Source organism: Croceibacterium segetis (assembly GCF_011320115.1).
GTDB classification, from domain to species: Bacteria; Pseudomonadota; Alphaproteobacteria; order Sphingomonadales; family Sphingomonadaceae; genus Croceibacterium_B; species Croceibacterium_B segetis.
The window spans coordinates 57,164-113,073 of record NZ_JAANOZ010000003.1 but is presented as its reverse complement, the minus strand read 5'-3'; the positions used below and the strand labels follow the sequence as shown (position 1 = coordinate 113,073).

Sequence of the window (55,910 nt, the reverse complement as noted above, 5' to 3'; positions counted from 1 at the left end):
GGTCGAAGCGATCTTCCCTAAAGGGTGTTAGCCGAGTAATACACCTCGGAGGCGCCGGGGGTGGCGCATCCGGGGGACCACACATGGCTACGACCAACGGCGATCGCATCCTGACACTCGACCTAATCCGCGGATTTGCGGTGATGGGCATCCTTTCGGTCAACATCGTCGGCATGGCGATGATCGAGGACGCCTATTTCTACCCGCCGGCCTACGGCTTCCATTCGGACGGCGACAAGCTGATGTGGGCGCTCAACTCGATCTTCGTCGACGGGCGCTTCCGGGCGCTGTTCTCGATGCTCTTCGGCGCTTCGCTGACGCTCGTCGTCACGCGGGCGGTCGAGGCGGGCAAGAAAGGCTGGCAAGTCCACTATCCGCGGATGATCGCGCTGCTGCTGTTCGGCTGCATCCACTACTATGTGCTGTGGTGGGGCGACATCCTGATGAACTACGCGCTCGTCGGCATGATCGCCTATCTCTTCTGGCGGTTGAGACCCTCGCTGCTGGTGCTGGCGGCAATCGTCGCGCTTGGGCTTTCCTATGTGCCGCCGGTCATTTTCGGCCTGACGCAGATTCACAAGATCGCGGAAGGCATGCAACCCGGCGCCCCGCCCGCGCTCCAGGCCAAGGCGAAGCGCGCTTTCGCGCAAATCACCCCTGCCCCGGCGGAGATCGAGCGAGACAAGCGCGAGCATGACAGCCTGGCTGCGCACATCCGGGCCTCGACCCAAGGCGAGACGGCGCTCGAACCATGGACCTCGGTTTACGGCTACGGCATCGAAACGCTGGGTTTGATGCTGCTCGGAATCGCCCTCTTCAAGTCCGGCTTCCTGACCGGCGACTGGACGAGGCGCAGCTACGTCATCGTCGCCGCGACCTGCCTCGGAGGCGACCTGTTGATACAGGCTTACGCGGCTTACGTGTCCGTGAAGTCCAACTTCGATCCGTTTACGTTCATGCCCTGGACGCGAATCTACCTCAATCCGCTGCACGCGATCGGCGCCATCGGTTACGCGGCGCTGATCATGCTGGTGTTCAGTCAGCGCAGCGCCGTGGCCGATCGCTTTGCGGCGGTCGGCCGGGCGGCGTTCACCAACTACCTCGGCTCGACGATCATCGGCACGCTGCTGTTCTATGGCACCTTCGGCGGGCTCTACGGCCAGCTCTCGCGCGGCCAGGTGTGGCTGTTCGTTCCGGTCATCTGGGGCGTGATGCTGCTGTGGTCCAAGCCATGGCTCGACCGCTACAACTACGGTCCGTTCGAATGGGCCTGGCGGAGCCTGGCGCGGTGGAAGCTGCAGCCGATGCGCAAGGGCTCGCGATCGCCGGTGCTCGCCGAGGCCTAAGCCGCCACCCAGTCGTGCTCGGGAATCTCGAGCAGCTTGAGCAGCGCAGTCAGGTCGCCGCGGTCGAGCCAGCCATTGGCCGCGGCTCGAGCCTTGGGCTTGGCGCGGAAGGCGACGCCGTAAGTCGCCGCCGCGAGCATCGGAATGTCGTTGGCGCCGTCGCCCGTGGCGAGGCTGACGGCGTTGTCGCCGTGTCGTGCCATTTCCTCGCGAAGCGCCGCTTCCTTCGCCGGCGCGCCGGTGATCGCACCGACGAGGCCGCCGGTGAGCTTGCCTTCGTGCACGGCCAGCCGGTTGCCGATCACCCGCTCGAAGCCGATCTGCTCGGCCACCGGATCGGCGAAGTGGTGGAATCCTCCCGTCACCAGTACGGTCCGGCAGCCGTGCGCCTTCAGCGTCGCGACGAGCGCTCGCGCGCCGTCCATCGGGACGATCCGTTCGGCAAGGCATCGCGCGATTGCGGTTTCCTCCAGCTCGGCCAGCAGCCCAACCCGCTCGCGCAGCGCAGATTCGAAATCGAGCTCGCCCAGCATCGCCCGCTCGGTGATCGCGGCGATCTGCGGCTTGATGCCGGCGTAATCGGCCAGCTCATCGATGCATTCCTGGCCGATCATCGTCGAATCCATGTCCGAAACGAACACGTCGGGGATGCGAAACGGCTCGCGGGCAATGATCGCGTCGGAGGGCGCGAAATAGTCGTCGATGACCCGCCGCAGGAGCGCGATGTCGTCGCCGGGCAGCATCAGCTGGAGCACTTCGCTCCAGTGATCCAGCATCACCGCCTCGGCGATCGGCATCCCGGCGGCGTCCAGCGCCGCGCTCGCCGCATCGACGCGTCTTTCGAGCGTGTCGAGGTCTGCTATCAGGCGGGCGATGAGCAAGGGAAAGTCTCCGGTAAAAGCGGTCGCGCTCATTGCAGGGCCGACCGCCAGCGGCAAGAGCGATCTCGCCGTTGGGCTGGCGCTCGCGCTTGAGGAGCGTGGCCGGCGCTGCGTGGTGATCAACGCGGACAGCGCGCAAGTCTATCGCGACCTTCGCGTGCTCAGCGCCCGCCCCACCGAAGCCGACATGCGCGGCATCGAGCACCGCCTGTTCGGCGAATGGGACGGCGCCGAACCCTGTTCCGCCGCCGACTGGGCCGCGCGCGCCAAGCGCGAGATCGAAGACGCGCAGCTCGCGGGCTTGCTGCCGATTCTTGCCGGCGGGACCGGTCTCTACATCCGTACGCTGCTGGACGGCATTGCGCCCGTCCCGCGGATCGATCCGTCGGTGCGCGAAGCGGTGCGCGCCCTCCCCGTCGAGGATGCTTACGCCGCACTCGAAGCCGAGGATTCCGAGCGCGCCGCCGCCCTGAACGCAAGCGACACCACTCGCATCGCGCGAGCGCTCGAAGTGGTCCGCTCGACCGGCAAACCGCTGACGCACTGGCAGCACCGGCGTGTCGGCGGGATCGGCGAGGCGGTCGAGTTACACCCCCTGATTCTGCTGCCGTCGCGGGAGACGCTTTATGCGCGGTGCGATGCGCGGTTCGAGCGGATGCTGGAGAACGGAGCGATCACCGAGGTCGAGACGCTTCTCGCGCGCAACCTCGACCCTGCCCTCCCCGTCATGCGCGCGATCGGTGTTCCGGAGATCGCCGGCTATCTGCGCGGCGACTGGCCGCGCGAGGAGGCGCTCGCCCGCGGCCGACAAGCGACGCGCAACTATGCCAAGCGCCAATACACCTGGTTTCGCCGCCAGCCGCCGCAAGATTGGCCTCGGTGTGAGTCCGAGAGTTGCGATATCTCAGCTTATTTTGAAACTTTATTCTGATTTTAACGGTTGACATGACATAAACTGTCACTTAGCAGCCGGTTCGACAGGAGGGCTTGCCCTCCGCCGAGTTGGAGAGGAGAGACCCGGCACGACGCAGATCGTGCCGGGTCGCTTTTTTCCCGGGTTCGCAAGCAAAGAAGGAACTGTCCGTGTCCGAGGAGCGCAGCGGGGCTGCGATATTGGTCGAATGCCTGGTCCGCCAGGGTGTCGAATTCGTCTTCGGCTATCCCGGCGGCGCGGTGCTGCCGATCTATGACGAATTGTTCGGCGACCACCGGCTGCGCCACATCCTCGTGCGGCACGAAGCCGGCGCGGCGCACGCCGCCGAAGGCTATGCCCGCTCGACCGGCAAGCCGGGCGTCGTCCTCGTCACCTCGGGCCCCGGCGCGACCAACGCGATCACCGGCATCGCCGACGCGTTCATGGATTCGATTCCGCTGGTGGTCATCACCGGGCAGGTCGCGACAAACCTGATCGGCACCGACGCCTTCCAGGAAGCCGACACCATCGGCCTGACCCGCCACTGCACCAAGCACAACTACCTGGTGAAGGACCCCGCCGAGCTCGCCGCGACGATCGACGAGGCGTTCGAGATTGCCACCACCGGCCGCCCCGGCCCGGTCCTGGTCGACATCCCCAAGAACGTCCAGGTCGCCACCGCGCCGATGAGCGACGTGCCGGCGCAGCGCCCGCAGCGCTATCGCCCGCGCACGACCGCCGCGGCCGAGGAGATCGCCGAGGCCATCGCCCTGCTGGAGAAGGCGGAGCGCCCGATCTTCTACACCGGCGGCGGGGTGATCAACTCCGGCCCGCGGGCGAGCGAATTGTTGCGCGAGCTGCAGACTCTGACCGGCGCCCCCGTCACCTCGACGCTCATGGGCCTCGGCGCGTTCCCCGCCGATCATCCAGAGTGGCTCGGGATGCTCGGCATGCACGGCACGTTCGAAGCCAACATGGCCATGAATCAGTGCGACCTGATGGTGAACATCGGCGCCCGCTTCGACGACCGGGTGACCGGCCGGCTCGACGCGTTCTCGCCGGACTCGACGAAGATCCACATCGACATCGACCGCGCCTCGATCAACAAGGTCGTGCCGGTCGACCTGCCGATCGTCGGCGACTGCGCGACGGTGCTCGAGCAGCTGGTCGAGGTCTGGGGCAACCGCCAGCCGCGCGACCTTTCGGCATGGAAGGCGCAAATCGACGACTGGCGAACGCGCGATTCGCTCGCCTACCCCCAGCGCAAGGGCCCGATCATGCCGCAGCTCGCGGTCGAGCGGCTGTTCGCCCTCACCCACGAGCGCGATCCGATCATCACCACGGAAGTCGGCCAGCACCAGATGTGGGCGGCGCAGTACTTCGGCTTCGTCAAGCCCAACCGCTGGCTGACCAGCGGCGGGCTCGGCACGATGGGCTACGGCATGCCGGCGGCGATTGGCGCGCAGCTCGGCAATCCGGGCAAGCTGGTGATCGACATCGCCGGCGAAGCCTCGATCCAGATGAACATTCAGGAGATGGGCACGGCCAGCCAGTTCCGCCTGCCGATCAAGGTGTTCATCCTCAACAACGAGTACATGGGCATGGTTCGCCAGTGGCAGGAGCTGACTTACGAGAGCCGCTATTCGAACTCCTATTCGGACAGCCTGCCCGATTTCGTCGCGCTCGCCGAAGCCTATGGCTGGAAAGGCATCCGCATCGAGGACCAGGCCGACCTCGACGCCTCGATACAGGCGATGATCGACCATGACGGGCCGGTCATGGTCGATTGCCGGGTGTCGCAGGAAGCCAACTGCTTCCCGATGATCCCCAGCGGCGCGGCGCACACCGAAATGCTGCTTTACGGCGACCAGGTCGAAGGCACGATGGACGACGAAGCGAAGGCCCTGGTGTGATGAAGATCCATCCCACCGAGTCCGAGCGTCACGTGCTGACGGTCACCGTCGATAACGAGGCCGGCATCCTGGCCAAGATCGCCGGCCTGTTCACCGCGCGCGGCTACAACATCGACAGCCTGACCGTGGCCGACATCAGCGAGGACCACGCGGTCAGCCGCATCACCATCGTCACCAACGGCCCGCCGCCGGTGATCGACCAAATCATGGCACAGCTCGACCGCCTGGTGCCGGTGCACAAAGTCATCGACCTCACCGAAGCCGGGCCGCACGTCGAGCGCGAGCTGGCGCTGGTCAAGGTTCGCGGCACCGGCGCGGCGCGCGGCGAAGCGCAGCGCATCGCGGATGCGGCGGGCGCGCGGGTGATCGACACCACGGAAGAAAGCTTCGTGTTCGAGCTGACCGAAACGAGCGACCGGATCGACAGCTTCGTCTCGCAGATGCGCGAGCACGGGTTGGTCGAAGCGGCCCGCTCGGGCGTCGTCGGCATGATGCGCGGGACCGAAGGGGCTTAAACGAGTTTGACATCGCGCGCCGTCCCGGGCTTGACCCGGGACCGCTGGCCGCCAGGCGGCGCGCATCCGACAGCGATCCCGGATCAAGTCCGGGATGACGAGAAAGAGCGAATGCCATGAAAGTGTACTACGACGCCGACGCCGACCTGAACCTGGTCACGGGCAAGAAAATCGCCGTGCTCGGCTATGGCAGCCAGGGCCATGCCCACGCGCAGAACCTGCGCGATTCGGGCGTCAAGGACGTGGCCATCGCGTTGCGCCCCGGATCGGCCAGCGCCAAGAAGGCAGAGGGCGCCGGCTTCAAGGTCATGTCGAACTCCGACGCGGCCGGCTGGGCCGATATCCTGATGATCCTCGCCCCCGACGAGCACCAGGCGGCGATCTGGGAGAACGACATCAAGGGCAAGATGCGCCCGGGCAGTGCTCTCGCCTTCGCCCATGGGCTCAACATCCACTTCGGCCTGATCGAGCCGCCGGCCGACATCGACGTCATCATGATCGCCCCCAAGGGTCCCGGCCACACCGTGCGCGGCGAATATCTCAAGGGCGGCGGCGTGCCGTGCCTGATCGCCGTCCACCAGGACGCCAGCGGCAACGCCCATGACGTCGCCCTCGCCTACGCCAGCGGCGTCGGCGGCGGCCGCTCGGGGATCATCGAGACGAACTTCAAGGAAGAGTGCGAGACCGATCTGTTCGGCGAGCAGGCGGTGCTGTGCGGCGGCATCACCCACCTGATCCAGGCCGGGTTCGAGACGCTGGTCGAGGCAGGATATGCGCCGGAGATGGCCTATTTCGAGTGCCTCCACGAGACCAAGCTGATCGTCGACCTGCTCTACGAAGGCGGCATTGCCAACATGCGCTATTCGATCAGCAACACCGCCGAATACGGCGACATCACTTCGGGCCCGCGCGTGATCACGCCCGAAACCAAGGCCGAAATGAAGCGCATCCTCGCCGACATCACCTCGGGCCGGTTCGTGAAGAACTTCGTGCTCGACAACCGCGCCGGCCAGCCCGAGCTCAAGGCCGCCCGCAAGGCCGCCGCGGCGCACCCGATCGAGCAGACCGGCGCCGCCTTGCGCGCGATGATGCCGTGGATCAGCGCCAACAAGCTGGTCGACCAGGACAAGAACTGAGCGGAACATCGCTTCGGCGGCACCGTTTTTACGCGGTGCCGCTGGAGACAACGATGACCGCCAAGCCCTGCATCGCCTTGCTGAGCGCGGCATTGGCCGTGACCGCGTGCCAGAAATCCTCCGAAGTCAGCCCCGTCGAGCAGGCAACGTCCGAACCGGTCACTACCGAGGTCACACCGCCGCCACCCGCCACCACGGCTGCCACGCCGCTTCCAGATCACTCGACGAGCGTCTCCGTCACCCCCGAGGCCACGCCCTGCGGTGCAGAGAAGCTGCAGAATTACCTGAACCTGCTGCCGACCTCGACCGCCAAGGACGAGATCGCCCGCACGGTGGGGCACGATCGCGTCCGCTACGTTCCCCTTGAGCAGGAGAAAGCCGAGGCGGCGCCCACCTCGATGCGGGTGACTGCCGGTGTCGGCGTCGACGGGCGGATCAAGGAATTCACCTGCGGCTGAGGCCTATCGACACATGCCACCGCCCCCGGCATAGGCGGCGGCGCAATGGACAAGCTTGCCGAGATATGCGCCGTGAAGCGTGAAGAAGTCGCCGCCCGCAAAGGGCTGGCGACCCTCGACGATCTCGACCGCGCAGCCGCTTCGGCGGGCGCACCCCGCGGGTTTCGCCTCTCGCTGGAGGCCAAGGCAAGAACGGGCTTCGGGCTGATCGCGGAGATCAAGAAGGCCTCGCCCTCCAAAGGATTGATCCGCGCCGATTTTCGTCCTGCCGAGCACGCCATTGCCTATCAGCGCGGCGGCGCCGCCTGTCTCTCCGTCTTGACCGACGAGCCGTTCTTCCAGGGCCACGAGGATTACCTGATGGACGCCCGTGCCGCGTGCGATCTGCCGGTGCTGCGCAAGGATTTCATGGTCGACCCGTGGCAAGTCGCGGAATCCCGCGCGATCGGCGCGGATGCGATCCTCATCATCGTCGCCGCGCTCGGTGACATGGAGATGGCCGAGATCGAGGCGGCCGCGCTCGAGCGCGGCATGGACGTACTCGTCGAAGTCCACGACGAAACGGAGCTCGAACGCGCGGCGCGCCTGCGCTCGCGGCTGATTGGCGTCAACAACCGCGACCTCAAGACCTTCCGTACCGACCTTGCGACGACCGAGCGCCTCGCTCCGCTGGCGCCCGAGGGTGCCTTGCTGGTGGCGGAGAGTGGCATTAACCGCCACGCCGACCTCGAACGCCTCGCCAAAGCCGGTGTGCGCTGCTTCCTCGTCGGCGAAAGCCTGATGCGGCAGGATGACGTGGAGGCCGCGACGCGCCAATTGCTCGGCCACTGAACCGTTCTGGCGCAGCGCGGCATTAACGCCTAAGCATTCGACCGAGTCACTGGGGGGGAACATCATGGGCGGCCTGTTCAACACCGTTTTCAAGATCGTCAGCACTCTTCTCGGCGTGCTGATGGTATGCCTCGGCGGAGTGTGGATTCTCCAGGGCCTCGACATCGCCTTCCAGGGCGGCAGCTTCATGGCCGGCGACCCGAAGTGGGCGGTCTATGGCGCCATATTGGCGTTGTTCGGGGTGGGCCAGGCGATTTGGAGCGTCACCCGCCGCTGATACTCGGGGCTGTCCTACAAGCCCTCGATCTGCCATGAGAGCGGGATGATCTCGCCCGCCCAACCGCAGAATTCCGCCGTTTCCAGCCGGTTCTCGCAGCACGCGAGACTGTGCCATGGACCGTGTCAGGGTTGTCAGGCGCGTGTAAACTTCGCAGCCTTCCGATGAGCAGACTGACCCACCTCGATTCGCAGGGTGCGGCGCGGATGGTCGACGTCGGCGGCAAGCCGGAGACCGCGCGCTCGGCAACCGCGACGGGGCGCATCCGCATGTCCGTGGAGGCACTGGAAGCCGTGCGCGAAGGCAGCGGGGCCAAGGGCGATGTGCTCGCCGCGGCGCGCATTGCCGGAATCATGGCCGCCAAGAAGACCGGCGAACTGATCCCGCTCTGCCATCCGCTGTCGCTCGACGCCGTGAGTGTTGCCTTCGCCTTCGAAGACGGCTCGGTACGCGCCACCGCCACCGCCTCCCTGACCGGCCGGACCGGTGTGGAAATGGAAGCCATGACAGCTACTTGTGTGGCGCTTCTGACAATCTACGACATGGCCAAAGCGCTCGACAAGGGCATGGTGATCGAGGAAGTGCGCCTGCTCGAAAAGACCGGCGGGAAGAGCGGCGCCTGGCGTGCCGCGGAATGAGCTTGCCGCCGCCGCGTCCGCTTGCCGAGGCGCAGGAGCGGCTGCTGGCGCAAGTCGAGGCTCTCGCTGCCGAAACGGTTGCCGCCGAGCGCGCCATCGGCCGCCGCCTCGCCGCTCCCCTGCTCGCCGCACGCACCCAGCCCGCCGCCGATCTTTCGGCAATGGACGGCTATGCCATGCGTGCCGATGACGTCACCGGGCCGTGGAAGGTCGTCGGCGAAAGCGCCGCGGGGCATCCGTTCGACCGGGAGCTTGGCACCGGCGAGGCAATCCGCATCTCGACCGGTGCGATGATGCCACCCGGCAATGGCGTCATGCTGCTGCAGGAGAACGCCGCGCGCGAGGGCGACACGGTTTCGCTCAACGGCGAAGGCGAGCCGACTGCGCGCCATATCCGCCGCGCCGGGTTCGACTTCCGTCACGGCGACGAGGTGCTCGCTGCCGGAGTCCGCATCGGACCCGCGCAACTGGCGCTGACGCTGGCTGCGGGGCATGCCGAACTGTCCGTCCACGCCCTCCCCTCGCTCGCCGTGCTCGACAGCGGCGACGAGCTGGCATCCGATCCCGCGGCCTGCGCCTCTCATCAGGTCCCCGCGAGCAACGGCGCGATGCTCGCGGCAATGGCCGCGCCGCACACATCGTCGATCCGGCGGCTCGGCCCTGTGCCGGACCGTCTCGAGGCGATACTCGCGGCGCTCGACAAAGCCGCCGATACGGATGTGATCGTCACCAGCGGCGGCGCCTCGGTCGGCGATCACGATCTCGTCCGACCCGCGCTCGAACAATGGGGTGCGGAGATCGACTTCTGGAGGGTGGCCATCCGGCCGGGGAAGCCGCTGCTGGTCGCCCGGCGCGGCCGGCAATGGGTGATCGGCCTGCCGGGCAATCCGGTATCGAGCTACGTCACCGCATTCCTTTTCCTGTTGCCGCTGCTGCGGGCGCTCGGCGGCGCGCGCGATCCGTTGCCGCGCCGGTTGGCGATGCGCCTGGGTAGTGCAGTGCCTCCGGCCGGCGACCGCACCGAGTTCGTCCGCGCGCGACTCGACGGCGATTCGCTGGTCCCGGTGGTCGAGCAGGACAGCAGCGCGCTGGCGGCACTGGCTCGCGCCGAGGCACTGATCGAACGCCCGGCGAACGCGCCCGCCGCCGAAGTTGGGGCCTTGGTGGCGGCCTATTGGCTCGAAAATGGCGCTAGCGCTTGACGGGCGTCCGGAAGTTGCCTAATTGTTCCGCGTTCGTTCCAAACTGGAACATCTGCCGGGGACCAGCGCCATGTTGACCGCCAAACAGCACGAACTCCTCCTGTTCATCCAGCGCAAGCTGGAAGAGACAGGCATCTCGCCTTCTTTCGAAGAAATGAAGGACGCGCTCGACCTCAAGAGCAAGTCGGGCGTGCACCGGCTGATCTCGGCGCTCGAGGAACGCGGATTCATCCGCCGCCTGCCCAACCGGGCTCGCGCGCTCGAGGTGACTCGCCAGCCCGAGGATGTCACGTCGGGCAAAAGGGCTCCGGCCAACGATCTGGTCTCGCGCGTGGCGATGCCGCCGAAAGCTGCACCTGCGCCCGCCAACGATATCATCGAGCTCCCGCTTCACGGCCGCATTGCCGCCGGTGTGCCGATCGAGGCGCTCGAAAGCGATCGCACCTTGCCGGTCCCCGCTGCTCTGCTCGGTGCCGGCGAGCATTACGCGCTCGAAGTTTCCGGCGACTCGATGATCGAGGCCGGCATCCTCGACGGCGACTTCGCACTGGTGAAGAAGACCGACACCGCTCGCGATGGCGAAATCGTCGTGGCCCTCGTCCGTGACGAAGAGGCAACGCTCAAGTACTTGCGCCGTGAAAACGGCATGGTCCGCCTCGACCCGGCCAACGGCGCCTACGATCCGCAGGTCTATCGGCCCGACGAGGTCAAGGTCCAGGGCAAGCTCGCCGGGCTTCTGCGCCGGTATCACTGACGAGCGCGCCACCAGCCATGTTCGCCTTCGCTTGAGGCGACGGTGGCGACGCGCGGCGGAGCGCTGAGGACGACCGACAAGCCGCCCGTCCGCGCCAGCAGCTTGCCGTCCGCGTTGAGCTGCTTGGGCAGGCACGTTCGCGGCAGCCAGCGGTCGGAGACGACGATATCGGCCCGCGCACAAGCTTGCGCCAGGACCGCCGCATCGACCTGGTAGCGGCTGCGGCTCATCAACAGGCGCCAGTCGCGTCCGGCTCGGTGAAGGGTCAACGAGCAGAAGTCGGCGTTGCACTCGGCGCCGGGCCATTGCGCCAATGCCAGCGGCTCGGCCTCGACGCCGGCTAGCTCCTTGAAGTTGTGGCGCGTGAACTCGCTGCGGCTGTCGCGCAGCAGCAGCAGTCGGCTGTCGGGCGCGACGATCGCGACGTTGCGGCCGTCGCCGGCGATCAGCAGGTCGGGCGCGGGCGTGGTCAGCAAGAGGGCGGTTGCCAGCACCGCAGGTGCGAAGCCCCACAGCCGAGCCCTGCCGCGCCACAGCGCCAGCCACAGGCCGCCGGCGACAAACAGCGCGAACGTGCCCCAGCCCATCTGCGGCATCAGCCTGACCGCTCCGGGCTGCGCAGCGGCGACGTGCGCTATCCACAGCATCAGTTCGAGCGACTTGCCGGCCAGCCACCACACCGGCGCGCCAAGCCCGACCAGATCGAGCACGAGCGCCAGCGCGATCAGCGGCATCGATCCGAAGGTTACCAGCGGGATCACCACCACGTTGGCGAACGCGCCGTAGATCCCGGCGCGGTGAAAGTGGAACAGCACGATCGGCATGAGCGCGATCTCGATGACCAAGCCGGTCAACAGCAGCATCGCCGCGTGCCGTCCTAGCCGCGTCAGCCACGCTTCCTCGCGCGGCGCGAGGAAGGCTCGCGCGGGCCTCGAAGCATGGAGCGCGATGATCGCGATCACCGCGGCGAAGCTCAACTCGAAGCTCGGTCCGGCGAGGGATTCGGGCCACAGCAGCAGGACGAAGATCGCCCCAACGGCGAGCATCCGCAGGCTCAGCGGTTCACGCCCCAGCGCCAGTGCGCCGAGCACCAGCACCGCGCCCACGCAACTGCGTACCGTCGGCACTTCGGCGCCGGTCAGCAGCGTGTAGCCGATCCCCGCCAACGCACCGATCCCCGCTGCGACCAGCGGCAGCCGCACGCGCAAGGTCAACCACGGCCACAGCGCGAACAAGGTTATCGCCAGGAAATAGGCGCCGGCGATCACCGCGCTGACGTGCAGCCCGCTGATCGACAGCAGGTGGGTCAATCCGGCGTCCCGCATCGCCTGCTCGTCGGCTTCCGAGATCGAGCCGCGGTCGCCGCTGGCAAAGGCGGCCGCGATGGCGCCCGGCGAGCCGCCCAACTGCGCCCGGACATGCTCCGACAGCCGCCGTTGCAGCGGAGCGAGGAACGGCGCGCCTTTGGCCGGCTGGAGTATTTCGACAGGTCCTTGCACACTCCCCGTGGCGGCATAGCCCTCGAACCACGCCGCCCGCGCGAAATCGTAGCCGCCGGGCAGCATCGGCGGAGCGGGCGGCATCAGCCGCGCCTTCAACCGGACGACCGCGCCTTCGCGCAGGCGGGAATCGTCCTGCTCGAGAGGCAGATTGACCCTGACCTTGATCGCCCGCCCAGTGCGCTCGCGCGTCGCCAGGACCAGCCGGATGCGGTCGTCGGCCGGCTGCTCGATCCGCTCGAGCACTTGGCCGGCGACGACCATCGAGCCGGGCCGCTCGATCGGCTCGGCGCCGACGAGCTCGGAGCGCGCCCAGATGAGCGCGACGCCGAAGGCCACGAGCAAACCCGTCCCCACGCAGGCAATAACGAGGTTGCTTCGCCCCTCCTGGCCGCGCCACAGCGCCAGTGCGCCGAGCGCGACGATCAGCCCGGCGGCCATTGTCGCGACCCACCACCCGGCACTCGGCAGCGCAAACCAGGCCGCGATTCCTCCGGCGAGGGCCACCGCCAGCCAAGGCCCGCGGTCGAATCCGGCACGCGCGAGAAAGCCTTCCGCCGCATCGGCCACGCTGGACAAGCGCGCGGCCTTTCGCCAAGGCGGCTGCTGCAACGCAGCATCGCCCGGTTCCTCCCCCAGCGGGACAAGCGGCGTCACGCGCGTGGCCATCGGTAAGTCATTGGATAGGAAACACGAACGTATGGCAAGCGGCAGCGACTCAGCGGTGGTTACCCGCTTCGCGCCCTCGCCCACGGGCTTCCTGCACATTGGCGGCGCGCGCACCGCGCTGTTCAACTGGCTTTACGCCCGCCGCATGGGCGGCCGCTTTCTCCTGCGGATCGAAGACACCGACCGCGCACGCTCCACTCAAGCAGCGATCGACGCCATCCTCGACGGGATGCGCTGGCTCGGCCTCGATTGGGACGGGCATGAGTATTACCAGTCGCAATTCTGGGCGCGGCACGCCGAAGTGGCGCACGAGCTCCTCGCCCGCGGCCATGCCTACAAGTGCTGGATGAGCCAGGAAGAGCTCGCCGCGCAGCGCGAGCGCGCCCAGGCCGAGCGCCGCCCGTTTCGCATCGACAGCCCGTGGCGCGACAGCGCCGGCGAAGGCGAAGGCGCTTTCGTCGTGCGCCTCAAGGCGCCTCGCGAAGGCGAGACCGTGATCGAGGACAAGGTCCAGGGCCGCGTGGCGGTGCAGAATGCCGAGCTCGACGACTTCATCCTGCTGCGCTCGGACGGCACGCCGACCTACATGCTCGCGGTGGTTGTCGACGATCACGACATGGGCGTGACCCACGTGATCCGTGGCGACGATCACCTCAACAACGCGTTCCGGCAACTCGCCATCATCAAGGGAATGGGCTGGCCCCAGCCGATCTACGCCCACGTTCCGCTGATCCACGGTTCCGACGGCGCCAAGCTCTCGAAGCGCCACGGCGCAACGGGCGTCGAAAGCTACCGTGACGAGCTCGGCATCCTGCCCGAAGCGCTGTTCAACTACCTGCTCCGCCTCGGCTGGGGCCACGGCGACCGCGAGGAATTCACTCCGGCCGAAGCAACCGAGGTGTTCGACCTCGACGGCATCGGCAAGAGCCCGTCGCGCTTCGATCTCAAGAAGCTGCAGAACCTCAACGGCCACTACATCCGCGCCGCCGACGACAAGCGGCTGGCGGAGCTGATCGCCCCCAGGATCGGCCCGCAGTCCGACGTCGCCCTGCTCACGGAAGCGATGCCGGTGCTCAAGACCCGCGCCCGCGATCTAAACGAACTGGCCGAGGGCGCGGCGTTCCTGTTCAAGGTTCGCCCGCTGCAGCTGAGCGATCAGGCGCAGGCTCTCTTGGAGCCCAGTGCCAAGGCCGTGCTGGCGAGGATTTCCGCGCGCTTGCGGGCTGAACAAGACTGGACAACCGAGGCGCTGGAGGCCAATCTGAAGGCCTACGCGGAGGAGCAGGGCCTCGGCCTCGGCAAGCTCGCACAGCCGCTTCGCGCGGCGCTGACGGGGCAGACCACATCCCCGGGCATTTTCGACGTTCTGGTGCTGCTCGGCCGGGATGAAAGCCTCGCGCGGATCGACGCGCAAGCGGCGGAACCGGCGTAGCAGCCAGGCAGCAAAGACTTAGAGGAGACGCAATTTGGCGGACAAGCAGGCGAAGCTGGCGATTGGGGCCGAGACTTACGACCTCCCGATCATGGAAGGCACCGTCGGTCCGGACGTTGTCGACATCCGCAAGCTCTACGGCACGACGGGAATGTTCACGTATGACCCCGGCTACAAGTCGACCGCGTCGTGCGAAAGCGCGCTGACCTTCATCGACGGCGAAGAAGGCGTGCTGCTCCACCGCGGCTATCCGATCGGTCAGCTTGCCGAACATTCGAGCTTCATGGAAGTCGCCTACCTGATGCTCAACGGCGAGTTGCCGTCGCAGGATGAATACGAAGACTTCAAGGTCACCATAACCCGTCACACGATGCTGCACGACCAGCTGCGGCAGTTCTATCAGGGTTTTCGCCGCGACGGGCACCCGATGGCGATCATGTGCGGCGTGGTCGGCGCGCTGAGCGCGTTCTACCACGACAGCACCGACATTTCCGATCCCGAGCACCGCAAGATCAGCAGCCACCGCCTGATCGCCAAGATGCCGACGATCGCCGCGATGGCTTACAAGTACTCGGTCGGCCAGCCCTTCATGTCGCCGATGAACTCGCTCTCCTACACCGGCAACTTCCTGCGCATGACCTTCGGCGTGCCGGCCGAAGATTACGAGGTGATCCCGGCGGTCGAGAAGGCGATGGACCGGATATTCATCCTCCACGCCGACCACGAACAGAACGCCTCGACCTCGACCGTGCGGCTCGCCGGCTCGTCGGGCGCCAACCCGTTCGCCTGCATCGCCGCGGGCATCGCCTGCCTGTGGGGGCCCGCGCACGGCGGCGCCAACGAGGCGGCGCTCAACATGCTGCACGAGATCGGCACGCCCGACCGCATCCCGCACTACATCGAGCGCGCCAAGGACAAGAACGACCCGTTCCGGCTGATGGGCTTCGGCCACCGGGTGTACAAGAACTACGATCCGCGGGCGACGGTGATGCAGAAGACCGTGCGCGAGGTGTTCGACGCCCTCAAGGTCAAGGATCCGGTGTTCGAGGTCGCGCTGCGGCTCGAGGAAATGGCCCTGCACGACGACTATTTCATCGAGAAGAAGCTGTTTCCGAACGTCGACTTCTATTCGGGCATCATCCTCTCGGCGATTGGCTTCCCGACGACGATGTTCACCGCGCTGTTCGCGCTCGCCCGCACGGTCGGCTGGGTTGCCCAGTGGAACGAGATGATCTCCGATCCCGCCCAGGTCATCGGCCGCCCGCGCCAGCTCTACACCGGGCCTACGCAGCGCGATTACGTGCCGTTCGACAAGCGCTAGCGGGGTTTCGTTCGCCGTTCGTCGAACGTCGGCAGATCGAGCATGAAGCGCGCGCCCTGCCCCGGCGCGCTGTCGACCGTGAGTTCGCCATTCATCGCGCGAGCGAGGCGCCGCGATATGTACAGGCCGAGGCCCGAACCGCCGTCGCCGCTGCGGCCGAGCCGCTCGAACTTTTCGAACGCCTTGGCCTGCTCCTCGGCGCTCAGGCCTTGGCCCTGGTCTGCGACGACGATCCGCGCGCGCCCGCCTTCGGCCTCGGCGCGCAGCCACACTTGCGAGCCTTCAGGCGCGTAGCGCAGCGCGTTGCCGAGCAGGTTGAGCAGGATCTGCAGCACCCGGCGGAACTCTCCGATCGCCGGCACGCTTTCGCCTTCCTTCGGCGCATCGATCTCGATCCCACGTTCGCGCGCGCGCGCGCCCAGGATGCCCGCCGCCCGCCGCGCGACATCGGCAAGGTCGATCTTGTCGGGCGCGGCGCTGAAATCGTCGGCCTCGACCACTTCAAGATCGGCCAGGTCGTCCAGGAGCGCCAGCAGGTGCTCGCCCGCGGACGCTATGTCCGCGGCGTAGTTGCTGTATTCCTCTGCCAACGGTCCGGCGAGCTGGGTGCGGATGGTTTCGGCGTTGGCGATGATCCGCGCGATCGGCTGGCGCAGCACCGGGGCGATCTCGCGCCCCATCCCGGCGTTGAAGCCGCTGCCGCCGTCAGCCGCTGGCAGGACCTCGTCCGCCGGCGGCTCGTCGGCGACGAACAACAGGTCGAAGCCGGCTTGCCCTGGTTCCGGGCGCCCGAGCGGCAACAGTACGGCCTTCCAGTGTCGTTGCGAGCCTGCGATGGTCACGCGCGCACCATCCAGTAAGCGCCAGTGGAGCGGCTGGCGATGTTCGCCGTTGCCTTCGACCTCGACCAGATCGGTCCAGCGCCGCCCGAGGCCTTCGCGCAGCCTGGCCGCGGTGTCCGCCAGCTCCGCGCAGTCGCAGTCGACCGAGATGACTTCCTGGTCCGGCCCCAACCGCGCCGACAGCTCGGCGACATGGCGTTCTATCGCCGCGCGCCGCTCCTCGGCTGCGCCCACTTCTTCCCGCGCCAGCGGCGCGGTCTGCCAGTTGGCGATTCCGATCGTGCAGCCTTCGCCGCTTTCTTCGGGATCGACTTCCACCCATGCCGTAATCTGCTCACGGTCGTCCTGCGCGTGGATCGCGCGAGCAAGCTTGAAGCCGTAGCGGCGGGCCTTGCGCACCAGCTCAAGCAGCGCGGGCGTGGCGACGATCCCGGGAAGCTCGCCGCCGCTGCGCAGTTGCAGCCCGGCGAGCGGCTCGTCGGCCTCGACCAGCCAATCGCGCCCATCGGTACGGGCGGTCGCGAGGAAGGACCCGAGCGGCATCGCTTCAGCCATTGCTCGAAGCGGCGGCCAGCAACATCGCCGCGTGGTGGGCGGCCAGCTTGTCGAACCCTTCCGGGAGCACGACGTCGGGATGAAGGTAGAGGAATTGCGCTTCGACCGCCGGCTGCTTGAGGCCGGCGGCGCGCATGGCGAGGGCCAGACGCGCAAATTGCCGATCGGAGAACGACAGCACCGCGAGGTCGCGTTGCTGGCCCGAAGCCATCGCCAGCGAAGTCGCGAAGATCGCCAGTCCGGCGTGACCGATATCGAGCGCGCGGAGCGCGGTCTTGCCCATTCCCATGACCAGGCGCGAGATCAGTCCGAGGCGCCCGCGACTCTCGTCGAAGCTGTCACGCAAATACCGCTCCGCGGCGACGGCGGCGTGGTCCTGCTCTCCGGCTTCTTCGCGCATCGCCAGCAGGGCGGCGTGCAACGAGTCACCCGGAAGCTCGCCGAGCGGCAGCGCCATCCGCCGATGATGCTGGATGAAGCGGGCCTGAGCAGCCAGCGCTGCCATCGCCGAAGCAGCCACGACATCATCGCGCGAAGCGACCAGCTCCTGCAGCAGCGGGCAAAGCACGGCGTCGACGTTGCTGCGCGCCTGCAGAAGGAGCGCCAACCTCGCCTCGATCGTGAGCGCGTGCACGTGGGCGAGCAAGGCGGTTTCGCCGGCGAGGCGCTCCGTCAGCCCCGTTTCACGCTCGGCGACGAAACCTGCTCGGTCGACAACTCCCGCCGCTTCGGCCTGGGCGTGGAGCAGCTGGCGGGCGGCGTCGGTCAGCATTCCGCGCACGCGCGCGACGACCTCGTCGCTGAACAACCCCTGGTCCTCGTTGACCAGCAAGTGGCGCAGGATCGGCGCGGCGGTCGACAGCGTGGCATCGCCTTGCGCGAGTTCGTCGCGCAGGCGCGTTTCGACCGATTCGAGCGTCGGTTCAGCTAAGGTCGCCACAGTCATGGCTTTCACTTACCGGCACAGGGTTAAATGCGCGTTAGCCGCGTTCGCCGGCCGGCGCGGCGATGCGCAGCACGATCAGGAGCAGCGCGAGCAGCATGAACCCCCCTTCGGTGACGCCAACTCCAGCGGCCAGCGCGAGCAAGGCCGCCAACACACCCCGGTCGCCCGCCAATGCGCGCCAGCCGGCGTCCGGCGGCGGCGGCGGAACATGGAGGACACCGACCGAGACCAGTGGCGCGAACAGCCGATGCGCCGGGCTGCCATCCACTGTCAGCATGCCGATCGCCACGAGCACGACATCCCATACGAGACGAAGTGCGAAGAAGAGACGGGAGCGTTTTGATTCTGAAATGAAAATGGAACGACCCAGCGCACCGAACGCGTCGCCCGCCTCGATCGCCAGCGCCGCCGGGAGGAGCACTGCAAAGGCGAGCGCAGGAAGCCCGAACCAGGCCGCCGTCACGCCGGCAGCCAACAACATAAGCGTGGCGATGGGGAAACCGAGGGCCGCCCTTCGCTGACCGAGCCATAGCGAACCGAAGCGCCGCACGAGTGCGCGGGCCAGCCACGTTGTCGGCCGAAACGGCGAGGCCGGCGGGAGCCGCCGCCTCAGCCAGGCGGGCTCGTTTGCCCGGGCGGCTTCGGGGGTTCGGACGATTTGCCAGCGTCCCTCGGCGAGTTCGCGCTCGGCGAGCGGGCGTTCGGGCACTCCGGCCTGGCGGGCAATCCTCAGCAACGCGGCAATCGGCTCGGCGTCTTCGGGAAGCGGATCGAGCCCCGCCACGAGCCGCCCCGGCAGCACCATCGCCCCGCCCCACGCCGCAGCCAGGTCGAGCCGTTCGAACCCGGCACTCCAGCCCGGTTCCGCCGGGAGTACAAGAACGCCGTAACCTTCCTTAAGCTGCTCGAAGGCCTGCGCCGATTCGGGCAAGAGCCCCTGGGCAAGTACCAGCAACTGGTCGTCGCCGCGCACCGCCGCGGGCAAGTCGCGTACGCCGCGCACGACCTGGAATTGCGCTCCGGCGGCTTCGGCGGCGTGACGCAGTTCGATGGCATCCTTGCTCGCCCCGTGTCCGTGCAGGATCACTTTTTCGCAGCCTTGAGCGAGCACGAAATCGAGCTGGTGGCGCACCAGCGAGCGGCCGGCAAGAGTACCCGTCTGCGCCGGGTCGACAGCATCGCCAATCGCGATAAGACCGATCCGCACTCAACCCGCTCCCATGCCAATCATGCACCGGACGCTAGGCCGTGGGCCGGGCACTGCCAAGCGGGCAGGTCAGGCGGTGAGGAATTCCCCGGCAAACCGCTCGAGATCGCGGATGACCACGGGTTCCCCCGGAGCGCTGTCCAGCGCCTGGTCGGCCAGGCGAATGAGCTCGGGCGCGTGGAAGCTGGCCCCAAGACCCTTCAGCCGCATTGCAGCGACATTCCAGTTGCCGTCGCAGCGCGCGCGGCGGAGCAGGTCGATCTGCCGCGTCAGGCTCTCCCCGAACACTGCGCGCAACTCGCCGAGAAGCGCCGCGTCCTCGCCGGCCGCCGCTGCGATAGTCGCATCGAGATCGAAGGTTGCGAACGCCATCGCGCCAATACTGTGGGATAGGGGGTTAAGGCGGGGTTTATAGCGCCCGCCGCTGTGGTATTCGTCGCTCATGACGCGCAGGGAAAATCTCGTGGCGGTCGGGTCCGATCCCGAGCTCGCCAAAGCCGCCGCAGCCGAACCGGCTGCGGCTGATGAAACGCTCGTCCTCGACGAAACGGCCCAGGACGCATGGGAAGACGAGCCCGCGCCCCGCAACTGGGGCTGGGTCGTGCCGACTCTCGCTGTGCTGGCGATCGCCGGGTGGACCGGGTTCTTCGGCTGGGTACACCAGAGCGAAATGCTTGCCGGCGGCACCCCCGAGCAGTGGAGCGGGTGGATCGTCGCCTGGGCGGTGCCGGTGCTGCTGGTCGTTTCGCTGTGGCTGCTGGCCCTGCGCCATTCGCGGCGCGAAGCCGGTAGGTTTACCGATGTCGCGCGGGCCCTGTCGCAGGAAAGCGCGCGTCTCGAGCAGCGTCTCGCGGTCATCAACCGCGAGCTCAGCCTGGCGCGCGAATTCATCGCTGCGCAATCACGCGATCTCGAATCGCTCGGCCGCGTCGCCAGCGAGCGGATTTCGCAGCACGCCGACGCGCTGCAGGGCCTGATCCGCGACAACGGCGAGCAAGTCGAGACGATCGGCCGCGTCAGCGCCACCGCGCTAGAGAACATGGACCGGTTGCGCGGCGAATTGCCGGTCATCTCCAATTCGGCGCGCGACGTCGCCAGCCAGATCGGCCAGGCTGGCAATACGGCGCAGGCTCAGCTCGAAGAGCTCGTTTCGGGCTTCAACCGGCTCAACCAGTTCGGTGAAGCGAGCGAGCGGCAGGTCGCTTCGCTGCGTGCCCGGATCGACGACGCGCTGGCGGCCTTCGATGCCCAGGCCGAGCATCTAGCCGACATGGCCCGCACTCGCTTCGACACGCTGGGCGAACGCAGCCGCGAATTCCGCGCCGAACTCGACGGTCACGAGGTCGAAGCGCTCGCTGCCTTGCGCCGCCGCGTCGATCACCTGCGCGAAGAGCTCGATGCCCATCACTCGGAGATTCAGCGCCGCACCGAAGAAGAGATCGCTCTGCTGCAGCAACGTGTCGGCACCGCCGGTAACGAAGGCAGGCAGGTCGCCGACTCGCTGCGCGCCGCGCAGGAGGACGCTGCCCGCCGCTGGACCGAAGCCATCGACGAATTGAAGGAGCGTCTTGCCTTCGCCATCGGCAAGATCACCGAAGTCGACAACCACGCGCTCGACAACGCCCGCAAGCGACTCGAAGCCCTCAGCGAGGAGGCCGAGCGGGTCGATCGGGTGATGATGGAGCGGACGCAGGTGTTCGAAGAGAACATCGCCGCGCGCCAGGCGGAAGCCGAACGGCGCGAGCGGGAGGCCGCCGAGGCGCTCGATGCGCGCATGGCCGCACTCGATGCGACCGTTACCGAGCGGCAGCAGGAACACCTCGCCCACGTCTCGGGGCTCGCTGAGCGCGGCGACGCGCTGGCATCGCGAATGGCGGCCCTTTCCGCCGAGATGGCGCGAATTGCTGCGCAGGGAAGCGAAACCGGCGGCGCCCTCGACGAGGCCGCGGCCAGCCTACGGGCGCGCATTGCCGAAGGTCGGGCCGAGCTCGACGCGAGCCGCGAGCGCATCGCCCAGTTGACCGACGAAAGCGTGCGCCTGCTCGAGCTCATCCGTGCCGGAGCCGAACATTCGCAGCAGGATTTGCCGCGCGCGCTGAACCAGGCCGCCAACGACCTCGAACGCTTCGAGGAACGGGTACGCAGCGCCCACGGGCTGATCGGCGAAGCTCTTCGTCAAGGCGAAGCCCTGGCTGTTCACGCCGCCACGGCCCAGCGCGAAGGCGCCGGCTCGGTCGAACAATTCGAAACGCTCGAACGGCGCATCGCCGAAGCCAACCGCGCGCACGCCGAGACTCTGGCCGAGCTGCAAGCCTCGCTCGAAGACATCGCCGGCCGCTCACAGACGCTGGCCGAGGCGGCGCAGGCTTCGCTCGGCGACGCTCTCGTGTCGATGACGGAGCGTTTCGCCGACGAGAGCGCCGCATCGATCGAGCGCGGCCTTCGCGAACATACCCGCGAGGCTGTCGAGCAACTCGAGGCGAGCGCCGAACGCGCCAGCGCGGCCAGCCGTGAGGCGGCGGTGCAGCTGCGCGACCAGCTTGCCGTGGTCAACGAACTGGCCGGCAATCTCGAGCACCGCGTGGCGCATGCCCGCCGCCGCGCCGAGGAACAGGTCGACAACGACTTCGCCCGCCGCATGGCGCTGATCACCGAGAGCCTTAATTCGAGCGCGATCGACATCACAAAGGCATTCGACAACGACGTCGCCGATACCGCCTGGTCGAGCTACCTGCGCGGCGACCGCGGCATCTTCACGCGCCGCGCGGTGCGCCTGCTCGACAATCAGCAGGCGCGCGAGGTCTCGGAGATCTACCGCGCGGACGCCGATTTCCGCGAAACCGTCAATCGCTACATCCATGACTTCGAGGCGATGTTGCGCAGCGTGTTGTCGACCCGCGACGGCCATGCACTGGGGGTGACGCTGCTCTCGTCCGATCCCGGCAAGCTCTACGTCGCGCTCGCCCAGTCGATCGAGCGGTTGCGCGCCTAGCCCACGCCGCTCGAAAAGCCCGCAGGCTCTCCGAAGACGTCGAGGTTCTCGCGGGTGATCCAGCCCTCATTGTAATTCAGGATGATCAGCCCGCAGATCACCAGCGAAAGGACCGTCGCGCGCAGGACCACCTTCAGAGGCCGGAAATTGGCCGGGGCGCTGTCGGCCTGGCCGGGAATCTTGTCATGTCCCGCTTCGTCGTGGGTCTGGATGCCGAACGGCATGACGACGAACGCGCAGACGACCCAGACGAGAAAGTAGATCGCCAGTATCGAGTACCACCGCATCAGGCGTGCTCGTCCAGCAGGATGACCTTGGTCTGCGGCTTCTTGCCGGACCACCGCTGCGCCGCGCGCCGTGCCGCCACGCGCGCCGCCTCGATGATCTCTTCACGGTCGCGCGCCTTGGGCCCCTTGAGCCGCTTGAGCGCCTCGCCCACGTCGCGTTCGGCTTCGGTGACGAACTCCGCATAGTCCTCGTCCAGCGGCAGACCGAAACCGTGGATTTGTACGCGCCGCCCGGCGTCGAGCGCGACGATCAGGATACCGTCGCGCGAGATGCGCCGGCGGGTGACGATCGCTTCGCCGTCGGCGGGCACGATGATGTCACCGTCGAGCACCAGACGCCCTGCCGGAGCGTGCGCAAGCTTGCCGGGCTCGCCCGGCGCCAGGCGAACGATATCGCCGTTCTGCTGCACGACCGCGTGCGGAATGCCGCGCGCGCGCCCGAGCCGCGCCTGTTCCTGCATGTGGCGCATCTCTCCGTGGACGGGCACCAGGATCTCCGGTCTGATCCAGCCATAAAGCGCTTCGAGTTCGGGCCGTCCGGGATGGCCCGAGACGTGGATGTCGCTCTGCCGGTCGGTGACCATCTCGATCCCGCGCTCGGCGAGCAGATTCTGTATTCTCCCGATGGCGAGTTCGTTGCCGGGAATTTGCCGGCTGGAGAACAGCACGACATCGCCCTGCGCCAGGTCGAGCGCGTGACTTTCGTCGGCGATCCGCGCAAGCGCGGCGCGCGGCTCGCCCTGCCCGCCGGTGGCGAGGATCAGCACCTGGCCGCGCGGCAGGCCCATCGCGGTGTCGAAGTCGATCACCGGCGGAAAGTGCTGCAGGTAGCCGCTCATCTGCGCCACTTCGATGATCCGCTCGAGCGAGCGCCCGGCGACGCACAGCGCACGGCCGGTTTCCTCGGCGATATGGCCGAGCGTCTGCAACCGGGCGACGTTGGAGGCGAAGGTCGTGACGAGAACGCGGCGCCCTTCCCAACGGCGGACCTCCTCGAGCAGGCCTTGGTAGACCATGCCTTCCGAACCCGACGGTGCGGGATTGAAGACGTTGGTGGAATCGCACACCAGGGCGAGCACGCCCTCGTCGCCGATCTGGGTCAGCTCCTCCTCGGTCGCGGGAATGCCGACCAGCGGATCGTCGTCGAGCTTCCAGTCGCCGGTGTGGAATATCCGGCCGAACGGCGTTTCGATCTGCAGCGCATTGCCCTCGGCGATCGAGTGGGCGAGCGGGATGTAGGTTATCTCGAACGGGCCCAGTTCGAAGCTGCCGTGCTCGCGATCGATCACGTTGAGTTCGATATCGCGCTCGATGCCCGCTTCGGCGAGCTTGCGGCGGACCAGTTCGGCGGTGAACGGGGTCGCGTAAAGCGGCACGCCAAGCTCGGCGGCGAAATAGGGCACCGCGCCGATGTGATCCTCGTGGGCGTGGGTGAGGACGATGCCGATCAGGGTCTCGGCGCGCTCCTCGATGAATTCGAGGTCGGCGAAGACCAGGTCGATGCCCGGGTACTCGTCGCCGCCGAAGGTCATGCCGAGGTCGACCATCAGCCACTGACCACGGCAGCCGTAAAGATTGACGTTCATGCCGATCTCACCCGATCCGCCGAGCGCGAGAAACAGCAATTCGTCCTCTGGTGTGAAATCCTTCTTCACGAAACTCCTGCCCGTTCGGCGAGGATAGCCAGGCCTTCGAGGGTTAAGTCGGGATCAACATGGTCGAACAGTTTGGTGTGCTCCTCAAACAACAGCGAAAGTCCGCCGGTAGCGACGATCTTGGCCGGGCGGCCGATCTCGGCACGCATGCGGCCGACCAGCCCCTCGATCATCGCTACATAACCCCAGAACACGCCTATCAGCATCTGGTCCTCTGTATTGCGGCCGATCACGCTGTCCGAACGCGGCGCCTCGATGGCGATCCGCGGCAGCTTGGCCGTGTTCGAAACAAGCGCGTCCAGCGAAAGATTGATCCCGGGGGCAATGATCCCGCCCTTGTAGGCGCCATGGAAGTCGACGACGTCGAAAGTCGTGGCGGTTCCGAAATCGACCACGATCAGGTCGCCACCGTGCTTGGCGTGCGCCGCGACGGCGTTCACCGCGCGATCGGTGCCGAGCGAGTTCGGTTCCTCGACGTCGATCTCGATACCCCATCCGGCCGCGCCCTCCCCGGCGAAAAGCGGGGTGACGTGGAAGTACTTCTCGGCAAGCACTTCGAGGTTGTGCCGCGCGCGAGGGACGACCGTCGAGACGATCATCGCGGTAACATCCGACCGCTCCAGGCCCTCGATGGCCAGCAATTGCGACAGCCATACGGCGTACTCGTCACCGGTGCGACGCGGGTCGGTGGCAATACGCCAGCGCACACGGATCTCGCGTCCCTCGAACAGGGCGAAGACCACGTTGGTATTGCCGCAATCGACCGCCAGCAACATCAGGCTGCGCCTCCAAGCATCACATCGCCCGCGTGAATGACACGCGTCGAGCCATCCGCCAAGCGCAGGCGCAGAGCACCGTCGGGTTCGAGCCCATCAAAAGCGCCCGAAATGCGGCCACCGTCAGGTTCGTGCACCGTCAGCCGGCTGCCGACCGGATGAGCGGCGGCGAGCCAGCGGTTGAGGATCGGCTCGAGCCCGAATTGCCGCCACCGGCCGACCTCAAGGGCAAAATGCGCGGCCAGCTCGGCGGCGAACGCATCGCGGTCCGGTGCGGGGCCGAGTTCCGCCAGCGCCCTGGCCTGCGCTTCGGAGCGCGGAGCGGAGGCGAGGTTGACGCCGACGCCAATGACGACGCTCCCTCCCTCGCGCTCCAGCAGCAACCCGCAGAACTTGCCGCCGCCCAGCAGAACGTCGTTCGGCCACTTGAGCTGCAACTCGCGCGGATTGCCGAGACGAGCGAGCACCGTCTCGTACACCGCCAGCGCCGCGACGAACGACAGGCTTGCCGGCGGCGGGTCGTGCGGAGAGACGTGCACCACCGTCGAACCCATGAAGTTACCCGGACCGTCAAGCCAGCTGCGCCCTTGCCGCCCTCGGCCACTCGTCTGGCGATCGGCGGCGAGCCACTCGCCTTCTGGAATGCGCTCGCCCGCCGCGAGCCGCGCAAGCAAATCCGCGTTGGTCGAGCCGGTCTCGGGTACGACCCGGATCAAGCGGCCAGGAACAGCGCCGCTGCCGCCTTGTCGGCCAGGCTGCCGAGCCAGATCGTCAGCAGGTAGCCGAGCGGGGACACGGCCGCGGTACTGATCGCCAGCAACGCCCAATGCGCCTTGCCGCCATCCTTCCAGGCCACATCGGCCGGTTCGTCGAAATACATCACCTTGACGATCTTGATGTAATAGAAGGCGCCGATCACGCTGCCGGCGATACCGAGGAACGCGAGCGGGACGAGGTCGGCCCGTACGGCAGCCTGGAAGACCACAAACTTGCCCCAGAAACCGAACAGCGGTGGAATGCCGGCGAGGCTGAACATCTGAATCGCCAGGCACAAGGCCAGCAGCGGCCGCGTGCGCGAGAGACCGGAGAGGTCGGCGATCTGTTCGGTATGCGTGCCGCCCTCCGTTCGCAGCATCAGTACGGCGACGAAACTGCCAACGGTCATCGCCACGTAGATCGCCAGATAGACCAGCATTGCGCTGGCGCCCTCAGGCGTAGCCGCGGCCAGACCGATGAGGATGAAACCGACGTTGTTGATCGACGAATAGGCCAGCAGCCGCTTGATGTTGCTCTGCCCGATGGCGCCCACCGCACCGACCACGATGGAGGCCAGCGAAGCGAAGACAACGATCTGCCGCCAGGCGTCAGCTTGAGGTCCAAAGGCGTCCAGCGCAACGCGCGCGCTGAGCGCGATCGCGGCAACCTTGGGGGCGCTGGCGAAGAACGTGGTGACCGGAGTCGGTGCGCCTTCGTAGACGTCGGGCGTCCACATGTGGAACGGCACCGCGCTGATTTTGAAGGCGAGCCCTGCCAGCACGAAGGTGATGCCGAACAGCGCGCCCATCGCCATGTGGCCATCGAGCGCTCCGCGGATACCTGCGAAACTCGTCGTGCCGGTGAAGCCGTAGACCAGGCTGACGCCGAACAGCAGAATGCCCGACGCCAGTGCCCCGAGGACGAAGTACTTGAGGCCGGCTTCTGACGAGCGGTTGTCGGTCTTGAGGAACGAGGCGAGCACGTAGCTCGACAGGCTGTTGAGCTCGAGCCCGATGTACAGCGTCATCAGGTCGGTCGCCGAGACCATCACGTTCATGCCGAGCACGGCGAACAGCACGAGCACCGGGAATTCCGCGCGCATCAGGCGGTACTGCTCGAAATAAGGCGGCGCGATCAGCAGCACGGCGCCGGCCGCGGCGTAGATCATCAGCTTGGCGAAGCCGGCGAAGGCGTCGGCCACGAACAGGCCGCCGAAAGCGTCGGCGCCCGCGCCCATCGCGCCGCCGCACACGGCGGGAGCGGTTAGGGCGAAGCAGGCGGCGAGGATCGCGCAGGCGGCCAGGCTGATCCAGCGACTGGCCTTGTCGCCGGCCCAACCGGCGACGAGCAGCAGCACGAGGCCGGAAACCGACAGCAGGATCTCGGGCGCGATCAGTGAGAGGGAGGCGGAAAGGTCCATTAGTGCGCTTCCGCTGACGCCGCAGGCGCGGCCTTGGGCGCTTTCATCTTCAACTTCGAATCACCTGCCGGCGCGGCACGGGCGACCCGCGCGTCGAGCGCGGCGATGTCGGCACGCATCGGCGCGAGGAAGCTCTCGGGATAGACGCCCATCCACAGCACCGCGAGCGCGATCGGGCCGAGCATCAGCCATTCGCGCACGCTCAGATCGGGCATCGCCGCCGCATCGGCGTTGCGCTGCACGCCGAAGGCCACGCGCCAGTAAAGATAGAGCATGTAGGCCGCGCCGAGGATGATCCCTGTGGCGCAGATCGCCGTCACCCAGGTGTTCGCCTGGTAGATGCCCACGAGGCTGAGGAATTCGCCAACAAAGCCGCTGGTTCCGGGCAGGCCGACGCTGGCCATCGTGAACAGCATGAAGAACAGCGCGTACTTCGGCATGTTGATCGACAAGCCGCCGTAACGGGCGATTTCGCGCGTGTGAAGGCGGTCGTAGATCACCCCGACGCACAGGAACAACGCGCCCGAAACCAGGCCGTGGCTCAGCATCACGATCATCGAGCCTTCGAGCCCTTGGGTGTTGAAGGCGAACAGCCCGACGGTGACGATGGCCATGTGCGCGACCGAGGAATAGGCGATCAGCTTCTTCATGTCGGTCTGGACCAGCGCGATCAGGCTGGTGAGCACCACTGCGGCCATCGACAGGCCCCAGATGAGCCAGACGAACTGCGCGCTGGCCTCCGGGAACATCGGCAGGCTGAAGCGGATGAAGCCGTACCCGCCCATCTTCAGCAGCACGCCGGCCAGAATGACCGAGCCCGCTGTCGGCGCCTGGACGTGCGCGTCGGGCAGCCAGGTGTGCAGCGGGTACATCGGCATCTTTACCGCGAAGCTGGCGAAGAAGGCGAGGAACAGCCAGGTCTGGGCGTGAGGCGGGAAGTCGTAGGCCATCAGGGTCGGGATGTCGGTGGTGCCGGCCTCGTTGGCCATCCACAGCATCGCGATCAGCATCAAGACCGAGCCGAGCAGCGTGTAGAGGAAGAACTTGTAGGCCGCGTAGATGCGGTTATCCCCGCCCCACACGCCGATGATCAGGTACATCGGGATCAGGCCGGCCTCGAAGAAGATGTAGAACAAGTACAGATCCTGCGCGGCGAACACGCCGATCATCAGCACTTCCATGAACAGGAAGGTCGCCATGTACTCGGGCACGCGCTTGGCGATCGACTGGCTGGCGAGGATGCAGATCGGCATCAGGAACACCGTCAGGACGATCAGCATCAGGGCAATGCCGTCGATGCCCATCGCCCATTGGAAGCCGGCGAACAACGGCACCCGTTCGGTGAACTGCCACTGCGCGCCGCCGATGTCGTAATTGGCCCACAGCACGATCCCGAGCGCGAGATCGATCACCGTGGCGACAAGGGCGATCGTCCGCGCGGCCTTGGCCTCGACGAACAGGCACGCCAGCGCGCCGATCGCCGGCACCAAAAGCATCAGCGAGAGCATCGGCAGGCCGCTCACTGCGCCATCACCCAGGTCACCGCGGCGACGAGGCCTACGAGCATGATCAGCGCGTAGTTGGTCAGGTAGCCCGACTGGAAGCGTTTCGCGGCGACCGAGCCCTTCTCGACCACCCAGGCGGCGCCGTTGGGGCCGAAGCGGTCGATGATCCCGACGTCACCTTGCTGCCAGAACAGGCGGCCGAACCAGAACGCGGGCTTCACGAACACGACGTTGTAGAGCTCGTCGAAGTACCACTTGTTGTAGACGAACGTGTAGATCGGCCCGAGCTGCTCGGCGACCTTGCCGGGGATCGAGGTGTCCTTGATGTAGGCGTACCACGCGGTCACGAAGCCGAGCAGCATGGCGGCGGTGGCGCTCAGCTTGGCCCACTCGGGAATCTCTTCCATCGCGTCGATCAGGTGCTCGTTATAGGCGACCGCGCCGTTCCAGAACGCTTCGGTGTGGATGAATGGCGTGTAAAACGCCCACCCGGCGAGTACCGCGCCAACCGCCAGCAGGCAGATCGGAACAAGCATCGTCCACGGGCTCTCGTGCGGGTGATAGCCGCCGGTGCCCTCGTGGGGATGGACCTCAGCGTGGTGCGCGTCGCCGTGCTCCTCGTCGGGGCTTTCATGTTCACCGTGCAGAGCATGCTGGATATGCTCGCTCTCGGCCCAGCGAGGCTTGCCCCAAAAGGTGAGGAACACCAGGCGCCAGGAATAGAAGCTGGTCAGCAACGCCGCGAACGAACCGAGCCAGAAGGCCGCCGTGCCCATCGCAGTGCCGGAAGCGAACGCCGCCTCGAGGATTGCGTCCTTCGAGTAGAACCCGGCGAACCCGAACACGCCCGCGATGCCCACGCCGGTAATCGCCAGCGTTCCGGCAAGCATGACGTAGAAGGTGATCGGGATCTGCTTTCTGAGGCCCCCGTAATACCGCATGTCCTGCTCATGGTGCATCGCGTGGATCACGCTGCCCGCGCCGAGGAACAGCAGCGCCTTGAAGAACGCGTGGGTGAACAGGTGGAACATCGCCGCGCCGTAAGCGCCCACGCCCGCGGCGAAGAACATGTAGCCCAGCTGCGAGCAGGTCGAATAGGCGATCACCCGCTTGATGTCCCACTGCGTGGTACCGATCGTCGCGGCAAAGAAGCAGGTCGCGGCGCCGATGAAGGTGACGAAGGTCTTGGCCGCCGGCGCCGCCTCGAACATCGGCGACAGGCGGCAGACCATGAACACGCCGGCGGTGACCATCGTCGCCGCGTGGATCAGCGCGCTGACCGGCGTCGGGCCTTCCATCGCGTCGGGCAGCCAGGTGTGCAGTCCGAGCTGGGCCGACTTGCCCATCGCGCCGATGAACAGCAGCAGGCACAGCACGGTCATCGTGTCGGCGCGCAGCCACAGGAAGTGGATCGTGCTCGCGCCCTTCATCGCCGGCGCGGCGGCGAGGATCTCGGGGATCGATACCGTCTGGAACACCAGGAACGTACCCAAGATGCCGAGCATGAAGCCGAGGTCGCCGACGCGGTTGACCACGAAGGCCTTGATCGCCGCGGCGTTGGCGCTCGGCTTCCTGAACCAGAAGCCGATCAGCAGGTAGCTGGCGAGGCCGACCCCTTCCCAGCCGAAGAACATCTGCACCAGGTTGTCGGCGGTCACCAGCATCAGCATCGCGAAGGTGAACAGGCTGAGGTAGGCGAAGAACCGTGGCTGGTCGGGGTCCTCGTCCATGTAGCCCCAGGAGTAGAGGTGGACGAGCGCCGAGACGGTCGTCACCACCACCAGCATCACCGCGGTCAGCGTGTCGACGCGCAGCGCCCAGTCGAAGCTGAGCGTGCCTGACGAGACCCAGTGCAGCACCGGCGTTACCGTCGCGCCGACGTTGCCGCCGAGGTAGTGCAGGAAGATCGGCCAACTGAGGAACATCGCGGCAAACAGCGCGCCGGTGGTGATCAGCTTGGCCGCGAAGCTGCCGAGCGCTCGGTTGCCCAGCCCGGTGACGATCGCTGCGAGCAGCGGCAGGAAGACGATGAACAGGATCGAGGGCACGGGCTAACCCTTCATCCGGTTGACGTCGTCGACCGCGATCGTGCCGCGGCCGCGGAAGTACTGCACCAGGATCGCCAGACCGATCGCCGCCTCGCCCGCCGCCACGGTCAGCACGAACATCGCGAAGATCTGCCCCGTCAGGTCGTGCAGGAAGGCGCTGAACGCGACCAGGTTGATGTTCACCGCCAGCAGGATCAGCTCGATCGCCATCAGGATGACGATCACGTTCTTGCGGTTGAGGAAGATGCCGAGAACGCCGAGCACGAACAGGATCGAGCTGACGACGACATAGTGTTCGATGCCGATCACAGCTCGACCCCCTTGCCGACTTCGGGCCGCATGTTGACGGTCGCATCCTGCGGCCGGCGGGCGTTCTGCTTGGCCACGTTTTGCGGCTTCGTGTCCTTGCGCTCGCGGTGGGTCAGCACGATCGCGCCGATCATCGCCACCAGCAGGATGATCCCGGCAGTCTCGAACAGGAACAGGTAGCGCCCGTAGAGCAGTGCGCCGATCGCGGCGATGTTGCTGACGCCGGGTGCCGTCGCGGCGGTGCCGTCAGGCGTGCCGAGCGCCAGTCCGCCGACCTGATAAGCTCCGACGCCGAGAAACAGCTCGGCGAACAGCACCAGCGCGATGGCAATCCCGAGCGGGAAGTTCTTCATGAACCCGGCGCGCAGCTCGGCGAAATCGATGTCGAGCATCATGACCACGAACAGGAACAGCACCGCGACCGCGCCGACGTAGACGATCACCAGCAGCATCGCGATGAATTCGGCCCCGACCAGCACCATCAGCCCGGCGCCATTGAAGAACGCCAGGATCAGCCACAACACCGAATGCACCGGGTTGCGCGACGCGATCGTGAACACGCCGGAGACGATCACGAGGAACGCGAACAGGTAGAAGGCGATGGTCTGGATCATTCGGTCGCGCGCCGCCTAGCGATAGGGCGCATCGGCTTCAAGGTTCGCGGCCAGCGCTCGCTCCCACTTGTCCCCGTTAGCCAGCAGTTTCGCCTTGTCGTAGAGCAGCTCCTCGCGGGTTTCGGTGGTGAATTCAAAGTTCGGCCCCTCGACGATGGCATCGACCGGGCAGGCTTCCTGGCAGAAACCGCAGTAGATGCACTTGGTCATGTCGATGTCGTAGCGGGTGGTGCGGCGGCTGCCGTCCTCGCGCGGCTCGGCCTCGATGGTGATCGCCTGCGCCGGACACACCGCCTCGCACAGCTTGCAGGCGATGCAGCGCTCCTCGCCGTTGGGATAACGGCGCAGTGCATGCTCGCCGCGGAAGCGCGGGCTGAGCGGGTTCTTCTCGAACGGATAGTTGATCGTCGCCTTCGCCTTGAAGAAGTACTTCAGCGTCAGCCAGTGGGCCTTGAGGAATTCCCACAGGGTGTACGACTTGATCAGTTGGGCGACGGTCATGCGCCATACCTCGTCAGCATCAGGTAGCCCGAGACCAGAACCACGAACGAAAGGCTCAGCGGCAGGAAGATCTTCCAGCCGAGGCGCATCAGCTGGTCGTAGCGGTAGCGCGGCACAGTCGCCTTCACCCAGCTGAAGACGAAGAAGAAGAAGAAGATCTTGGCGAAGAGCCAGATCCAGCCCGGGATCCAGTAGAGCGGCGCCCACTCGAGCGGCGGCAGCCAGCCGCCGAAGAACAGCGTGGCGTTGAGCGCGCACATCAGCAGGACGTTGGCATATTCGCCGAGCCAGTAGAGCGCGAAGCTCATCGACGAATATTCGGTCTGGTAGCCGGCGACGAGCTCGCTCTCCGCCTCGGTCAGGTCGAACGGGGTGCGCGCGGTCTCGGCCATGCTCGAGATCAGGAACACCACCCACATCGGGAACAGCAGCAGGTTGAAGAAGAACCCGTTGACGATCCCGAAGCCGTGCCCACGCTGCGCCTCGACGATGCCGTTCAAGTTGAACGTGCCCGCCCACAGCACCACGCAGATGAGGATGAAGCCGATCGAGACTTCATATGAAATCATCTGAGCAGCGGCGCGCATCGCGCTGAAAAACGGGTATTTCGAGTTCGAGGCCCAGCCGGCGATGACCACCCCGTAGACGCCGAGCGAGCTGATCGCGAGGACGTAGAGCAGGCCGACGTTGATGTCCGCCAGCACCGCCCCCGAGTTGAACGGGATCACCGCCCAGGCCATCAGCGCGACGGTGAAAGTGATGATCGGCGCGATCAGGAACAGGCCCTTGTTCGCGGCCGACGGGACGATCGTTTCCTGCAGGAACACCTTGAGCCCGTCGGCGAAGCTCTGCAGCAGGCCCCACGGCCCGACCACGTTCGGCCCGCGCCGCAGCGCCATCGCCGCCCAGATCTTGCGGTCGACGTAGATGATCATCGCCACGGCGAGCATCAGCGGCAGGGCGATCAGCAAGATGCCGGCGATGGTCGCGACGAACCACGCCCAGTCGTGGGTCATGCCCCATTGTTCAAAGACGGAGGTCATTCCGCCGCCTCCGCGAAGCTGTCGTCGCCGTGCAGCAGCTCGGCCGAGCAGCGCTGCATCGTCAGGCTGGCGCGGGCGATCGGATTGGTCAGGTAGAAGTCCTTGATCGGGTACCCGATCGTGCCTTTGGGCTTGGCGCCCTTCCCCGGCTTCGGCAGCGCGCCGAAGTTGACGAGGCCCTCGACACCCAGCGCCGGCACTTCGGCGATCATCGCCGCGCGCAGCTCGTCGAAGCTGTCGAAGCCAACCGAAACGCCGAGCGCGTCGGCCAGCGCGCGAAGGATCGTCCAGTCCTCGCGCGCGTCACCGGGGGCGAACACCGCCTTGTCGGCGAACTGCACCCGGCCTTCGGTGCTGACGTAGGTTCCGGCCTTCTCGGTGTAAGCCGCGCCGGGCAGGATGATATCGGCGGCGTGCGCGCCCTTGTCGCCGTGGTGGCCGACGTAGACCTTCAGCGCATCCGGGAAGCGGCGGAAATCGACCTCGTCCGCGCCGAGCGCGAGCAGCACTTTCGGCTTGGCATTCACGAGGTCGACGATCCCGCTCTTCTGCGCAAAGCCGAGCATCAGCGCGCCCATCCGGGCGGCCGAGAAATGGAGGACGTTGAAGCCGTTCCACCCGTCCCGAACGAGATTCCACTCGCCGACCAGGCCCAGCGCCGCCTCGAGCGCCCCGGCGGCAATCCCGCCGCCGCCGACGATCACGGCGGGCTTACTGGCCTTGCCCATCGCCTCGCCGACATTCTTCGGCAGCTTGCCGAGTACCGCGACGTCGTCGCCGAGCCACTCGGCCGGGAAAGTCGTTTCCCAGTGCGGGCCGACGATGAACACCCTGGCGCCCCGCTTGACCGCCTTGCGCAGCCGCACGTGGAGCAGCGGCGCCTCCCAGCGAACCATGCTGCCGACGATCAGGATCGCGTCGGCTTCCTCGATCCCGGCGAAGGTCGAGTTGAAGTTGACTGCCGCGAGGTTGCCGGTCGGGTAGTCCATCCCCGTCTGGCGGCTCTCGACCAAAGTCGAGCCGAGCGCGCCGAGCAGCTTCTTGGCGGCGAACATCGTCTCGCAGTCGAGCATGTCGCCCGCGACGGCCGCAACGCTGGAGCCGGCCTTGGCCCTGGCGATCGCGCCGAACGCCTCATCCCAGCTAGCCCGTTCGAGCTTTCCGGCCTTGCGGACGAAGACCTTGTCGAGGCGCTGCCGCACCAGGCCGTCGACCTGGTAGCGCGCCTTGTCGCTGATCCACTCTTCGTTGACGTCGTCGTTGATGCGCGGAAGCACCCGCAGCACTTCGCGCCCGCGGCTGTCGATGCGGATGTTGCTGCCCATCGCGTCCGAGACGTCGATGCCGAGGGTCTTCTTGAGCTCCCACGGCCGCGCTTCGAAGGCGTAGGGCCGCGAGGTCAGAGCACCGACCGGGCACAAGTCGATCACGTTGGCCGAAAGCTCGTGCTTGGCCGCATGCTCGAGGTAGGTGGTGATCTGCATGTGCTCGCCGCGATAGAGCGCGCCGATCTCGTCGACGCCGGCGATCTCCTCGGAGAAGCGCACGCAGCGCGTGCAATGGATGCAGCGGGTCATGATCGTCTTGATCAGCGGGCCCATGTATTTCTCGGTCACCGCGCGCTTGTTCTCGTGATAGCGCGAGGCGCCGCGGCCGTAGGCGATCGCCTGGTCCTGCAGGTCGCACTCGCCGCCCTGGTCGCAGATCGGGCAATCGAGCGGGTGGTTGATGAGGAGAAACTCCATCACCCCTTCACGCGCCTTCTTGACCATCTCGCTGTCGGTGCGGATTTCCTGGCCTTCGGCGGCCGGCAGCGCGCAACTCGCCTGCGGCTTGGGCGGGCCGGGTTTCACCTCGACCAGGCACATGCGGCAGTTGCCGGCGATGCTCAGCCGCTCATGGTAGCAGAAACGCGGGATCTCCTTCCCGGCCAGTTCGCACGCCTGCAGGACAGTGGCGCCGTTGGGAACCTCGATTTCCTGTCCGTCGACGGTGACTTTGGGCATGAGCGTCCTGTTGCGGTCAGAATGCGGCGGCGAGAATCCGGTGAACCGGGCCGCCGCGCGCCCCCTCTGTCCGAGCAAGCGCATCAGTGCAACCCGTTTCGCGGGCGCGCATGGACAAAACCGCGCCGGCCCGACACCAGACAATCCACAACCGGTTTCTCATTTCGCGGCGGCGGCTTTCACCACCGCATAGCGGTAGGCTCCCTCGGCCAGATAGCCGCGCAATTGGAATTTCGAGATCTTCATTTCGACGCCGGGCGGGATGCAGCCGGCGAGCGCCGGGGTGATCGCGGCAATCGCGGTGCTCTCCGCGGGCGTGCCGGCCTCAGTAGCGAACAGCGCAGCGACCGCGGCGGGCGATGCCTGGGTGGTGCAAGTGCCGATTTCGGTCATCACCACGGCGCTGCGGGAGTCAGCCGAAAGCCTGACCAGCTGATCGTTCGTCGGGGCGGGAAAGATCTTGGCCGGTTTGCCCCGCGCCGACCATGTCGACAGATCGAAATCGCTCTCCAGCAAGAGTTCGGCCAAGACGCCCCGGTAATTGCGCACCGAGAAAGTCAGCCGGTCATTATGGGGCGCACAGTTCGGGTGAGAATCGGTCATGAAAAACAGGCTTCGATCGCTCTGCTGACTGGCCGGCAGAAGCCGAAGCAAGTTGGCCCCACCCCGCTCGCCACCCGCACATTGGGCAAACTTCGTCACGAAGTCGATTTCGGCGGCGCTATTCGGGATCACATTGGCGCGGACATTGTTCAGTTGCGCGGTGTCGGTATCCATCTGCGCCATGGCAGGACCGCCCGGCAATGCGAGGGCAACGGCAATGGTGAAAACGGATAAGCGACGAGCCATCCTCGCCGCCGCAGATGCAAGAGTGCGCTCCATTTCCCCCTCCCGGTGAAGTCGCTTGTTACTGAGGAAACTATCGTACCGGGAACGCGCCGCCTTGCAACCCAGCGCATTTGGCAAGGAGAGGCCGCTATTCCGCCGCCTGCGGCATCGCTGCTGTCCGCTCCGCCATCCGCCGTTCCAGTTCCGGCCGGAAATGCCGGATCAGGCCCTGGATCGGCCAGGCGGCGGCATCGCCGAGGGCGCAGATGGTGTGGCCTTCGACTTGCTTGGTCACTTCGTAGAGCAGGTCGATCTCGCGCGGTTCGGCGGCGCCGGTGCGGAGGCGCTCCATCACGCGCCACATCCATCCGGTGCCTTCGCGGCACGGGGTGCACTGGCCGCAGCTCTCGTGCATGTAGAACTTGCTGATCCGGCTGATCGCGCGGACGATGTCGGTCGACTTGTCCATCACGATCACCGCCGCGGTGCCGAGGCCGGAGCCGAGCTCCTTGAGCCCGTCGAAGTCCATCTGGCAGTCCATGATCTGCGCCGCCGGGACCAGCGGGACCGAGGAGCCGCCGGGGATCACCGCTAGCAGGTTGTCCCACCCGCCGGTGACGCCGCCGCAGTGCTTCTCGATCAGCTCGCGAAACGGGATGCTCATCGCCTCTTCCACCACGCAGGGCTTTTCCACGTGCCCGCTGATCTGGAAGAGCTTGGTGCCCTTGTTGTTGTCGCGGCCGAAGCTGGAGAACCACGACGCCCCGCGGCGCAGGATCGTCGGCACGACGGCGATCGATTCGACGTTGTTGACCGTCGTCGGGCAGCCGTAGAGGCCCGCGCCGGCCGGGAACGGCGGCTTGAGGCGCGGCTGGCCCTTCTTGCCCTCGAGGCTTTCGAGCATCGCCATCTCTTCGCCGCAGATGTAGGCGCCCGCGCCGCGGTGGACGAACACGTCGAAGTCGAAGCCCGAGCCGGCGGCGTTCTTGCCGAGCAGGCCGGCGTCGTAAGCCTCCTGCACCGCGGCGAACAGCGTTTCGGCCTCGCGGATGTATTCGCCGCGGATGTAGATGTACGCCGCCCGCGCGCGCATCGCGAAGCCCGCGACCAGCGCGCCTTCGATCAGCTTGTGCGGGTCATGCCGGATGATCTCGCGATCCTTGCACGAACCGGGCTCGCTCTCGTCGGCATTGATGACCAGGAAGCTCGGCCGGCCGTCGCGGCTCTCCTTGGGCATGAAGCTCCATTTCATGCCGGTCGGGAAGCCCGCTCCGCCGCGCCCGCGCAGGCCCGAGGCCTTGATCTCCTCGATGAGGGAGTCCTGCCCGCGCGCGATCAGCGCCTTGGTATCGTCCCAGTCGCCGCGTTTCTCGGCGGCCTTCAGGCGCCAGTCCTGGTAGCCGTAGACGTTGGTGAAGATGCGATCCCGATCAGCGAGCATCTGCGAGCGTCCCACAAGAAGAGCCGGCGAGCATCAGTTGAACCCTCCGAACACATAGATCGCAGCAAGAACCAGGATCGCCACCAGCGCGATTGTCTTCACAAGGCCCTTGAGCAGCTTCCAGCTGACCACGATGGCGATCAGAGCGACGACGATCGGAACCGCGAACTCCATCACCACTCGCCCCGGTAGTCGTGATTCTCGGTGACCATCTGCTTGAGCGTGGTCGGCCCGCCGACCGGCTCGACGGTGTGCCGCGCCGGGTCCTGCGTGCCGGTCTTCGGCTGACGGCCGGCGGCCAGCTCGTCGAGCACGTGGTCGAGGCGCTCGGGCGTGAGGTCCTCGTAGTTGTCGTCGTTGATCTGGACCATCGGCGCGCTGGAGCAGTTGCCCATGCATTCGACCTCGGTCAGCGTCCACAGCCCGTCGGGCGTGGTATGGCCCTGCTTCATCCCGCGCTTGTAGCAGGCGTCGAGAATGTCGTCGGAGCCGCGCAGCATGCACGGCGTGGTGCCGCAGACCTGCACATGGAAGCGGCCGACCGGGGCGAGATTGTACATCGTGTAAAACGTCGCGACCTCGAGCACGCGGATCACCGGCATGTCGAGCTCGCGGGCGACGAACTCCATTACCGGGATCGGCAGCCAGCCCTGGGTATTGGTCTCCGCCCCGACTTGCCGCTGGGCGAGGTCGAGCAGCGGCATCACCGCCGAGCGCTGCCGCCCTTCGGGGTAGCGCTTGACGATCGCCTTGGCCTCGGCCGCATTGGCCTCGGTCCACGCGAAGTTGCCGTACTGCTCGCGCAGTTCCGGCGTATCGGGATGCGGCGCGCGCTCAGCCATGTCGCCGAGCCTCGATCCAATCCGTGATCTTCAAGACCGCAAGAACTCCATTCGCGAGCAAATTGAACGCCACTGTGAACAGCATTAGGTTGACTGCCAAATTCAGACCGAACTTTGTGCCGGCGATTGCCGTAACGATAATCGCAGCAATCGCGAACAGCCCGACAAACGACAAGGCGAGCTTGATCAGGCCGAACCGCAACTGCCGATCCGTCAGAGTGACCGTCTTCTCAGCCACGGCGTTTCCGCTTGTTGGCAATGTCCTGCCCGAACAGGAACAGCTCGAAGCCGGCAATCGACGCGGCTAGCATCGGCAGCGTGTCGCCGATCTTCACGCCGAAGCCCAGCTGGACGAACACCAGCGCCACCAGCACCAGCCCAGTGAGCGAGGCCCACACCCGCAGCATATCCAATTGCGTCTTCACCGGTCGCATTCTCCAAAAACGACGTCGATCGCCCCCAGGATCGCCGTTGCGTCGGGCAACATGTGCCCCTTGCTCATAAAATCCATCGCTTGAAGATGGCTGAACGCGGTCGGCCGGATCTTGCAGCGGTAAGGCTTATTGCTGCCGTCGCTGACGAGGTAGACGCCGAACTCGCCCTTTGGGCTTTCAGTGGCGACGTAGACCTCGCCCGCGGGCACATGGAAGCCTTCGGTGTAGAGCTTGAAGTGATGGATCAGCGCTTCCATCGACTGCTTCATCTCGGCGCGCCTGGGCGGCACGACCTTGCGGTCGTCGCTGGCCACCGGGCCTTCGGGCATCTCGGCGAGGCACTGCTTGATGATCTTCGCCGACTGGCGGACTTCCTCGACGCGGACCATCATCCGGTCGTAGCAGTCGGAGTTGGTGCCGACGGGAATCTCGAAGTCCATCCGGTCGTAGACGTCGTAAGGCTGGCTCTTGCGCAAGTCCCACGGAAGGCCGGCGGCGCGGATCATCGGGCCCGAGAAGCCCCAGGCGATCGCGTCTTCCTTGCTGACCTTGGCGATGTCGACGTTGCGCTGCTTGAAGATGCGGTTGTCGACCACCAGGCTCATTGCGTCCTCGAACAGCCGCGGCAGGCGGGTGTCGACCCAGTCGCCGATGTCGGTCAGCAGCTTGAGCGGCACGTCCTCGTGCACCCCGCCGGGGCGGAACCAGGCGCAGTGCATCCGCGCGCCCGAAGCGCGCTCGAAGAAATTGAGCGTGTCCTCGCGGATTTCGAACAGCCACAGGTTCGGCGTCATCGCGCCGACGTCCATCACGTGGCTGCCGATGTTGAGCATGTGGTTGGAGATGCGCGTCAGCTCGGCGAACAGCACTCGCAGGTATTGCGCGCGCAGCGGCACCTCGAGGTTGAGCAGCTTCTCGATCGCGAGAACGTAGCTGTGCTCCATGCACAGCGGGCTGCAGTAATCGAGCCTGTCGAAGTACGGCAGCGCCTGGAGGTAGGTCTTGTACTCGATCAGCTTCTCGGTGCCGCGGTGGAGCAGGCCGATGTGCGGATCGATCCGCTCGATCACCTCGCCGTCGAGCTCCATCACCATGCGCAGCACGCCGTGCGCGGCGGGATGCTGCGGGCCGAAGTTGATCGTGTAATTGGAGATGGTCCCGCCTTCGGTGGTGGGCGAATTTTCGAGAGACAGGCTCATGCCTTGGGTCCCTTCGGCTTGCGCGCCGGGCGACTTGAGGTTGGCTTGGGCGCGGCGGGAGCTTTCTTGGCGGTCACCTTCTTGGCCGGAGCGGCGCTCGATTTCTTGGTTGCGGCTTTCTTGTCGGCCCTCTTGCCCGCGCCCGTTTCACTCGCTTTGCCGGTCGTCTTCGGCGTGCTAACACCCGGCGCGCCGCGCGTCTCGGGCGCCTTGGCGTCGACTTTGCCGCTCGGCTCGGGGACCGGCTTGGGCTGCGGTGCGGGCGGCGGCGTGACCGACTTCTCGTCACCCGGCAGGACGTAGTCGGCGCCTTCCCACGGGCTCATGAAGTCGAACGTGCGGAAGTCCTGCGGCAGCTCGACCGGCTCGTAGACCACGCGGTGCTCTTCTTCCGAATAGCGCAGCTCCTGGAATCCGGTCAGCGGGAAGTCCTTGCGCTGAGGGTGCCCCTCGAAGCCGTAGTCGGTGAGGATGCGGCGCAAGTCGGTGTTGCCGTCGAACAGCACGCCGTACATGTCGAACACCTCGCGCTCGAGCCATCCGGCGTTGGGCCACAGGCGGGTGACGGTCGGCACCGGGGTGTTCTCGGCCGCGCGCAACTTGACCATGATCCGGTGGTTCCTGGTCAGGCTGAGCAGCATGTAGACGACCTCGAAGCGCTCCTCGCGCTCCGGGTAGTCGACCCCGGCGATCTCCATCAGCTGCTGGTAGCCGTGCTCGTCGCGCAGCGTCCGCAGCACGTCCTCGATCGCCTCGCGCTCCACGCCGATGACGATCTCGCCGTGCATTTCCTTGCTCGCGAGCACGCGCTTGCCGAGCGCCTTGACCAGGGTCTCGCGCACGCCCTCGTTCGAGCTGATCTTCGGGGCCGGATGCAGGACGGTGGCCATCTTAGCGCTCGATCGTCCCCGCGCGGCGGATCTTCCGCTGGAGCTGCATCACGCCGTAGAGCAGCGCCTCGGCGGTCGGCGGGCAGCCGGGCACGTAAATGTCGACCGGCACGATGCGGTCGCAGCCGCGCACCACCGAATAGCTGTAGTGGTAATAGCCGCCGCCGTTGGCGCAGCTGCCCATCGAGATGACGTACTTGGGGTCCGACATCTGGTCGTAGACCTTGCGCAGTGCCGGGGCCATCTTGTTGCACAGCGTGCCGGCGACGATCATCACGTCGCTCTGGCGCGGAGACGCGCGCGGGGCGACGCCGAAGCGCTCCATGTCGTAGCGCGGCATGTTGACGTGGATCATCTCGACCGCGCAGCAGGCGAGCCCGAAGGTCATCCACCACAGCGAACCGGTGCGGGCCCACTGGAACAGGTCCTCGGTCGTGGTGACGAGGAAGCCCTTGTGGTCCAGCTCGTCGCTGATCTGATTGAAATATTCACCGCCCGGCGGGACTATGGCCGGGTGAATGGTCGGATTGACCTCGGGGCCAGCGACGTTGGTTGCCGCGGGATTGGCCAGCGCGTGGTCGAGCGGGCCCTCGTCCTTCATTCCCATTCGAGCGCCCCTTTCTTCCACGCATAGGCGTAGCCGACGATCAGCTCGAACAGGAACACCATCATCGTCACCCAGCCCGGCCAGCCGGTCACGTCGAGGCTGACGGCCCACGGAAACAGGAACGCGGCTTCGAGGTCGAAGACGATGAACAGGATCGCGATCAGGTAGAAGCGCACGTCGAACTGGCTGCGCGGATCCTCGAACGCGGGAAAGCCGCATTCGTACTCGCTGAGCTTCTCCGCATTGGGCTTGTGCGCGCCGGTCAGGCGGGCGACGCCCATCGGCAGGAACACGAACAGCGACGAGATTCCCAGCGCGATGACCAGGAAGATCAGTATCGGCAGATATTGGAGAAGGTCGACCAAGCGCCTGACTCGATGTGAACGGTTTCGCTGCGCGCCCTAGTCTGCCCCGCCGAACGGTTCAAGGCCGGAACCGCCCGATTTGCCGGACAGCGGCGGCGAGCCGGCAGAAAGCGCTTTCCTACATCGCGTGAAACGTGCTTGGGTCATCGTCATGCTCCATGCCGGACACCCGGAACGACGCCGCGAAGACCCCGCCGCAGGACCCTGCGAAGTTTCTTCATGGACCGTGTCAACCTTGTCCAGCGAGTGTAAACCTCGTCAGGAATCCAGCCGGCGCAGGTGAACGAATCGGCACGGACCCCGGCGATCAGCGCGATTGAAATTGCTGCGCTGCACCATTAGATGCCCGCCATCCTCTTAACGCAAGGCACCCGCTCCCCATGGCCCAGTTCTCCGAATCCGACCCGATCGTCATCCTCTCCTACGCCCGCACCCCGATGGGCGCGATGCAGGGCGCGCTGGCGGACGCTTCGGCGACCGATCTCGGCGCCACCGCGGTCAAGGCGGCGGTTGAACGCGCCGGCGTCAACGGCGAGGACGTGGACCGGGTCTACATGGGTTGCGTGCTTCCCGCCGGCCTCGGCCAGGCGCCCGCCCGCCAGGCGGCGCTCAAGGCCGGGCTGCCGAAATCGGCCCAGGCGACCACGGTCAACAAGGTATGCGGCTCGGGCATGCAGACGGTCATCATGGGCGCCGAAGCGCTCGCTTCGGGCGCGGCGGACCTGATCGTCGCCGGCGGCATGGAGAGCATGACCAACGCCCCGTACCTCCTGAAGAAGCACCGCTCGGGCGCCCGCATCGGGCACGACACCGCCTACGATCACATGTTCCTCGACGGTCTCGAGGACGCCTACGAGGAAGGCAAGGCGATGGGCAGCTTCGCCCAGTGCACCGCCGACGAATACCAGCTGACCCGCGAGGACATGGACCAGTTCGCGATCACCTCGCTCTCGCGGGCGAGCGAGGCGATCAGTTCGGGCGCCTTCGCCGGCGAGGTCGTGCCGGTGACGGTCAAGACCCGCAAGGGCGAGATCCAGGTCGATACCGACGAGGCGCCGGGCAAGGCCAACCCGGAGAAGATCCCGCAGCTTCGGGCCGCATTTGCCAAGGAAGGCACCATTACCGCCGCCACCTCGAGCTCGATCTCGGATGGCGCCGCCGCGGTCGTCCTGACGCGCGCGAGCCTCGCCGCCGAGCAAGGCAGGCAGCCGGTCGCCCGGATCGTCGCCACCGCCGCGCATGCCCAGGAACCGAAGGATTTCACCACCGCTCCGGTCGGCGCGATCGAGAAGCTGCTCAAGCAAACCGGCTGGTCGGTCGATGACGTCGACCTGTGGGAAGTCAACGAGGCGTTCGCCTGCGTGGCGATGTTCGCGATGCGCGACATCGGCATTCCGCACGACAAGATCAACGTGAACGGCGGCGCGACCGCGCTCGGTCACCCCATCGGCGCCAGCGGCACGCGGATCATCGTGACCCTCCTCAACGCGCTCAGGCAGCGCGGCGGCAAGCGCGGCATCGCCAGCCTCTGCATCGGCGGCGGCGAGGCGACGGCGATCGCTGTGGAGATGATCTAGCTCGCACCCTCCGCCAATTTGCTCCGCCCCTCGCTTGTGGTATGCTGCGTCGGGCAGCACCTGGGGAGGGAATGCCATGAAAATCGTTATGCCGATCGTCGCGCTGGTCATGCTGGCCGCATGCGGCCAATCCGCACCGAAGGATGGCGAGGCCAAAGTTGCCGCCGCGCCCGCGGGCCCACACAGCAACGCCGGCCCGGGCACCTACATCGTGACCGGCGCCGACGGGTCGATGACCACCGTGTTCCTCAAGGACGACGGCACCTATACGGACTGGGTTGCCGGCGAGATGAAAGAGGCCGGCAAGTGGGCGATCGAGAACAACAAGACCTGCTTCCATCCGGACAAGGGCGAAGTACGCTGCGGTTCCGACGGGCCGATCGGCGAGGACGGCAGCTATACCGTCACGCCTGACAGCGGTGCGCCCTATCAGGTCCGTAAGACCTAACGACTGCGGCGACCAGGGGGCCGGTCGCCAAGCGACTATCGACGGGAGACCATCGATGAGGATGCTTGCTTTCTGCCTGGTGACGGCGGCGCTTGCGGCTTGCGGTCAGAGCAAACCGGCGGGTCCGGTTGAAGTGGCCGCGACCGAGCCCGAGCCGCAGCCGACCAGCCAGGCCTCTCCCGGCACTTACAGCGTCACGGAGATCGACGGGACCAAGATGACCTCGGTCCTCGCCGCGGACCACACTTACACCAACACGGTGCATGGCCGGATGACCGAGGCGGGCTCGTGGTCGATCGTCGGCGGCCGCACCTGCCTGACGCCGAGCGAAGGCGAAGGCGCGGTTGTACGCTGCTACACCGACAGCACTCCCGCGAGGGACGGCACGTTCACCGCGACACCGGACGTGGGCGAGCCCATCACAATCAAGAAGATCGCCTGACCGCGAAAGCGATTGGCGCATTCCGCGCGCATTGGTAAACCGCCACCAGGGCGCGTTTGAGGGGAGTTCACGAGATGAAGAAGCTTGCAATGATCGCGGCATTGGCCGCGCTTTCCGCGTGCAACCAGAAGCAGGCCGAGCCTGCTCCTGCGCCGAGCGAGGCAGCGACGACCGCCGCCCTGACCATGGCCGACCGAGCCGGTACCTACACTTACGACGACGGCAAGGGCGAGAGCGGCACCTCGGTCATGACCACCGATGGCAATTACACTGACACCAGCACTGACGGTAAGTCTGTCGAAACCGGCACCTGGAAGGTCGACGATGCCGGCAAGATCTGTTTCGATCCCAAGGGCGACGACCCGAAGCAACCGAGCCGCTGCTATGCGATGGGTGAGCCCGACGCCGATGGCAACATGACCGCCACCGGCGACGACGGCGCGGTCGTCAAGGTGAGAAAGACCGCCTGAGCGCAAACAGACCTGAAGCGGAAAGGGCGGCCCGCGGGGGTCGCCCTTTCCCTACGGGTCGCCGGCGCCCCACAGGCGCTTCTGCTCGACCCAGCCCTTGCGGGGCCCGACGCTGAGCTCGCACCATCCGGCGTCGCAATCGCCAAGCTTGCCGACCACGCCCGGCTCAAGGTTCCAGCGCAACGCCGCTCCTGCGTTGCCCTCGGCTCGCATCGCCGCCAGTCCCTTGCCGACGACGACCGCCGATCGCTCCGGGCTGAGCAGCCGCGCGACGATCCAGCCCTCGGCGCCGTCCTGGTCCCGCACCCGCCGCCAGCCCTGGTACAACCGCACGACTTTCACCGGCAGGTTGGCGCGGTGGTACACCCACTCGACCGGATAGCTCTCGCTCGGTCCGACACGCATGTTCACCTCGTCGGCGCGCATCGAGGCCCAGTACGGCACCTCCCGGTCCTGCGCCTGGGCGGGGAAAGAAGCGACGAAAAGGAGAGCGGCAGCAAGGCGGCGAAGCATCGCCCCTGTCTAGCGTCGGCGCGGGCGTCGCATCAAGCGTGGCGAGGGCTTTGGTAATATCCTGTCCCCGGACCTTGCCGCGGCGCCCGATTATGTCTTAACTGCCGCGTGGAGGAGAGCCGCGGCAAGCGGCCTCGGGAGGCCTCGAATGTTCCGCAAGACCGCCGCCGCCCTGGCGCTCATCGCTTTGCCCGCTGCCGCGCACGCGCAGGCCGCCACAGCCGACAGCGGCGACACGGCGTGGGTGATCGCCGCCTCGGCGCTGGTGCTGCTGATGACGCTGCCCGGGCTCGGGCTGTTCTACGGAGGACTGGTGCGGGCCAAGAACGTCCTCTCGGTGCTGGTTCAAGTCGCCGCGGTGACCTCGCTCGCCTCGCTGGTGTGGATCGTCGCGGGCTACACGCTCGCGTTCGGCGAGGTGACCAACGGCTGGCTCGGCAACGGCCGCGCTTTCATGCTCATCCCGGCCAACCTGTTCGACCTGCGCGCGAACACCACCCTGCCGGAAAGCGCCTTCGCGCTGTTCCAGATGACCTTCGCGGCGATCACCCCGGGCCTGATGGTCGGCGCCTGGGTCGACCGTGCGCGCTTTTCGTGGGTCGTCGCGTTCACCGGCTTATGGAGCCTGATCGTCTACGCCCCGGTCGCCCACTGGGTGTGGGGCGGCGGCTGGCTGGGCCAGATGGGCGTGCTCGACTTCGCCGGGGGCATCGTGGTGCACACCACGGCGGGCGTGTCGGCGCTCGTGGTCGCGCTGCTGCTCGGCCGGCGAATCGGCTTTCCCACTCAGCCGCTCATCCCGCACGCACCCGGGCTGACGATGATCGGCGCGATGCTGCTGTGGGTCGGCTGGTTCGGCTTCAACGGCGGCTCCGCGCTCACCGCCTCGGACAGCGCCGCCACCGCCATCCTCAACACCCACGCCGCCGCCGCGGCGGCCGCCCTGGTGTGGATCGGGATCGAGCGCATGACCTTCGGCAAGCCGACCACCGTCGGATTCGCTACCGGCGCGATCGCCGGGCTCGCCACGGTCACCCCGGCGGCAGGCTATATCTCGCCGGGTACCGCGCTGCTGTTCGGCGCCGCCGCGGCCGTGGTCTGCTACGGCGCGATCCAGCTGGTGAAGGTCAAGCTGAAGCTCGACGATTCGCTCGACGTGTTCGCCGTCCACGGCGTTGGCGGCATGATGGGCTCGATCCTGCTGGCCGTCTTCATCGCCCAAGGCCTTGGCGGAATCGGTTACGCCGAGGGCCTGGGCATGGGCTCGATGCTCGGCGTGCAGGTCCTCGCGGTCGCCGCGGTGGCGATCTACTCGGCCATCGCGACGGCGCTGATCGCGCTCGGCGTCTCGCTCTTCCTGCCGATGCGGGTGAGCGAGGACGAGGAGCGCCAGGGCCTCGACATCGCCAACCACGGTGAGCGCGGCTGGGAGTTCGACTGAGATGGATCGCGCCCGCTACGAACGCTATCTCGCCGCCTTCAACGGCAAGGACTACGACACGCTCGGCGAGTTCTACGCCGACGATGTCGAGTTCGTACTGAGCGAGGAGCGCGGGCTCAAGTTCCACGGGCGCGACGCGATCCTGAACCTCTACCGCCCGTTCCACCAGGCGGTCGACGAGCGAGTCGAGATCGTGCGCTTCGCCGACGGCGGCGATTTCCTGGCGGTCGAGGTGAACGCGGAATTCCGCCCGATTCCCGGCCGGCAGCAATCGGTTATCGACTTGCCGCCAGGCAAGGTGCTCAAGGTCACAACGTTCGCCTTCTACGACCTCGGCCCGGATGACCGCTTCACGCGCATCCGGGCGAGCAGCTATTCGCGCCGTTACGAAGACACCTGAGGGGAGCACGATGAGGAAAATCGCCGGACGGATCATCGCGGTCTCCGCCTTGCTGTGCACCGCGATCGCCCAGGCGGCCGACACCGCCGCGCCGTTCGTGCCGGTCACCGACGCGATGATCCAGAACCCCGACCCGAACGATTGGCTCAGCTGGCGCCGCACGCTCGATTCGTGGGGCTACAGCCCGCTCGACCAAATCACCACGGCCAACGTGAACGAGTTGCGCATGGTCTGGGTCCGCCCGCTCGATGCCGGTCACCAGGAAGGCACGCCGCTGGTCCACAACGGGGTGATGTACTTCCCCGGTCCGAGCGACTCGATAACCGCGCTCGACGCCGCCTCGGGCGACGTGCTGTGGATCCACAAGCGCGAGCTGCCCAAGGACGTCGGCAAGTTCCTGACCTTCCCCGACACCAACCGCAACCTGGCTATCTACGGCGACCTGATCATCGCCCGCGGGTCCGACGATCATATCTATGCCGTCAACGCGCAGACCGGCAAGCTGGTGTGGGACACCCAGATCCTCGACTATCATCACGGCGCCAAGCAGAGCGCCGGCCCGATCATCGCCGATGGCCTGGCCATCACCGGCCGCTCGTGTGAACCCGAAGGCGGCCCCGACGCCTGCATCATCACCGCGCACGACGCCAGGACCGGCAAGGAAGTCTGGCGCACCAGCACGATCGCCCGGGGCAGCGATCCCAACGACAAGACCTGGGGCGGCACCCCGCTCGAGAAGCGGATGCAGGTCGGCGCGTGGATGAACGCCAGCTACGATCCCGAGTTGCACCTCCTCTACATGGGCACGTCGGTAAGCACCCCGGCGCCCAAGTTCATGCTGGCGGGCAACCAGTACACCTACCTTTATCACAACTCGACGCTGGCGCTCGACGTCAGGACCGGCAAGATCGTCTGGTACTACCAGCACGTGGTCGACCACTGGGATCTCGACCACCCGTTCCCGCGCATCCTGCTCGACGAACAAGTCGCGCCCGATCCCGCCGAGGTGACCTGGATCAACCCCAGGATCGACCGCAAGAAGACCTACAAGGTCCTCACCGGCGTGCCGGGCAAGACGGGGATCATCTACACCCTCGACCGGCGGACCGGCGAGTTCCTCTGGGCGCGGCCGACGGTCATGCAAAACGTCGTCCAGTCGATCGACGGCAAGACCGGCAAGGTCACCGGCAACCCGGCGACGCTGTTCGACAAGATCGGCGACACCCGCTTCGTCTGCCCCTCCTCGACCGGCGGAGCGAACTACCAGGCGCCGGCCTACAGCCCGCTGACCAAGACGATGTACCTCCCCGCGCAAAACCTTTGCGAGACGGTCACCGCGACGGCGCCGAACTGGGACAATCCCGGCTACTCGGTGGCTTCGAAGATCGCGCTGGCGCCGAACGCCGACAACAAGCTCGGCGTGATCACCGCGGTCAATGCGGTAACCGGCAAGACCGCCTGGAAGTTCTCCACCCGCGCAGGGATGCAGTCGATCCTCGCCACCGGCGGCGGGCTGCTGTTCGCCGGCGACGCCGCGGGGCGCTTCCGCGCGCTCGACCAGGCGAGCGGCAAGGTGCTGTGGGAAATGAACCTCGGCTCGGCGGTGACCGGCTACCCGGTCACCTTCAGCACCGGCGGCCACCAGTACGTCGCCGTCTCGACCGGGTTCTGGCTCGGCGACAGCTTCACCCCCGAGCTGATCCACGGCACGCAGGGCACCTTGTTCGTCTTCGCCCTGCCCGACGCCGGGATCGGCCGGCAAGGCCCGCCGAGGACGCCGATCAACAACGACCGCGCAGGTGCCATTCCGGTCGATCCCGCGTCCGCCGCCGACGCCCCGCTCGCGCAGGCGGGTGACGGCAAGGCCGTTTACGACAAATCCTGCGCCGCCTGTCACGGCGGGGAGCTGCAAGGCGGCGGCGAAGCGCCTCCGCTCAAGGGCCCGCCCTTCCTCGCCAACTGGAAGGGCAAGCCGAACGGCGGTCTCTATGCCTACATCCACCAGAACATGCCGCCTGGAGCCGGCGGGTCGTTGAGCGACGGAGATTACCGTGCCGTGACCGCGTATGTCCTCCAGGCAAACGGGCTCGGGAGCTAGCGATGGACGCCGCGCTTCGCGCCGCCGTCGTCGCCGCCTCCGGCCTGCTGCTGTGGGCCGTCGCGGCGATGGGCCTGCACACGGCAGAGCCATGGGATTCGCCGGCGTTCTGGTACGCTTATGCCGTTGCCATTGGCGTGTCCGGCGCCTGGGGTTATCTGCTTCCCCAGAGAGCCTGGTTGTGGGGCGTGATCATGAGTTTTAGCCAGGCGCCGGTAATGTGGGTCACGAGCGGTGAGGTAGGATCGATGTGGCTGCCGGGTGCCGGGGCTCGTCGCGCTCGGCTTCCTCGCCTTGCCGCTGGCGGGCACCGCGGTGGTCGCGTCGCGCTTCTCGGCGCTGCGCCCGACCTGAGCCGTTAATTCTGGCTTGCCGAGTCATTCAGCGGCGGTGCATCGCTTATCTTTAACCTGGGCTGCCAATTTCAAAGGACGCAACATGCGTAAGTCGCTCTCCCTGTTCGCGCTTGCCGCCGCCGCGCTGGCCCCCGCCGCTCCGGCGTTCGCACATGCCCACGTGGTGAAATCCACGCCGGCCGCCAACGCCGTGATCGCCGCACCCAAGACCGTCAGCGTGACCTTCAGCGAGAAGCTGGTGCCGGCGTTCTCCAAGCTCGACATCGCGATGTCCGGCATGAAAATGGGCATTCCGGTAAAGACCTCGCTCAGCGCCGACGGCAAGACTCTCACCGGCATTCCGCAAGGCGCGTTCATGAAGGGAAGCTACGTGGTCACGTGGACCGCAGCTTCGACCGACGGGCACAAGATGAAGGGCTCGATACCTTTCCAGATCAAGTGACATGATCGAGCTGGCGGTCATACTCCTCCGGCTCGTGCAATATTCGGCAGCGTCGGTCCTCATGGGATCGGCGCTGTTTTTCGTTTATGCGCTGCCCGCGCGCGGACCGGCCTCGGCGGCGAGCCTGCGGTGGGCGAAGCCGCTGCTGATCGGTGCGGCACTGATGCTGGCTGCCGGAACCCTGCTGGGGCTCGCCTTGCAGACCGAAATGCTCGCCGATGAACTCTCGGCGGAGGCGCTCACCGCGGTCGTCACGCAAATGGACCTCGGCAAGGCGGCAGTCGCTCGCGCCGCACTCGCGCTCATCGCCGCGATCTGCGCGATGGTCGTGCCGCGAGGACGCACGCTGTGGCTGGGGACCGGCGTTCTCGGCAGTCTGGCTTGCGCCACCTTCGGCTGGATGGGCCACGGTGCCGCGACCGAGGGCGGCGGTCATACACTTCACCTGGTCGCGGATGTCTTGCATGCACTCGCTGCGGCGGGATGGATTGGAGCCCTCGTCGCTTTCGCCGCGCTCGCGGCTCCGCCTGGTCAGGAACCGGAGCGGCTTTCGGCCTTGTCAGCCGCGCTGCAACGCTTCTCGCCCGTCGGGATCTCGCTCGTGGCGGCGCTTGCCGCGACCGGGCTGGTCAATGTCTGGTACCTGATCGGGACCGACGTCGCGGCGGTCCTGCGCGACCCCTACGCGCAGCTGCTTGCGCTCAAGCTGGTCCTGTTCACCGCCATGCTGGCCCTGGCGGCGCTGCACCGGCAACGTTCGGTCCCGGCTCTCGCGGCCACGCTGGAGACGAACCTGCTGCCTCAAGGGGACGTCCTGGCATCCCTGCGCCGCTCGCTGTTCGGCGAGGCAGCCCTCGGCCTCGCGGTGCTGGCGGCGGTGGCCTGGCTCGGAACGCTCGCCCCGCCCGCCTGAGCGTCAGGGCCGCTGGAACACGTAGACGAACTGGTCGGTCTTGCCTCGCACCGAAGGGTCGAACACCAGCTTGGTGCGGTCGTCTGCCGGATTGCGCAGCACATTGCTTTCGCCGACGAACTTGAAGCCCGCCGCCGCCATGTCGGCCTTGACCACCGCGGCGTCGATCCGGTGCGTCGTCTCCGTCGAAGCCAGGCCGGAGCCGTCGGGCGCCGAATGGTCGATGATCACGAACCGCCCGCCGGGCTTTAGCTCCTGGAACACCGCCTTGTTGAACGCCGGCACGTCAGCCGGGCCCATGAACTTGTCGTAAAGATCGTGATAGTTCTGCCGGAACCAGATCACGTCGGCCTTGCTCGGCAAGCTGAAGCTGCTCGCCCGCGTTACCGCCACCACCACATTCGGGTGTCCGGCCAGGGGCATCGAGCCGGCCGGCGGGGTCGTATGATGCTCGGCCTCATCGGCGTCGGCGAGATGGGTGGCGTAGACCTTACCGGTCGGCCCGACCGCATCGGCGAAGAGGCGGTCCCAGTAATCGCCAGGCCAGATATCCGCGACGGTGTCGCCCGTGCGGATGTTCAGGAAGGCGAGCAGTTCGGCAGGATGCCGCGAGGCGTCGAGCGCGCGATCGCCCTCGGGCCGCGACGGGTCGGCGACGATCGCCGCGGCGTCGGGCTGCTTTTGCACGGGCGTGGCGCAGGCGGTTCCGAAGAGGCAGGCGGCCAGCGCGATGCTCGCGATTCGCCGCGATGTGATCGATTTCATGACCTTCGCTCCTCTCCCAGGCGTTGTGCGCCGAATGAATCTCAATCCCCGGTCAGGATCCGGTCGACCAGTTGCTTCACCGTCGGCGTGAAGTTGTTCGAATAGAACGGGTCCCGCTTGAAGCGGAACGCGCTGTGGCCGGCGAACATCAGGTTGTCCTCCACCGGACCGCCGTGGGCGATATCCTGCAGGGTCTTCTGGATGCAGAAGCTGCGCGGATCGGCGAGGCGGCCGGTCGAATAGTCGTCGTGGTCCTTCCACGAGGAGAACCCGCAGTGCGACAGGCAGCCCATGCACGCCGCCTGGTCCTCGCGAATTTGCCCGCGCTCGCCGGGGCTGACGAAGACCACCGTGTCGTCGGGCGTCTTGAGCGCCTCCGTGTGGCCCTGGCCAAACCATTCCCGCGCGCGGTCGCGGTCCTTGGGAGCGACCCAGAAGTTCTTGCCCTTCACCCCGACGTCGAGCTGCACGGTGTGCTCGCCCGCCTCGACCCGCGAATACGGGATCTGCCGCTCGGTGCGCGCTTCGAGACTGCGCAGGAATGTGTTTCTCACCGCCGAGCTGTAGAAACCGGTCGGGCTGAAGCGGTGCAGGAGGATGTCTCCTTCCTCGAGATGGCGGAGCGCTTCCTTCCATCCTTCCGGGATCGGACTTTCCTCGGTCAGCAAGGGCCGCGTGCCGTACTGGAAGGCGATCTGACCGAGCTCGGGGTTGTCGATCCAGTGGTCCCATTCGCGCAGGTACCACACGCCGCCGGCCATGATGATCGGCACGTTGTCGGAAATCCCCTCGGCCCGCATCGTCTCGCGCAAGGCCTGGACGCGGGGATAAGGATCCTCGGGCTTTTCCGGGTCCTCGGCGTTGCTGAGTCCGTTGTGCCCGCCGGCGAGCCACGGATCCTCGTAGACCACTGCCGCCATCAGGTCGGCGACCTTGTTGTAGCTGCGCTTCCACAGCGCCCGGAAAGCGCGCGCCGAGCTGATGATCGGCAGGTAGTTGACGTTGAAGCGCTGGGCGATTTCAGCCAGCTTGTAGGGCATGCCCGCGCCGCAGGTCACCCCGGCGACAAGCCCGCGGGTACGCTCGAGCACCCCTTCGAGCACTTGCTGCGCGCCGCCCATTTCCCACAACACGTTGATATTGATCGCGCCCTTGCCGCTGGCGATGTCGTAGGCACGCTTGACCTGCTCGACCGCCCCGTCGATCGCGTAGCGGACCAGTTGCTCGTGCCGTTCGAGCCGGGTCAGCTGGTCGTAGATCTGCGGGATGATCTTGCCCTCGGCGTCGTAGCTGTCGGCGTTGACCGCGCTGACCGTGCCGATCCCGCCGGCCGCCGCCCACGCGCCGGAGCTCATGTGGTTGGTCGCCGAGACGCCCTTGCCACCTTCGATCAACGGCCACACCTCGCGGCCGCCATAGGTGATCGGTCTCAGACCCTTGAATGCCATTGTCGGACCTTCAATCCTTCGTATCAACCGGCGGCGGAATTGGCTTTCGCCTCGCCCGGCTGGCTGCAGGGCTCGATCTTGCTGGGTTCGGGTCTCTTCCCGACCGCTTCGAACCGCGCATAGTAATTTGCTAATTCAGGTTTACGGACAAATTCGGCCAGGCGAAAGCCCAAGCGGTCGAATTCGCAGAAAAGCTGCTTCGGCGGGATGCCGTGCTGGTCGGTCGGCCGGTCGGCCTCGACCACGATGGCAGAGCCACCGGCCTTCAGCGCCGAGCGCAGGTGCCACAGGAAGGCATAGGGTTCGCTCACCTCATGGTACATGTGGACCAGGAAGATGCGGTCGAAGCTGCCGACCGGCAACTTCGGATCGTCCTCGGTGCCGAGCTTGATCGAGACATTGTCGAGATGCTCGGCCTCGACCCTGCTGCCGAGCCGGGCGAGCGCGTCGCGATCGATATCCTCGGCCAGCACCCTGCCCTTCTTGCCCACGCGCTCGGCGAGGCGAACGGTGTAGTATCCCTCGCCCGAGCCGATGTCGGCCACGGTCATGCCCGGTCGGATCGCGGCGAGATCCATCACGGTAACCGCCTCGCGCCGGTCGTCGCGCACCTGCTCGTTCGAGAAGCCGTCGCCGCTGCGGGCGGAGACCGGCCGGTAAGCGCGCGGGAAATCGCGCGCGCTCGGCGGCCGCTGCTCGTCGGCCGCCGGCTTGCAGCCGGCGACGAGCAGCGCAAGGCACAAGGCGCGCGCTAACTTCACTCGACGTCCTCGACCTCGACCGTCTCGCCGGTCACCCGCTGGGCGAGCGCGGCGGCGATGAAGTCGTCGAGCTCGCCGTCGAGCACGTCGCCCGGGCTCGACGAGACGACGCCGGTCCTGAGGTCCTTGACCATCTGGTAGGGCTGCAGGACGTAGCTGCGGATCTGGTGGCCCCAGCCGATCTCGGTCTTTTCCTGGTACTCGCCCGCCGCTTCGGCCTCGCGCCGCGCCAGCTCGGCTTCGTAGAGCCGAGCCTTGAGCATGTTCATGGCTGTAGCGCGGTTCTTGTGCTGGCTGCGGTCGTTCTGGCTGGCGACGACGATCCCGCTCGGAATGTGCGTGATCCGCACCGCGCTGTCGGTGGTGTTGATGTGCTGCCCGCCAGCGCCGCTCGCACGGTAGGTGTCGATCCTGAGGTCGCCGTCGTTGATCTCGATGTCGATCGCGTCGTCGATCACCGGATAGACCCACACGCTCGAGAAACTGGTGTGGCGCCGCGCCGAGCTGTCGTAAGGGCTGATCCGCACCAGGCGGTGCACGCCGCTCTCGGTCTTGGCGTATCCGTAGGCGTTCTCGCCCTTGATCTGCAGCGTGGCCGACTTGATCCCGGCCTGTTCGCCGGCCTGGTACTCAACCACTTCGACCTTGTAGCCCTTGCGCTCGGCCCAGCGGCTGTACATCCGCAGCAGCATCTCGGCCCAGTCCTGGCTCTCGGTGCCCCCGGCGCCGGCGTGGACTTCGAGGTAGGTGTCGTTGGCGTCGGCCTCGCCCGCGAGCAGGGCCTGGACCTTGTCGGCATCGGCGCGGGCGGCGAGGCGCTGGAGGCTGTCCAACCCATCTTGCACGACGGCGTCATCGCCTTCGGCTTCGCCCAGCTCGACGAATTCGATCGCGTCGGCCATTTCGGCGGAAATCTCTTTCACCGTGCCGATTGCGCTTTCGAGCCGGCGACGCTCGCGCATGACTTCCTCGGCCTGCTTGGGATTGTCCCACAGCTTCGGGTCCTCGACCCGCGCGTTGAGCTCGTCGAGCCGGCGCACCGCGCGCTCCCAGTCGAGCGAGCGGCGGACCAGCGCCAGCGCCGCTTCGATCCGGTCGATGTGGGCCTGCCCTTCGGCACGCATTCGAAAGTCTCCAAGTAAATCGGGCGTCCGCTTAGCGGAGGGGGCGAATAAGGGAAAGGGCACCGCACCCGGAGCCGGGGCGGCGCAGGGGACCGGCGGGGCGAAGTCAGCCCTTCTTGAGCGCCTGCAGCGCCGCGAGGCTGTTGCTGACGTGCTCATTCGGCTGCATCGCCGAATAGACCATGGCAATCTTGCCGTTCTTGCCGATCACGTAAGTCGTCCGGCTGGTGACCCCGGTCGAGCTGCCGTCGGGCTTCTTCAGGTCGACGTCGTAGTCGGCTTTCATCTGCGCGCTCGCCGCGGCGACCGGGAACTTGCCGGCGCACTTCTTCGCCGAGAAATCCGCGAGCTGATCGACGTTGCCGGCGGTCACTCCGATCACCGTCGCGCCGGCAGCCGCGAACTTCGGCATCGCTTCGGCGAAGGTTTCCGCCTCGATGTTGCAGCCCGGGGTGAACGCGGCAGGGAAGAAGTACAGCACGACCGGGCCCTTCTTCAACGCTTTGGCGAGATCGAAGGTAATGGGCTTGCCAGCCTGCGCGCCCTGGGCGACGAAAGCCGGGGCCTTGGCTCCCTTCGGCAGCGTGGCGTGAGCGGGGGAGGCGGCGAGCGCCAACGAGGCGAGTGCGGCGAGCGCGATCGTGGGTTTCATAGCGCCGCTCTTGTGCCTCGCCGCGCCGAGACTGTCGATTCCAATCTTGCGCAACGGAATTTCAGTAGAGCCCGCCCTGTTCTTCCACGAAATCTTCCGGCGGCGCTTCCTGGTTGCGCACGGCGGCATTGGCCGGCCCCTGCTCGCGCCGGCGCAGCTGCGCCAGGATGGTTTCGCGCATCGCATCGATCTCGTCCTGCCGCTGGG

Annotated in this window: 59 protein-coding genes (1 of these 59 cut by a window edge); 24 read left to right on the top strand and 35 right to left on the bottom strand. The window is 66.7% G+C overall.

Features of this window, described 5'->3' with window-relative positions:
* The first annotated feature begins 83 nt into the window (after positions 1–83).
* Complete coding sequence (locus G7B69_RS04200) at positions 84–1,346, top strand: DUF418 domain-containing protein (RefSeq protein WP_166176427.1); 1,263 nt, start codon at positions 84–86, stop codon at positions 1,344–1,346.
* Here the strand turns inward: G7B69_RS04200 and serB are convergent.
* Complete coding sequence (serB, locus tag G7B69_RS04195) at positions 1,343–2,260, bottom strand: phosphoserine phosphatase SerB (protein ID WP_207785948.1); 918 nt, start codon at positions 2,258–2,260, stop codon at positions 1,343–1,345. The two genes, G7B69_RS04200 and serB, sit on opposite strands and share 4 nt — an antisense overlap.
* Here serB and miaA point away from each other — a divergent pair.
* The 10 genes from miaA to lexA all read left to right on the top strand — a co-directional run bounded on the left by miaA (position 2,220) and on the right by lexA (position 10,864).
* Positions 2,220–3,158, top strand: coding sequence for a tRNA (adenosine(37)-N6)-dimethylallyltransferase MiaA (gene miaA / locus G7B69_RS04190; protein ID WP_166176425.1), 939 nt, complete (start codon positions 2,220–2,222; stop codon positions 3,156–3,158). The genes serB and miaA overlap by 41 nt on opposite strands.
* A gap of 152 nt (positions 3,159–3,310) precedes the next feature.
* Positions 3,311–5,053: a biosynthetic-type acetolactate synthase large subunit gene (ilvB, locus tag G7B69_RS04185; protein ID WP_166176423.1), complete on the top strand. Its 1,743-nt coding sequence runs from the start codon at positions 3,311–3,313 to the stop codon at positions 5,051–5,053.
* Positions 5,053–5,568 (top strand): acetolactate synthase small subunit, encoded by a 516-nt coding sequence (gene ilvN / locus G7B69_RS04180; RefSeq protein WP_166176421.1) that lies wholly within the window; start codon positions 5,053–5,055, stop codon positions 5,566–5,568. Before ilvB ends, ilvN begins: the two co-directional genes overlap by 1 nt.
* A gap of 116 nt (positions 5,569–5,684) precedes the next feature.
* A complete protein-coding gene (gene ilvC / locus G7B69_RS04175) occupies positions 5,685–6,704 on the top strand; it encodes a ketol-acid reductoisomerase (RefSeq protein ID WP_166176419.1) in 1,020 nt (339 codons plus the stop codon).
* Between the two features lie 53 nt (positions 6,705–6,757).
* Positions 6,758–7,162: a hypothetical protein gene (locus G7B69_RS04170; RefSeq protein ID WP_166176417.1), complete on the top strand. Its 405-nt coding sequence runs from the start codon at positions 6,758–6,760 to the stop codon at positions 7,160–7,162.
* Positions 7,163–7,207: 45 nt separating this feature from the next.
* Complete coding sequence (gene trpC / locus G7B69_RS04165; RefSeq protein ID WP_166176415.1) at positions 7,208–7,993, top strand: indole-3-glycerol phosphate synthase TrpC; 786 nt, start codon at positions 7,208–7,210, stop codon at positions 7,991–7,993.
* 64 nt (positions 7,994–8,057) lie between these two features.
* Positions 8,058–8,270 (top strand): hypothetical protein, encoded by a 213-nt coding sequence (locus G7B69_RS04160; RefSeq protein WP_166176413.1) that lies wholly within the window; start codon positions 8,058–8,060, stop codon positions 8,268–8,270.
* Positions 8,271–8,434: 164 nt separating this feature from the next.
* Positions 8,435–8,908: a cyclic pyranopterin monophosphate synthase MoaC gene (gene moaC, locus G7B69_RS04155; RefSeq protein WP_166176411.1), complete on the top strand. Its 474-nt coding sequence runs from the start codon at positions 8,435–8,437 to the stop codon at positions 8,906–8,908.
* A complete protein-coding gene (locus G7B69_RS04150; RefSeq protein ID WP_166176409.1) occupies positions 8,905–10,110 on the top strand; it encodes a molybdopterin molybdotransferase MoeA in 1,206 nt (401 codons plus the stop codon). Before moaC ends, G7B69_RS04150 begins: the two co-directional genes overlap by 4 nt.
* A gap of 70 nt (positions 10,111–10,180) precedes the next feature.
* Positions 10,181–10,864 (top strand): transcriptional repressor LexA, encoded by a 684-nt coding sequence (gene lexA, locus G7B69_RS04145; protein ID WP_166176407.1) that lies wholly within the window; start codon positions 10,181–10,183, stop codon positions 10,862–10,864.
* Here lexA and G7B69_RS04140 read toward each other — a convergent pair.
* Positions 10,858–13,032 (bottom strand): ComEC/Rec2 family competence protein, encoded by a 2,175-nt coding sequence (locus tag G7B69_RS04140; protein ID WP_166176405.1) that lies wholly within the window; start codon positions 13,030–13,032, stop codon positions 10,858–10,860. The genes lexA and G7B69_RS04140 overlap by 7 nt on opposite strands.
* 31 nt (positions 13,033–13,063) lie before the next feature.
* Here G7B69_RS04140 and gltX point away from each other — a divergent pair, with 31 nt between their 5' ends.
* Positions 13,064–14,464 (top strand): glutamate--tRNA ligase, encoded by a 1,401-nt coding sequence (gene gltX / locus G7B69_RS04135; RefSeq protein ID WP_166176403.1) that lies wholly within the window; start codon positions 13,064–13,066, stop codon positions 14,462–14,464.
* Positions 14,465–14,498: 34 nt separating this feature from the next.
* Positions 14,499–15,785 (top strand): citrate synthase, encoded by a 1,287-nt coding sequence (locus G7B69_RS04130; RefSeq protein ID WP_166176401.1) that lies wholly within the window; start codon positions 14,499–14,501, stop codon positions 15,783–15,785.
* On the opposite strand, the gene G7B69_RS04125 is transcribed toward G7B69_RS04130, so the two are convergent.
* The 4 genes from G7B69_RS04125 to G7B69_RS04110 form a co-directional block, all read right to left on the bottom strand.
* Complete coding sequence (locus G7B69_RS04125) at positions 15,782–17,182, bottom strand: sensor histidine kinase (protein WP_166176399.1); 1,401 nt, start codon at positions 17,180–17,182, stop codon at positions 15,782–15,784. The genes G7B69_RS04130 and G7B69_RS04125 overlap by 4 nt on opposite strands.
* Positions 17,175–18,137, bottom strand: a complete 963-nt coding sequence (locus tag G7B69_RS04120) for a hypothetical protein (protein ID WP_166176397.1) — start codon at positions 18,135–18,137, stop codon at positions 17,175–17,177. The genes G7B69_RS04125 and G7B69_RS04120 overlap by 8 nt, the downstream gene beginning before the upstream one ends.
* Positions 18,138–18,162: 25 nt before the next feature.
* The gene (locus tag G7B69_RS04115) at positions 18,163–19,335 is read right to left on the bottom strand and encodes a hypothetical protein (protein WP_166176395.1); all 1,173 of its coding nucleotides are present in this window, start codon (positions 19,333–19,335) and stop codon (positions 18,163–18,165) included.
* A gap of 69 nt (positions 19,336–19,404) precedes the next feature.
* A complete protein-coding gene (locus G7B69_RS04110; protein WP_166176896.1) occupies positions 19,405–19,707 on the bottom strand; it encodes an Hpt domain-containing protein in 303 nt (100 codons plus the stop codon).
* 91 nt (positions 19,708–19,798) lie between these two features.
* Here G7B69_RS04110 and G7B69_RS04105 point away from each other — a divergent pair, with 91 nt between their 5' ends.
* Positions 19,799–22,327, top strand: coding sequence for a coiled-coil domain-containing protein (locus G7B69_RS04105; protein ID WP_166176393.1), 2,529 nt, complete (start codon positions 19,799–19,801; stop codon positions 22,325–22,327).
* Here the strand turns inward: G7B69_RS04105 and G7B69_RS04100 are convergent.
* The 22 genes from G7B69_RS04100 to ndhC form a co-directional block, all read right to left on the bottom strand.
* Positions 22,324–22,614: a DUF1467 family protein gene (locus G7B69_RS04100; protein ID WP_166176391.1), complete on the bottom strand. Its 291-nt coding sequence runs from the start codon at positions 22,612–22,614 to the stop codon at positions 22,324–22,326. The two genes, G7B69_RS04105 and G7B69_RS04100, sit on opposite strands and share 4 nt — an antisense overlap.
* Positions 22,614–24,269 carry a ribonuclease J gene (locus G7B69_RS04095; RefSeq protein WP_243415023.1) on the bottom strand — a complete coding sequence of 552 codons (1,656 nt, stop codon included), beginning with the start codon at positions 24,267–24,269 and terminating at the stop codon, positions 22,614–22,616. The genes G7B69_RS04100 and G7B69_RS04095 overlap by 1 nt, the downstream gene beginning before the upstream one ends.
* Positions 24,266–25,045: a type III pantothenate kinase gene (locus G7B69_RS04090; protein WP_166176389.1), complete on the bottom strand. Its 780-nt coding sequence runs from the start codon at positions 25,043–25,045 to the stop codon at positions 24,266–24,268. Before G7B69_RS04090 ends, G7B69_RS04095 begins: the two co-directional genes overlap by 4 nt.
* Positions 25,045–25,761, bottom strand: a complete 717-nt coding sequence (locus G7B69_RS04085; protein ID WP_166176387.1) for a biotin--[acetyl-CoA-carboxylase] ligase — start codon at positions 25,759–25,761, stop codon at positions 25,045–25,047. The genes G7B69_RS04090 and G7B69_RS04085 overlap by 1 nt, the downstream gene beginning before the upstream one ends.
* Positions 25,758–27,221: an NADH-quinone oxidoreductase subunit NuoN gene (nuoN, locus tag G7B69_RS04080; RefSeq protein WP_166176385.1), complete on the bottom strand. Its 1,464-nt coding sequence runs from the start codon at positions 27,219–27,221 to the stop codon at positions 25,758–25,760. The genes G7B69_RS04085 and nuoN overlap by 4 nt, the downstream gene beginning before the upstream one ends.
* The gene (locus tag G7B69_RS04075; RefSeq protein WP_166176383.1) at positions 27,221–28,744 is read right to left on the bottom strand and encodes an NADH-quinone oxidoreductase subunit M; all 1,524 of its coding nucleotides are present in this window, start codon (positions 28,742–28,744) and stop codon (positions 27,221–27,223) included. Before G7B69_RS04075 ends, nuoN begins: the two co-directional genes overlap by 1 nt.
* Positions 28,741–30,774: an NADH-quinone oxidoreductase subunit L gene (gene nuoL, locus G7B69_RS04070; RefSeq protein ID WP_166176381.1), complete on the bottom strand. Its 2,034-nt coding sequence runs from the start codon at positions 30,772–30,774 to the stop codon at positions 28,741–28,743. The genes G7B69_RS04075 and nuoL overlap by 4 nt, the downstream gene beginning before the upstream one ends.
* Positions 30,775–30,777: 3 nt before the next feature.
* Positions 30,778–31,083: an NADH-quinone oxidoreductase subunit NuoK gene (gene nuoK, locus G7B69_RS04065; RefSeq protein WP_166176379.1), complete on the bottom strand. Its 306-nt coding sequence runs from the start codon at positions 31,081–31,083 to the stop codon at positions 30,778–30,780.
* Positions 31,080–31,697 (bottom strand): NADH-quinone oxidoreductase subunit J, encoded by a 618-nt coding sequence (locus G7B69_RS04060; RefSeq protein ID WP_166176377.1) that lies wholly within the window; start codon positions 31,695–31,697, stop codon positions 31,080–31,082. The genes nuoK and G7B69_RS04060 overlap by 4 nt, the downstream gene beginning before the upstream one ends.
* A gap of 15 nt (positions 31,698–31,712) precedes the next feature.
* Positions 31,713–32,198, bottom strand: coding sequence for an NADH-quinone oxidoreductase subunit NuoI (gene nuoI, locus G7B69_RS04055; RefSeq protein ID WP_166176375.1), 486 nt, complete (start codon positions 32,196–32,198; stop codon positions 31,713–31,715).
* Positions 32,195–33,241: an NADH-quinone oxidoreductase subunit NuoH gene (nuoH, locus tag G7B69_RS04050; protein WP_166176373.1), complete on the bottom strand. Its 1,047-nt coding sequence runs from the start codon at positions 33,239–33,241 to the stop codon at positions 32,195–32,197. Before nuoH ends, nuoI begins: the two co-directional genes overlap by 4 nt.
* A complete protein-coding gene (gene nuoG / locus G7B69_RS04045) occupies positions 33,238–35,247 on the bottom strand; it encodes an NADH-quinone oxidoreductase subunit NuoG (protein ID WP_166176371.1) in 2,010 nt (669 codons plus the stop codon). Before nuoG ends, nuoH begins: the two co-directional genes overlap by 4 nt.
* A gap of 159 nt (positions 35,248–35,406) precedes the next feature.
* Positions 35,407–36,033 carry a hypothetical protein gene (locus G7B69_RS04040; protein ID WP_166176369.1) on the bottom strand — a complete coding sequence of 209 codons (627 nt, stop codon included), beginning with the start codon at positions 36,031–36,033 and terminating at the stop codon, positions 35,407–35,409.
* Between the two features lie 190 nt (positions 36,034–36,223).
* Positions 36,224–37,516 (bottom strand): NADH-quinone oxidoreductase subunit NuoF, encoded by a 1,293-nt coding sequence (gene nuoF, locus G7B69_RS04035; RefSeq protein WP_166176367.1) that lies wholly within the window; start codon positions 37,514–37,516, stop codon positions 36,224–36,226.
* Positions 37,517–37,549: 33 nt separating this feature from the next.
* Positions 37,550–37,690 carry a hypothetical protein gene (locus tag G7B69_RS04030; protein ID WP_166176365.1) on the bottom strand — a complete coding sequence of 47 codons (141 nt, stop codon included), beginning with the start codon at positions 37,688–37,690 and terminating at the stop codon, positions 37,550–37,552.
* A complete protein-coding gene (locus G7B69_RS04025) occupies positions 37,690–38,358 on the bottom strand; it encodes a complex I 24 kDa subunit family protein (protein ID WP_166176363.1) in 669 nt (222 codons plus the stop codon). The genes G7B69_RS04030 and G7B69_RS04025 overlap by 1 nt, the downstream gene beginning before the upstream one ends.
* A complete protein-coding gene (locus G7B69_RS04020) occupies positions 38,351–38,596 on the bottom strand; it encodes a hypothetical protein (protein ID WP_166176361.1) in 246 nt (81 codons plus the stop codon). The genes G7B69_RS04025 and G7B69_RS04020 overlap by 8 nt, the downstream gene beginning before the upstream one ends.
* Positions 38,589–38,783 (bottom strand): hypothetical protein, encoded by a 195-nt coding sequence (locus G7B69_RS04015; protein ID WP_243415022.1) that lies wholly within the window; start codon positions 38,781–38,783, stop codon positions 38,589–38,591. Before G7B69_RS04015 ends, G7B69_RS04020 begins: the two co-directional genes overlap by 8 nt.
* Positions 38,780–39,991 (bottom strand): NADH-quinone oxidoreductase subunit D, encoded by a 1,212-nt coding sequence (locus G7B69_RS04010; protein WP_166176357.1) that lies wholly within the window; start codon positions 39,989–39,991, stop codon positions 38,780–38,782. Before G7B69_RS04010 ends, G7B69_RS04015 begins: the two co-directional genes overlap by 4 nt.
* Complete coding sequence (locus tag G7B69_RS04005; RefSeq protein ID WP_166176355.1) at positions 39,988–40,881, bottom strand: NADH-quinone oxidoreductase subunit C; 894 nt, start codon at positions 40,879–40,881, stop codon at positions 39,988–39,990. Before G7B69_RS04005 ends, G7B69_RS04010 begins: the two co-directional genes overlap by 4 nt.
* 1 nt (position 40,882) lies before the next feature.
* Positions 40,883–41,488: a NuoB/complex I 20 kDa subunit family protein gene (locus G7B69_RS04000; RefSeq protein ID WP_243415021.1), complete on the bottom strand. Its 606-nt coding sequence runs from the start codon at positions 41,486–41,488 to the stop codon at positions 40,883–40,885.
* Positions 41,479–41,853, bottom strand: a complete 375-nt coding sequence (ndhC, locus tag G7B69_RS03995; RefSeq protein ID WP_166176353.1) for an NADH-quinone oxidoreductase subunit A — start codon at positions 41,851–41,853, stop codon at positions 41,479–41,481. The genes G7B69_RS04000 and ndhC overlap by 10 nt, the downstream gene beginning before the upstream one ends.
* 380 nt (positions 41,854–42,233) lie before the next feature.
* On the opposite strand from ndhC, the gene G7B69_RS03990 reads away from it, so the two are divergent.
* From G7B69_RS03990 to G7B69_RS03975, 4 genes are all read left to right on the top strand, one after another.
* Entirely contained in the window at positions 42,234–43,430 is a 1,197-nt protein-coding gene (locus G7B69_RS03990) for a thiolase family protein (RefSeq protein ID WP_166176351.1), read from the top strand.
* 76 nt (positions 43,431–43,506) lie between these two features.
* Complete coding sequence (locus G7B69_RS03985) at positions 43,507–43,878, top strand: hypothetical protein (protein WP_166176349.1); 372 nt, start codon at positions 43,507–43,509, stop codon at positions 43,876–43,878.
* Positions 43,879–43,933: 55 nt separating this feature from the next.
* Positions 43,934–44,320, top strand: coding sequence for a hypothetical protein (locus G7B69_RS03980; protein WP_166176347.1), 387 nt, complete (start codon positions 43,934–43,936; stop codon positions 44,318–44,320).
* Between the two features lie 74 nt (positions 44,321–44,394).
* Positions 44,395–44,790 carry a DUF995 domain-containing protein gene (locus tag G7B69_RS03975; protein WP_166176345.1) on the top strand — a complete coding sequence of 132 codons (396 nt, stop codon included), beginning with the start codon at positions 44,395–44,397 and terminating at the stop codon, positions 44,788–44,790.
* A 51-nt stretch (positions 44,791–44,841) separates the two neighbouring features.
* On the opposite strand, the gene G7B69_RS03970 is transcribed toward G7B69_RS03975, so the two are convergent.
* On the bottom strand, positions 44,842–45,303 hold the full coding sequence (locus tag G7B69_RS03970; RefSeq protein WP_166176343.1) for an SH3 domain-containing protein: 462 nt from the start codon (positions 45,301–45,303) through the stop codon (positions 44,842–44,844).
* A 148-nt stretch (positions 45,304–45,451) separates the two neighbouring features.
* On the opposite strand from G7B69_RS03970, the gene G7B69_RS03965 reads away from it, so the two are divergent.
* The 6 genes from G7B69_RS03965 (at position 45,452) to copD (ending at position 50,953) form a co-directional block, all read left to right on the top strand.
* Positions 45,452–46,744, top strand: coding sequence for an ammonium transporter (locus G7B69_RS03965; protein WP_166176341.1), 1,293 nt, complete (start codon positions 45,452–45,454; stop codon positions 46,742–46,744).
* Position 46,745: 1 nt separating this feature from the next.
* Positions 46,746–47,144, top strand: coding sequence for a nuclear transport factor 2 family protein (locus G7B69_RS03960; protein WP_166176339.1), 399 nt, complete (start codon positions 46,746–46,748; stop codon positions 47,142–47,144).
* A 10-nt stretch (positions 47,145–47,154) separates the two neighbouring features.
* On the top strand, positions 47,155–49,242 hold the full coding sequence (locus G7B69_RS03955; protein ID WP_166176337.1) for an outer membrane protein assembly factor BamB family protein: 2,088 nt from the start codon (positions 47,155–47,157) through the stop codon (positions 49,240–49,242).
* 2 nt (positions 49,243–49,244) lie between these two features.
* Positions 49,245–49,604, top strand: coding sequence for a hypothetical protein (locus tag G7B69_RS03950; RefSeq protein ID WP_166176335.1), 360 nt, complete (start codon positions 49,245–49,247; stop codon positions 49,602–49,604).
* Between the two features lie 76 nt (positions 49,605–49,680).
* Positions 49,681–50,040 (top strand): copper homeostasis periplasmic binding protein CopC, encoded by a 360-nt coding sequence (copC, locus tag G7B69_RS03945; protein ID WP_166176333.1) that lies wholly within the window; start codon positions 49,681–49,683, stop codon positions 50,038–50,040.
* 1 nt (position 50,041) lies between these two features.
* Positions 50,042–50,953 (top strand): copper homeostasis membrane protein CopD, encoded by a 912-nt coding sequence (gene copD, locus G7B69_RS03940; protein WP_166176330.1) that lies wholly within the window; start codon positions 50,042–50,044, stop codon positions 50,951–50,953.
* 3 nt (positions 50,954–50,956) lie between these two features.
* Here copD and G7B69_RS03935 read toward each other — a convergent pair whose 3' ends face one another.
* The 6 genes from G7B69_RS03935 to G7B69_RS03910 all read right to left on the bottom strand — a co-directional run.
* Positions 50,957–51,718 carry a class I SAM-dependent methyltransferase gene (locus G7B69_RS03935; RefSeq protein ID WP_207785947.1) on the bottom strand — a complete coding sequence of 254 codons (762 nt, stop codon included), beginning with the start codon at positions 51,716–51,718 and terminating at the stop codon, positions 50,957–50,959.
* A 41-nt stretch (positions 51,719–51,759) separates the two neighbouring features.
* A complete protein-coding gene (locus G7B69_RS03930) occupies positions 51,760–53,166 on the bottom strand; it encodes an NAD(P)H-dependent flavin oxidoreductase (RefSeq protein ID WP_166176328.1) in 1,407 nt (468 codons plus the stop codon).
* A 23-nt stretch (positions 53,167–53,189) separates the two neighbouring features.
* On the bottom strand, positions 53,190–53,927 hold the full coding sequence (locus G7B69_RS03925) for a class I SAM-dependent methyltransferase (protein ID WP_243415020.1): 738 nt from the start codon (positions 53,925–53,927) through the stop codon (positions 53,190–53,192).
* Entirely contained in the window at positions 53,924–55,051 is a 1,128-nt protein-coding gene (prfB, locus tag G7B69_RS03920; RefSeq protein ID WP_166176326.1) for a peptide chain release factor 2, read from the bottom strand. The genes G7B69_RS03925 and prfB overlap by 4 nt, the downstream gene beginning before the upstream one ends.
* A 106-nt stretch (positions 55,052–55,157) precedes the next feature.
* Positions 55,158–55,703, bottom strand: coding sequence for a peroxiredoxin (locus G7B69_RS03915; RefSeq protein ID WP_166176324.1), 546 nt, complete (start codon positions 55,701–55,703; stop codon positions 55,158–55,160).
* Positions 55,704–55,764: 61 nt separating this feature from the next.
* Positions 55,765–55,910 carry the 3' end of a penicillin-binding protein 1A gene (locus G7B69_RS03910; RefSeq protein ID WP_166176322.1) on the bottom strand. Its footprint extends 2,377 nt past the window's final position, so only the last 146 of its 2,523 coding nucleotides appear in the window; its start codon lies beyond the right edge, outside the window; the stop codon is at positions 55,765–55,767.

Bases quoted from the DNA above. Each gene is read 5' to 3' on its own strand.
- G7B69_RS04200 (WP_166176427.1), top strand. From the start codon at position 84: ATGGCTACGACCAACGGCGATCGCATCCTGACACTCGACCTAATCCGC.
- miaA (WP_166176425.1), top strand. From the start codon at position 2,220: ATGAGCAAGGGAAAGTCTCCGGTAAAAGCGGTCGCGCTCATTGCAGGG.
- serB (WP_207785948.1), bottom strand. From the start codon at position 2,260: ATGAGCGCGACCGCTTTTACCGGAGACTTTCCCTTGCTCATCGCCCGC.
- ilvN (WP_166176421.1), top strand. From the start codon at position 5,053: ATGAAGATCCATCCCACCGAGTCCGAGCGTCACGTGCTGACGGTCACC.
- ilvC (WP_166176419.1), top strand. From the start codon at position 5,685: ATGAAAGTGTACTACGACGCCGACGCCGACCTGAACCTGGTCACGGGC.
- G7B69_RS04170 (WP_166176417.1), top strand. From the start codon at position 6,758: ATGACCGCCAAGCCCTGCATCGCCTTGCTGAGCGCGGCATTGGCCGTG.
- trpC (WP_166176415.1), top strand. From the start codon at position 7,208: ATGGACAAGCTTGCCGAGATATGCGCCGTGAAGCGTGAAGAAGTCGCC.
- G7B69_RS04160 (WP_166176413.1), top strand. From the start codon at position 8,058: ATGGGCGGCCTGTTCAACACCGTTTTCAAGATCGTCAGCACTCTTCTC.
- moaC (WP_166176411.1), top strand. From the start codon at position 8,435: ATGAGCAGACTGACCCACCTCGATTCGCAGGGTGCGGCGCGGATGGTC.
- G7B69_RS04150 (WP_166176409.1), top strand. From the start codon at position 8,905: ATGAGCTTGCCGCCGCCGCGTCCGCTTGCCGAGGCGCAGGAGCGGCTG.
- lexA (WP_166176407.1), top strand. From the start codon at position 10,181: ATGTTGACCGCCAAACAGCACGAACTCCTCCTGTTCATCCAGCGCAAG.
- G7B69_RS04140 (WP_166176405.1), bottom strand. From the start codon at position 13,032: ATGGCCACGCGCGTGACGCCGCTTGTCCCGCTGGGGGAGGAACCGGGC.
- gltX (WP_166176403.1), top strand. From the start codon at position 13,064: ATGGCAAGCGGCAGCGACTCAGCGGTGGTTACCCGCTTCGCGCCCTCG.
- G7B69_RS04125 (WP_166176399.1), bottom strand. From the start codon at position 17,182: ATGGCTGAAGCGATGCCGCTCGGGTCCTTCCTCGCGACCGCCCGTACC.
- G7B69_RS04110 (WP_166176896.1), bottom strand. From the start codon at position 19,707: ATGGCGTTCGCAACCTTCGATCTCGATGCGACTATCGCAGCGGCGGCC.
- G7B69_RS04100 (WP_166176391.1), bottom strand. From the start codon at position 22,614: ATGCGGTGGTACTCGATACTGGCGATCTACTTTCTCGTCTGGGTCGTC.
- G7B69_RS04090 (WP_166176389.1), bottom strand. From the start codon at position 25,045: ATGTTGCTGGCGGTCGATTGCGGCAATACCAACGTGGTCTTCGCCCTG.
- nuoN (WP_166176385.1), bottom strand. From the start codon at position 27,221: ATGGACCTTTCCGCCTCCCTCTCACTGATCGCGCCCGAGATCCTGCTG.
- G7B69_RS04060 (WP_166176377.1), bottom strand. From the start codon at position 31,697: ATGATCCAGACCATCGCCTTCTACCTGTTCGCGTTCCTCGTGATCGTC.
- nuoI (WP_166176375.1), bottom strand. From the start codon at position 32,198: ATGACCGTCGCCCAACTGATCAAGTCGTACACCCTGTGGGAATTCCTC.
- nuoH (WP_166176373.1), bottom strand. From the start codon at position 33,241: ATGACCTCCGTCTTTGAACAATGGGGCATGACCCACGACTGGGCGTGG.
- nuoG (WP_166176371.1), bottom strand. From the start codon at position 35,247: ATGCCCAAAGTCACCGTCGACGGACAGGAAATCGAGGTTCCCAACGGC.
- G7B69_RS04040 (WP_166176369.1), bottom strand. From the start codon at position 36,033: ATGGCGCAGATGGATACCGACACCGCGCAACTGAACAATGTCCGCGCC.
- nuoF (WP_166176367.1), bottom strand. From the start codon at position 37,516: ATGCTCGCTGATCGGGATCGCATCTTCACCAACGTCTACGGCTACCAG.
- G7B69_RS04030 (WP_166176365.1), bottom strand. From the start codon at position 37,690: ATGGAGTTCGCGGTTCCGATCGTCGTCGCTCTGATCGCCATCGTGGTC.
- G7B69_RS04025 (WP_166176363.1), bottom strand. From the start codon at position 38,358: ATGGCTGAGCGCGCGCCGCATCCCGATACGCCGGAACTGCGCGAGCAG.
- G7B69_RS04010 (WP_166176357.1), bottom strand. From the start codon at position 39,991: ATGAGCCTGTCTCTCGAAAATTCGCCCACCACCGAAGGCGGGACCATC.
- G7B69_RS04005 (WP_166176355.1), bottom strand. From the start codon at position 40,881: ATGGCCACCGTCCTGCATCCGGCCCCGAAGATCAGCTCGAACGAGGGC.
- G7B69_RS04000 (WP_243415021.1), bottom strand. From the start codon at position 41,488: ATGGGAATGAAGGACGAGGGCCCGCTCGACCACGCGCTGGCCAATCCC.
- G7B69_RS03990 (WP_166176351.1), top strand. From the start codon at position 42,234: ATGGCCCAGTTCTCCGAATCCGACCCGATCGTCATCCTCTCCTACGCC.
- G7B69_RS03985 (WP_166176349.1), top strand. From the start codon at position 43,507: ATGAAAATCGTTATGCCGATCGTCGCGCTGGTCATGCTGGCCGCATGC.
- G7B69_RS03980 (WP_166176347.1), top strand. From the start codon at position 43,934: ATGAGGATGCTTGCTTTCTGCCTGGTGACGGCGGCGCTTGCGGCTTGC.
- G7B69_RS03975 (WP_166176345.1), top strand. From the start codon at position 44,395: ATGAAGAAGCTTGCAATGATCGCGGCATTGGCCGCGCTTTCCGCGTGC.
- G7B69_RS03970 (WP_166176343.1), bottom strand. From the start codon at position 45,303: ATGCTTCGCCGCCTTGCTGCCGCTCTCCTTTTCGTCGCTTCTTTCCCC.
- G7B69_RS03965 (WP_166176341.1), top strand. From the start codon at position 45,452: ATGTTCCGCAAGACCGCCGCCGCCCTGGCGCTCATCGCTTTGCCCGCT.
- G7B69_RS03960 (WP_166176339.1), top strand. From the start codon at position 46,746: ATGGATCGCGCCCGCTACGAACGCTATCTCGCCGCCTTCAACGGCAAG.
- G7B69_RS03955 (WP_166176337.1), top strand. From the start codon at position 47,155: ATGAGGAAAATCGCCGGACGGATCATCGCGGTCTCCGCCTTGCTGTGC.
- G7B69_RS03950 (WP_166176335.1), top strand. From the start codon at position 49,245: ATGGACGCCGCGCTTCGCGCCGCCGTCGTCGCCGCCTCCGGCCTGCTG.
- copC (WP_166176333.1), top strand. From the start codon at position 49,681: ATGCGTAAGTCGCTCTCCCTGTTCGCGCTTGCCGCCGCCGCGCTGGCC.
- copD (WP_166176330.1), top strand. From the start codon at position 50,042: ATGATCGAGCTGGCGGTCATACTCCTCCGGCTCGTGCAATATTCGGCA.
- G7B69_RS03935 (WP_207785947.1), bottom strand. From the start codon at position 51,718: ATGAAATCGATCACATCGCGGCGAATCGCGAGCATCGCGCTGGCCGCC.
- G7B69_RS03930 (WP_166176328.1), bottom strand. From the start codon at position 53,166: ATGGCATTCAAGGGTCTGAGACCGATCACCTATGGCGGCCGCGAGGTG.
- prfB (WP_166176326.1), bottom strand. From the start codon at position 55,051: ATGCGTGCCGAAGGGCAGGCCCACATCGACCGGATCGAAGCGGCGCTG.
- G7B69_RS03915 (WP_166176324.1), bottom strand. From the start codon at position 55,703: ATGAAACCCACGATCGCGCTCGCCGCACTCGCCTCGTTGGCGCTCGCC.